Source organism: Pseudomonas sp. IT-P395, from assembly GCF_949767675.1.
Taxonomy (GTDB): Bacteria; Pseudomonadota; Gammaproteobacteria; order Pseudomonadales; family Pseudomonadaceae; genus Aquipseudomonas.
Map to the genome: position 1 here is coordinate 1 of NZ_CATKPW010000004.1, position 56956 is coordinate 56956.

Sequence of the window (56956 nt, forward strand, 5' to 3'; positions counted from 1 at the left end):
TCGCAGCTTGCGGCAGCTCCTACAGAGGGATTTGTGTGTATTCAGGGAAATTACTATGCAAGCCATCAACAACCTCAACCTCGATTCGCTGCTCGACACCCTGGTCAGCCTCAGCGCTGCGTTCATTCTCGGTGGTCTGATCGGCTTCGAGCGCCAGTACCGGCAACGCACTGCCGGCCTGCGCACCAACGTACTGGTCGCCGTCGGTGCAGCGATTTTCGTCGACATGGCCAACCGTCTCGCCGGCGCAGAAGGTGCGGTACGCGTGGTCGCCTACGTGGTCTCCGGCATCGGCTTTCTCGGCGCCGGGGTGATCATGCGCGAAGAGGGCAATGTGCGCGGCCTCAACACCGCTGCAACGTTGTGGACTTCAGCAGCGGTCGGCGCCTGTGCCGGTGCCGACCTGCTTGCCGAAGCGGTGCTCGGCACACTGTTCATTCTGGCCGCAAACACCTTGCTGCGGCCAATCGTCAACAACATCAACCGCCAGCCCTTGGACGTGGTTTCGGCGGAAGTCACCAATATCGTCTATGTCATCGCCCGGCGCTCCCAGCAAACCGCCGTGTTCGCGTTGCTCGAAGCCGAGCTTGAACGCAGCAACTACCCGGCCAGCGACGTGGATGTGCATGCGTTCGGTGCCGATGAAATCGAAATCGAAGCGACGCTGGCGACAACGTCGGTCGACGGTGATGAACTCGACGCACTGGTGGCGCGGATTTCCACATCGGCGCTGGTGGTGCAGGCGTTCTGGAGTCCGAGTACCACCGAATAAAGCGCTCTTCATCTTCAAGGGGTTTCAGTCGGTCACTAAAACGTCGAGTGAGGGGACTGGCTCGTTGAGCCTGCGATGAATAGCCGTATTTTTCGGAATATTCCTACAGAACCCGCCGTAGGGCTTGCGTAGTCTTGCCACACCCAGAAAACGCAAATCCCGCGAGATTGACCATGATCACGAAAACCCTGCGCATCCTGATCGCCGACACGCAGCATTTCCACCGGATGAAAATCGAACGTCTGTTCAACAGCCTCGATTACTACCGCGTGGCTCCGGCACAGAGCCTCACCGAACTGCTGACGCTGGTGGACTACGGTTGCGAGCCGTTCGATGCGGTGGTCATCAATGCCGAACTGGCCGCAGGTTCGCTGGATCTGCTGGGGTTTTTCCTGGATAACCCACAGGTTCGTCAGGCGCTGATCTACAACGAATCCACCGCACCATTACAACAGGCCTCGGGTTTCGCCCAGGAAAATGTGCAAATCAGCCATTTGGCACTGCCCTCAAAACAGTCGATCAGTCAGTTGATGGCGCTGGTCGATACACCCGCGAGACGGCAGCTTTTTTCAGCCTGCCAGCCATATTCACCGCTAAAATTCGCTGCTCATGCATAAAAAAACACTGGCCGCAACTGTCAGGTCTGACAGGTGATTTGCCCGCCGTTCCATGTAACAGTCCCGGCGCAGCCACTGAGTCTGGATCAGCCCCCATCGGTGGCCTGTTCGTCAGACTTTGCACCGGGAGTGGCCATGAAGTCAGCGCTGATCGTCGACGATCATCCAGTGGTGCGCGCCGCCATCCGGATCGTGTTGCAAGCTGCAGGATTCAAAGAGATCTACGAGGCGTCCCAAGGCAACGAGGTGGTGTCGCTGATTCGGGAACACCAGCCTCGATTGGTGATACTCGATCTGAACTTGCCGGTACTCGGTGGGCTGGAGGTTCTTGCCCGGATCAAGGCCAATGATTTTGCTTGCCGCGTGCTGGTGTTCAGCACACACGAACCCATGTTCTATCAGGATCGCTGCGTGCGTGCCGGGGCCATGGCCTACGTGACCAAAACCAATCAACTGGAGCAATTGCGCAACGCCATTCGGGCGGTGATGTCGGGGCATACCTATTTTTCTACGCTCCCGGACATTTTCAGCACGCTGAATGCCGTGCAAACCACGGAGAAACAGATGATCGATCAGCTCTCCGATCGTGAGTTGAGCATTTTCCAGCAACTGGGGCAGGGCAAGTCCAACAAGGCGATTGCTGAGGACATGCACCTGAGCCACAAAACCGTCAGCACCTATAAAACCCGTCTGATGAAAAAGCTCGGGGTCCGCTCAGCGGTGCACTTGCGCGATTTCGCCAAGCGCAATCATGTGATCTGAGCGAGCGGACATGAAGCAGGGATGGCAGATTTTCTGGCTGTGGCTGAGTCTGATAGCCACCTGCTGGGCGAGTGACACGCCACAAGTGCTGCAAGTACTGACCCGCAGCGGGCCGGAAAACAACCAGTTGCGCCTGGACGAACAGGACCGGCAATGGCTGCGTCAGCACCCGATACTGCGCATGGGCGTTTCTGGTCCGGATTACCCACCGTTCGAGATCACCCGCAATCAGCATGAACTCGAAGGGTTGACCGCCGATTACGCTGATCTGCTGGCGCAGTTGCTCGGTGTGCGCATCGAAGTGCAGCGTTTTGCCAACCGCGATGCCGTGATGGCGGCACTCAAACGCGGTGATCTTGATCTGCTGGGGACTTCCAACAGTTTTGAAGCCGCCGACCCGGACTTCATTCTGTCCCGTGCTTACGCCGAAGATCAGCCGATGCTGGTGACTCGGCTCGAAGAGCGGTTGCCGAGCGATCTGGCCGGCAAGCGTCTGGCCATGGTCGAGGACTATCTGCCACTGGCCAGCGTACAAGCGTTCTATCCCCAGGCCAGCGTGCAGCGCTACCCTTCGGCGATGGATGCGCTCGGGGCAGTGGCGTTCGGCGCGGATGACGTGTATCTGGGCGACTTCATCAGTGCCAACTACCTGATCAACACCAATTATCGTAACGACCTGCAGTTGGCCGGCCCGGCGGGACTGGACGCCAATTCGTTCGGTTTTGCCCTGTTGCGCAGCGACGCGCGTCTCAAACGCATCGTCGATAAAGCGTTGACCGCCATCCCCATGGAGCGCCGGCAACGTATCGAGCAACGCTGGAGCGCAGGCCTTGCCGAAATGGCTGAACAGTCGCGGGTGCAACTCAGTGCCAGCGAGCAGGAGTGGCTGGACCAGCATCCGGTGGTGCGCGTCGGTGCCATCGAAGATTTCGCACCGCTGACTTTCTTTGATGCCGATGGCCGTTTCAGCGGGCTGTCGGCGCAACTGCTGAGCCTGATCAGCCAGCGTAGCGGGCTGAACTTCGAAGTTGTGCGCGGAACGTCGCTGGATCGCCAGATCGAACAGCTCAAGGCCGGTGAACTCGATGTATTGCCGGTGGTGACGCCGAGCAGCGAGCGCGAAACCGAACTGCAATTTACCCGCGCCTATCTGAACAATCCGTTTGTGCTGGTCAGTGCAATCACCGTGCAGGGACCGCTCAACCTTGATGATCTGAACGATAAACGGCTGGCGATTTATCGCGGCCATCCGTTACGCGGATATTTATTGGAACGGGTGCCGCGCATCCGTCTGATCGAAGTCAAAAGCCCCGCCGAAGGCATGGCGTTGATCGCCAAAGGCCAGGTCGACACCACGGTCAGCTCGTTGCTGGTAGCGCGCTTTCTGATCGCCCGTCACTACCGCGAGCGTCTGCGCATCAGCGGCACGGTCGGTGATCAACCGGCGCGCATTGCGCTGGCGACGGCGCCGCACATGCCGGCACTGCATTCGATCCTGAACAAGGCTTTACTGAGCATCGCCCCGCAACAGATGGACGAATTGGTTGAGCGCTGGAGCCACGATGTGGTTGTGGATGACAGTTACTGGTTACGGCATCGTCGCGAAATTCTGCTGGGCTTTGCCGGTGCAGCGGTTTTGCTGACGCTGGCGCTGGCCTGGATCGTTTTTCAGCGCCAGCAGATTCGTCGGCGCCAGCAATGGTTGCAGCAATTGCAGGAAGCCAAGGAGGCGGCGGACGACGCCAATCGGGCGAAAACCACGTTTCTGGCGACCATGAGCCATGAAATCCGTACACCGATGAACGCCTTGATCGGCATGCTTGAACTGGCCTTGAAGCGCGCCGAGGAAGGCCAGACCGATCGTTTGGCCATTCAGGTGGCCTCCAATGCCGGGCAACAATTGCTGGCGCTGATCGGCGACATTCTCGACATCGCACGGATCGAGACCGGGCATTTGTCCCTCGCGCCGGAACGCGCCAACCTGCGCGAACTGGTGGTGTCGGTGTGTCGGGTGTTTGAAGGGCTGGCGCGCCAGAAGCGTTTGTTGTGGCACATCGAACTTGATGCTCGCAGCGATGTTGACGTGCTGATCGACCCGACGCGCTTCAAACAGGTGCTGTCGAATCTGTTGAGCAACGCGATCAAGTTCACCGAGGAGGGCGAGGTCAGTCTGCGGCTGGTGGTGACCGCAATGGTCGCCGAACACCTGGCGGTGAAGGTACTGATTGAAGACAGTGGGGTGGGGATCAGCGACGATGACCGGCGACGGCTGTTCAGCCCGTTCGTGCAGGCGGGCGCTGATTCGCAAGCGGCCCGCAGCGGCTCCGGACTGGGTCTGGTGATCAGTCGCAGCCTCTGCGAAATGATGGGCGGCACGCTGCGACTCGACAGTGCACAGGGTGAAGGAACGCAGGTCGAAGTCAGCCTCGAGCTGCCGCTGTTGGAAGCCCTCGCTCAGGCCACGGCGCCGTCCTACACACTGATCGCCGCTACGTGTTCATTGAGTGTTCTGGTGGTGGACGATCATCCGGTGAACCGCTTGCTGCTGTGCTGGCAGTTGACTGAACTCGGCCATCGCACGGTCGACACCGTGAACGGCGATGAAGGGCTGGAGCGCTGGCGTGCACAGGCGTTCGATGTGGTGATCACCGATTGCAACATGCCGCGGCGCAACGGTTATCAACTGGCGCAGGCCATTCGTGATGAAGAAGCAATGGCTGGTCGCGAACCCTGTCTGATCCTCGGCTTTACCGCCAACGCTCAGGTTGAGGAGCGCACGCGCTGCCTGAATGCCGGCATGGACGACTGTCTGTTCAAACCGATCCGCTTGCACGACCTGGCGCAGGCATTGACGGCGGCCAGTCATTGCGACATCGCGGCTGCCCCCGGCGAAACGCCGGTGTTGGCGGAAATCGACCTGAGCACCCTGGAGCAAATGGCCGGGGATGATCATGCCCTGATCGAACAGTTGCGCAAGGAAGTGTTGAACAGTTTGCAGCTCGATCTGCAACGCCTTGATGATTTGCAGCCTGAGCAGGATCGCGCAGGGCTGCGTGAGCTCACTCATCACATCAAGGGCGGGGCGCAGATGGTGGGCGCAGCGCGGGTAGTGGCGGCGTGTGTTGATCTGGAGCTGGCGAGTCAACAGGCGCAAGCGGCAACGCTGGGCATCGCGGTCGAGACGTTGCGCGAGGCCATGGCCAGCCTCGCGCAACGTCTACACATCTGACGCGTGTCGGGTCAGTCCCAATCAGGCGCGATGCCTTTCGGGCTGGTCAGGCGATGGCCGCGATCGAGTGTGGCAATCAGCGCCATATCGGCGTCGCTTAGCGTCAGCGCGGTGGCAGCAAGATTGCTTTGCAGGTTGTCACGTTTGGTCGACGACGGGATCACCGCGTAGCCCGACTGCATCGCCCAGGCCAGGGTGACTTGTGCCGGCGTCGCCTGCAGGCGTTCGGCGATCTGCTGGAGCAACGGATCTTTCAACACTTCACCGTAGGCGAGGGTCATGTACGAGGTGATGTGGATGCCTTGGCTGCGGGCAAACTCGACTACCTTGCGGTTCTGCAGGTACGGATGCAGTTCGATCTGATTGGTTGCGATGTTGTCGGCACCGACGGCCGCGATGGCCTGTTTCATCAAGTCGATGGTGAAGTTGGACACGCCGATCTGCCGGGTCAGGCCCAGGCGCTTGGCCTCCAGCAGCGCGCCCATGAATTCTTCGACCGGTACCTGGTCTTCCGGTGATGGCCAGTGAATCAACGTCAGGTCGAGGTAGTCGGTCTGCAATTTCTGCAGGCTCTCCTTGAGGCTGTCGATCAAACGATCCTTGGCGAAGTTGGCGACCCAGATCTTGCTGGTGAGGAACAGCTCGTCGCGTGGGATGCCGCTGGCCGCAATGGCCGCGCCGACATCGGCTTCGTTTTCGTAGATTTGCGCGGTGTCGATGACCCGGTAGCCGAGTTCAAGTGCGGTGCTCACCGAATCGATGACCACTTGGCCTTGCAGACGAAACGTACCAAGACCGAAAGCGGGTACAGACATGAAAGACTCCAGGGTTGCAGTGGGAATGGGCAGGAGTATCCATGTCTGAATCGTTGAGAAAAACCGCTGGTGGGGCAAAGCACTGTTGATCAGAAGTCATGAATCTTTTCCAGGATTTGTGTTGTCCGGGCTGGCCTCTTCGCGAGCGGGCGCACCACCGATTCAGGCAATGTCACTGTGGGCAAACTCCTCGCCGAGAAAATCAATCAACGTGCGCACCGACGGCAACAACCCGCGCCGCGACGGAAAGATCGCATGCACCACCCCGCACTTCGGCGCCCAACCCGGAATCAGCTCGACGACGCGTCCGGCGGCAATATCCTCACGCACCACCACACTCGGCAAGTGCGCCACGCCAACCCCGGCAATCACCGCCTGACGCAACGCGATCAAATCATCGGTGACCATCCGCGGCGTGTGGCGGATCTGCGCCGTGTGGTCATTCGGCCCCAGCAACTCCCATTGATATTCACGCTGCGCCGCGCCCCAATGCAGGCTCGGCAAACCATTGAGGTCAGCGGGCGAGGGCGGTGACGACAGGCGTTCGACAAACTGTGGGCTACCGACCACCGATTGCGTGCTGTTGCCCAGCACCTTCATGACCATGTCGGTGTTCTCCAGCGGCGGAAAGCGCACGCGCAAGGCAATGTCGAAGCCTTCGTGCAGCAGATCGACGCGGCGATTGGTGCTCTCGATGAACAACTCCACCAGCGGGTACTTGAGCATGTAACGCGTGAGCATCGGCCCGACCCACGAGTTAAGCAGCGCCGTCGGGCAACTCAGGCGCACCAGGCCCTGCGGTTCGGAGCGATTGCGCTCGATCAGCTCGGCGGCGCTTTCGGCTTCGACGCGCATGGCCAGGCAGCGCTGGTAATACGCCTGGCCGATTTCGGTCAGCGAGCAATGGCGGCTGGTGCGGTGCAGCAGGCGTACGCCGAGGCGCTCTTCCAGTTCGGAAATACGCCGGCTGAGTTTTGATTTGGGCATGTCCAGTGCGCGCCCGGCAGCGGCGAAACCGTGGTGTTCGACCACTTGGGTGAGGTAGTAGAGGGTATTGAGGTCTTCCACCATCGTTCTCCAGATAGAACGCTAAGGCTGATTTTTGCAGTCTAGTGCATTAATGGTCATGGATTTAAGCTTAATCCATCGCATCACTCACCCCATTGGAGACAACCATGAAAAACATCATCGGTATCTACACCAGCCCGCGCGGCCATTGGGTCGGCGATGGTTTCCCGGTTCGCACGCTGTTTTCCTACGACAACCTGGGCAAACACATCAGCCCGTTCCTGCTGCTCGATCACGCTGGCCCTGCCGATTTCACCCCGACCTCCGAACGGCGTGGCGTTGGTCAGCATCCGCACCGTGGTTTCGAAACCGTGACTATCGTTTATGAAGGCGAAGTGCAGCACCGCGACTCGACCGGTAGTGGCGGCGTGATCGGCCCGGGCGATGTGCAATGGATGACCGCGGCTTCCGGGATCCTCCACGAGGAGTTCCATTCGGAAAACTTCGCCAAAACCGGCGGCAAACTGGAAATGGTCCAGCTGTGGGTCAACCTGCCGGCCAAGGACAAAATGGCCGCGCCGGGCTACCAGACCATTCTCGACAGCGACATCCCGAGCATTGCGCTCAAGGAAAATGCCGGCCGCTTGCGGCTGATCGCCGGTGAGTTCAAGGGCCACAAAGGCCCGTCGCGCACCTTCACACCGATCGACGTGTGGGACTTGCGCCTCAACGCCGGCAAGTTGCTGACGCTGGATCTGCACGAAGGCCGCAACACCGCTCTGGTGGTGCTCAAAGGCTCGGTGCAGGTCAACGGTGTGGAATCGGTGCGCGAAGGGCAGTTGGCGCTGTTCGAGCGTGACGGCCATCAGATGACGCTCGAAGCCAGCCATGACGCGGTGGTTTTGCTGCTCAGCGGCGAGCCGATCGACGAACCGATCGTCGGCCACGGCCCGTTCGTGATGAACACCGAGCAGGAAATCCATCAGGCGTTCGCCGACTTCCAGTCCGGCCGCTTCGGCCAGATGCACGCTTAACGCACCACCACTCCGCTCTACACAGGATGCGTAGGCCGGTTCGCAGGCCAGGGATGGCTGTCGCCTATAGAAAAGAGGACACGCACATGAACACTGTCAATGCAGCGAACTTCGACGGCCACAAACCGACCATCGATGCCAGCGACGCAGCGATGTTGCTGATCGACCACCAGAGCGGTCTGTTCCAGATCGTCAAGGACATCGACGTGCCGCAATTGCGCGCCAATGCCGTTGCGCTGGCCAAAGCCGCGACCCTGTTGAAGATGCCGGTAATCACCACCGCCTCCGTGCCGCAAGGACCGAACGGGCCGTTGATCCCGGAGATTCACGAAGCGGCGCCGCATGCGCAATACGTGGCGCGCAAAGGCGAAATCAATGCCTGGGACAATCCGGAATTTCACGCAGCGGTCAAAGCCACCGGCAAGAAGACGTTGGTGATCGCCGGAACCCTGACCAGCGTGTGCCTGGCGTTCCCGTCCATCGCCGCCGTGCACGAAGGCTACAGGGTGTTTGCCGTGGTCGACGCGTCCGGCAATCACTCAAAACTCGCCACTGATCTGACCGTTGCCCGTTTGGCCCAGGCCGGGGTGGTGCCGATCGACATCATGGCTACGCTTTCCGAGCTGCAAGGCTCGTGGAACCGTCCCGATGCCGAACAGTGGGCGGCGGTCTACGCCCAGGCCATGCCGCATTATCAATTGCTGATCGAGAGCTACCTCAAGGCTCAGCAAGTCGCGAACGAACACGAAGTGCTGGATTCCCAGCGCTGATCGAGTCCCCTGAGGCCGGCCCCCGTCGGCCTCTACCACCCGCGAGGACTACTGCTATGACCACTCAATACAAACGTCTGGACAAGAACAACGCCGCAGTGCTGCTGGTCGACCACCAGGCCGGGCTGCTGTCGCTGGTACGCGATATTGATCCGGACAAGTTCAAGAACAACGTGCTGGCACTGGCCGATCTGGCCAAGTACTTCAAGCTGCCGACGATCCTCACCACCAGTTTCGAAACCGGCCCCAACGGCCCGCTGGTGCCGGAGCTGAAAGCGCTGTTCCCGGACGCGCCGTACATCGCCCGTCCAGGCCAGATCAACGCCTGGGACAACGAGGATTTCGTCAAGGCGATCAAGGCGACCGGCAAGAAGCAGTTGATCATCGCCGGTGTGGTGACGGAAGTGTGCGTGGCATTCCCGGCGCTGTCGGCACTGGAGGAAGGCTTTGATGTATTTGTGGTCACCGATGCCTCCGGTACGTTCAACGAACTGACCCGCGATTCGGCATGGAATCGTATGTCCAGCGCTGGCGCGCAATTGATGACCTGGTTCGGGCTGGCCTGCGAACTGCACCGCGACTGGCGCAACGATATTGAAGGATTGGGCACGCTGTTTTCCAACCATATCCCGGACTACCGCAACCTGTTCACCAGCTACAACAGCCTGAGCAACGATAAATAACCCGCCACCCCGTAAACCTGTGTAGGAGCTGCCGCAGGCTGCGATCTTTTGATGTTGTTTTTTCAAGATCAAAAGATCGCAGCCTGCGACAGCTCCTACATGGGTTTTGTGGTGTTTTTGCGGGCGTGTTCATGCTGTGAAATCAATTGCTCCTACACTGTCCCAATCTGTGCGATCTTCTCGCGATTGGCCTTCGTCGGAGTTGTTTGATGCTATCTCTGCTCACCGAACATCCGTTATTTTGCGCGTTGATCCTGATCCTTCTCGATCTCGGTCTGTGGCGCTTGATCAGCTCCCATGGCAGCGAGTGGAAACTGCTGGTGCGGGTGCTGATTTTCGCCTTGTTCAGCGTGTTGCTGTTCAACGAAGGCCTCAACCCGATGGAGCCCGCACCGTGGGCCGACAACGTGCCGCTGCACCTGGCAGCGACCGGGTTGCAGATTGGCTGGTGGCTGTTCGGCGCACGCACCCTGACGGTGTTGATCGGCGCGGTGATGATGCAACGGGTCGGGCACACCGGGCGGCTGTTGCAGGATTTGCTCGGCGCGGTGATTTTCCTCATCGCGATCATTGCCGCGCTGGCGTACGTGCTGGATCTGCCAGTCAAAGGCGTGCTGGCCACCTCCGGAGCGTTGGCGATCATCGTCGGTCTGGCCTTGCAGAGCACGCTCAGCGATGTGTTCTCCGGGATCGTCCTCAACACCACCAAGCCCTATCAACTGGATGACTGGATTTCCATCGACGGCACCGAAGGCCGGGTCACCGACATCGACTGGCGCGCCACACGCCTGCAAACCAGCCAGGGCAGCATGGCGGTGATTCCCAACTCACTGGCGGCCAAAGCCAAGATCATCAACTTCAGTCGGCCGAGCAATATGTTCGGTGTCGCGGTCAGCGTGCAGGTCAGCCCGCACGCGCGGCCCAATTCAGTGATCGATGCGCTGGAGCGGGCGATGCAGGGCTGTCGTCAGTTGCTCGATACTCCCGCGCCCAGTGTGGCGCTGAAAAGCTCCGGCAGTAGCGGTGCGGAATACGAGATCAGCGGTTTCGTCGCCTCGATGGGCGAGAAGCGTGTGGTGCGTAATCAGCTGTTCGATCTGGCCTATCGGCACTTGCAGGCGTCCGGGGTGAGTTTGCTATCGAGCAATGAAAACGGTGCGCCGGCCAACCTTTCGCGGCCACGGGCATTGCTCGACAGCTCGCCGATTTTCTCGACGTTGCGCCAGGAAGAGAAAGAAACCTTCAGCCAGAATATGACCCTGCAAACCTTCCGTGCCGGCGAGACGATTCTTGAGGCGGGGGAGGTCAGCGATCACTTGTTCATTATCGAGTCGGGTGTGGTCACGGTGACCTTGACCCGCCATGGCACGCCGTTCGAGTCCGGGCGCATGGGCCCCGGCGAAGTGATCGGCGAGGCCGGCATACTTTCCGATTCTTCTGTGCCGGCCAAGTTTGCCGCGAAAACCTTCTGCGCCCTGTACCGCATCGAGAAGACTTACCTGAAGCCGTGTCTGGACGCTCGCCACGATATCAGCGATGCCATGAAAACCTTGCTCGATTACCGCCTGCACAAGGCGCAATCGCTGACCGAGGAAGCGCCGGTGGTGGTGGCGAAAAAAGGCTTTCTACAATGGTTGCGCAATCGCACCTGAGCATTACCGGTTGCCGGCGAGTTTCTGTTCCAGGTGCAAGCGTACCTGCGGCCACTCGTCGTCGATGATGCTGAAACGTACCGAGTTGCGCTTGCGTCCGTCCGGCATGATCCGCTCGTGGCGGACGATACCTTCCTGTTGCGCGCCAAGGCGCAGGATCGCGTTACGTGACTTCTGATTGTTCTCGTCGGTGGTGAACTGCACGCGCACGCAATCGAGCACGTCGAAGGCGTGGCGCAGCATCAGGTATTTGGCTTCGGTGTTGACGAAGGATTTTTGCCAGCTCGCGGAAATCCAGCTGCTACCGATTTCCAGCTTGCGATTGAGCGGGTCGATCTTCCAGAAACGTGTAGAGCCGATCACTTCGCCGCTCTCTTTGAGCACAATGACAAACGGCAGCACCGAGCCGGCGTCACGGCCATCGAGGGCTTTTTTCAGGTAGCTGTCGACGGTGCTCGCCGACGGCACGACCGTGACGGTGAGGTTCCACAATTCGCCGTCAGCGGCAGCGTGGAGCAGGGCAGCGGCATCTGAATACTGGAGCGGGCGCAAAAGGATGCGCTGACCTTGCAGCGTGGTTTGCATGGGATTCAGGTCTCGGCGGAGCGGGCGAATGGCGAGCGCCTATTACGCCGCAGCGGGTGGATCCGATGCAACCGGCGCGATGTTCACGAGGTCAGAATTTTCACAGCCCATGGGCAGGAGCCTCAGCCGATGAAAAACCTGCGGATCGCCACCTACAACGTCAACGGCCTGCGCGCACGTTTGCCGAATCTGCTGGATTGGCTCAAGCGCGAGCAACCGGACATCGCCTGCCTGCAAGAACTCAAGTCTGTCGACACGGCATTCCCCGCCGCAGAGCTGGAGGCCGCCGGCTACGGCGCGATATGGCAGGGTCAGGCTTCGTGGAACGGCGTGGCGATTCTCGCCCGCGACGCGCAACCGCTGGAAAGTCGTCGCGGTTTGCCCGGCGATCCGGATGACAAGCACAGCCGTTATCTGGAAGCGGCGGTGCACGGCGTGCTGGTCGGCTGCCTGTACCTGCCCAATGGCAACCCGCAACCGGGACCGAAATTCGATTACAAACTGGCCTGGTTCGAACGGCTCATCGCGTATGCGAAGGATTTGCAAAGCAGCGATCACCCGGTGGTGCTGGCCGGTGACTACAACGTCGTGCCCACCGACATGGACATCTACAACACCCGTTTCTGGCTCAAGGATGCGCTGCTGCAACCTGAGAGTCGCGAGTGTTATCAGCGCTTGCTCGATCAGGGTTGGACCGATTCGCTGCGGCATCTGTATCCCGAGGATCGGCTCTACACCTTCTGGGACTACTTCCGCCAACACTGGCAAACCAACTCCGGTCTGCGCATCGATCATCTGCTGCTCAACCCGGCGCTGAGTCCTTATCTGCATGAAGCCGGCGTAGACGCATGGGTGCGCAACGAACCGCACGCCAGTGACCATGCGCCGACGTGGATCCGTATCGGTTCACGCAAGAAACGCTAGCAGGCGATTGGCGAAATCAATTGTCGAAAACAGTGCCGGATCCCGTATACATGGCGACCATCAACGCAGTGACCTGCGGCCCCATGCATAAGGATCGAGCAATGAGTGAGCCACGCCTGACGAATCGGAAGCTGTACCTGCAACGTCTGGGTTTTGAAAAGCCACCGGAACCGACACTTGCGACCCTGCGTCTGCTGCAATTGCGTCATACCGGCGTGTTTCCGTTCGAGAACCTGGCGACGATCAGCGGGGCGCCGGTGTTGATCGACCTGCCGTCCATTGAAGAAAAAGTCTTGCTCGGTGGGCGCGGTGGTTACTGCTATGAACTGAATAACCTGTTCTTTGCCCTGTTGCTGGAACTGGGGTTCGACGCTCGGGCCATCAGCGGGCGCGTGGTAATGAATCAGCCCGAAGGCAGCTGGACAGCGCGTACACACCGTTTGAGTCTGGTGACCATCGACGATGTGCGCTACATCACTGATGTCGGTTTCGGTGGCATGGTGCCGACCGCGCCGCTGCTTCTCGATACCGAGACTGAGCAAGCGACCCCTCACGAACCTTATCGCATTGAAAAACAGGCCGACGGCTACATGCTGCGTGCCAAGGTGGCGGGTGAGTGGCGATCGATGTACCTGTTCGATCTGCAACGCCAGGAAGACATCGATTACACCATCGGCAACTGGTACGTCTCGACGCATCCCGAGTCACCGTTCAGTCAGCGCCTGATGGTGGCGCGCACCGGGGATGGCTGGCGCAAGACGCTGAACAACGGCAGTTTCGCCATTCATCGCATGGGCGCCGAGAGCGAGCGGCGTGAGGTCGCGGACGTCGAGGATCTACTCGATCTGATTGAGGTTGAGTTCGGGATACGGGTCGCGAGTCCACAGTTGTTGAGGCCGGTGCTCGGACGCCTTATCCAGCCTGGTCAGGGATCCTCAGCGTAAGCATCGACCTGGATCGTGAAGCGATTGATCTTGGCCCACGACTCCCGTTGCCTGACCTCTGTTTCCTCTGAGCCAATGCTGATGAGGTAGTTGATGCCTGTTGCTGGATGTCTGAAACCATTTTGGGTCGAGTCCCAGACACAACAGGCGCGCGTGATCGGCAAAATCCCGAAGTGCTGTTCAAGGTACTGTTCGGCTTTCGAAGCATTGGCCCCGGATACTTCATAGCTGGCTGAAAATGGCTGGCCCATGCGGTCAAGCGCCTGTTTGCAGCCTTTGAATTCAACAAACGATGGCTTGTCTGCGAGCTTCGAAAGAAAGTCATCACAGCCAAAGTCGGCACTGGCACTGGCACTGGCACTGCTGGCAATGACCAGCAGCAGCGCGGGTATCCATCGGATAAGTAGCAACCGTTTCAATTATTTCTCCACCAGCAATTCACCGACATATTTCCCGCCTTCACCTTTGACTCGCCGGCAGATCAGGTAGTCGTAGATGTCGTTCCATTTTATCAACTCATAAAAGGTGACACAGCCGTCGGACAAATGACCGACATGGATGTAACGGCTGCTGTTGCCTTTTGTACCTTGCAGTTCGATTGGAAACCAGACGTCGGTGCAATGCAGATTACCTTGTACCTTGTAGCCATCCGTGGAGATATTTCCGTGGGAGCGGTCAGGCGCCATGATCCGATGGCGTCCGGGTGGGATCGGGGTAAATTCGCCGCCCCACTGGCTGTTCAGCGTCACCTTCGCCGTTTTGCCATTGAAGCTGACCTGTGCCCATTGTTGCAGCAGTTTGCCTTTGAACTCCGAGACCGCATGGGCCGGTGCACCGGTGTACTTGACCTTGACGGTGGCAGGCGCCGTTGGCGGGGTGTCCATCAGGTACTTCAAGGCATTTTCGGTTTTCAGGCTGGCCGTCTGCCCGACGAACTCCGAATTGCCGTCGGCGATCCGGAAGTAGGTTCGACCACCGGACTCCTTGGTGAAGGTCACTTTGGTGTATTCGCAGAGGGCGACGAGCGTGCCTTTAGGTTCGAGTTTTACACTCAGCCAGCCGTTTTCGTCAGCCCGTTTGGTGTATTTGGTGACAACGACTGCGGGATGCGTACTGCCACTCTGCCGGTTCGAGGGAGCCCGGTTATTGTTGAGTATTGCCTGCGCCATGCTGGTTACAACTCCCTTCAGGTGAATTCAGCCACTGGTTTTTCCTGCTCAGGCCAGGTCGTCAGGCTCCAGATGCAGCAGTTCGCTCGCTCGGGTCGAGACTCTCTGGGTCAGTCCGCGCTCATTGGTGATGCCGCGGATTACCTTGCCGGACGCGGTGGTGATTTTGTAAGCGAAGTCCGGGACAGGCTCGCCGTCGGCGTCCAGCAACGTGAACTGTTCGTCGAAACCGAGGTTGATCGGCGGAACGGGGCTGATCGCAGCGCCACCGCCGCTCTGGCCAATGATGACGGTGCCGGAACCGCCGACGATAACGTCGCCATGGCTACCAAGACTGCCTTGGGTGGCGGCGTTTTTACCGTTGATGAAGACGGTTGCGGAAATGTTGCCGCTGATGGAACTGCCGCAAGAGGCCGTGTCGCCGAGGCGCGCGGCTGGCAAACCATCGAAGAATACGTCGGGAGAGCCGGCAACTATTTTCTGCGCCGCATGGGCAGGGCAGGTTGTGGCGTCTGTGGCGCGTGCAGCGGGTTTTCCACTCATGGTGACTTCCTTTTCTTGCCCGGCGGGGGGCATCCGTTGATCCGTACGGCATGGCTTTTGATCGCGCCACGTGATGAGGGGGTACTCAAGTCATCAGGCCGTTTGAGTGACGAGTAACCCTCCCCGGATATTTTGTATACAAAAGCATGGACACTTGTCGCGAGTTTTGAATACAGTGTGCGCATAACAAAAACCAGGGAACCCCCCACCATGAAAACGCCCCATGTTTCACACCAACGGCCCGAGGACGAAAATCTCGGGGTCGGCGCGAATATGGCTTACGGCCTGCAACATGTTCTGACCATGTACGGCGGTATCGTTGCGGTGCCACTGATCATCGGCCAGGCGGCCGGCCTGTCGCCGGCGGACATCGGTTTGCTGATTGCTGCTTCATTGTTTGCGGGGGGGCTGGCGACGCTGCTGCAAACCCTGGGTCTGCCGTTTTTTGGCTGTCAGTTGCCGCTGGTGCAGGGTGTGTCGTTCTCCGGCGTGGCGACCATGGTCGCAATCGTCAGCAGTGGCGGGGAGGGCGGCTTCCAGTCGGTGCTCGGCGCGGTGATAGCGGCGTCCTTGATCGGGTTACTGATCACGCCGGTGTTCTCGCGAATCACCAAGTTCTTTCCGCCCTTGGTCACCGGTATCGTGATCACCACCATCGGCCTGACGCTGATGCCGGTGGCCGCACGCTGGGCGATGGGCGGCAACAGTCACGCGCCGGATTTCGGCAGCATGCAGAACATCGGTCTGGCGGCGGTGACGCTGGTATTGGTGCTGTTGCTGAGCAAGGTCGGCAGCTCGACCATCTCGCGTCTGTCGATCCTGTTGGCCATGGTGATCGGCACGGTGCTGGCGGTGTTCCTCGGTATGGCGGACTTCTCCAGCGTCACCACCGGGCCGATGTTCGGCTTCCCGACGCCGTTCCACTTCGGCATGCCGACCTTCCACTTCGCCGCGATCCTGTCGATGTGCATTGTGGTCATGGTGACCCTGGTAGAAACGTCGGCAGACATTCTGGCGGTCGGTGAGATCATCGGCACCAAAGTCGATTCCAAACGTCTGGGCAATGGCCTGCGGGCGGACATGCTGTCGAGTATGTTTGCGCCGATTTTCGGTTCGTTCACCCAGAGCGCCTTCGCCCAGAACGTCGGGCTGGTGGCGGTGACCGGGATCAAGAGCCGCTATGTAGTGGCGACTGGCGGCATCTTTCTGGTGATTCTTGGCCTGCTGCCGTTCATGGGCCGGGTCATCGCTGCGGTACCGACTTCGGTGCTTGGCGGCGCCGGTATCGTGCTGTTCGGCACGGTGGCGGCGAGTGGTATCCGCACGCTGTCCAAGGTGGATTACCGCAACAACGTCAACCTGATCATCGTCGCCACCTCGATCGGTTTCGGCATGATCCCGATTGCCGCACCGAACTTCTACGATCACTTCCCAAGCTGGTTCGCGACCATTTTCCATTCGGGCATCAGCTCGTCGGCGATCATGGCGATCCTGCTCAATCTGGCGTTCAACCACTTCACCGCCGGTAACTCGGATCAGCAGTCGGTGTTTGCGGCGGCGGAAGAGCGGACCCTGCGCTATCGCGATTTGGCGGCGCTGCGTGAAGGCGATTACTTCAGCGACGGTAAGCTGCATGACTGCGATGGCAAGGAAGTGCCGGTGATCGAGCCTGATGATCACGATCATGGGCACGGTGCGCCGAAGGTGCAGGTGAAAAGCAGCGAGCATGTCTGACCGCTGTAGCTGAATAGAAAAGGGTCGATCTGTTAACCGCAGATCGGCCCTTTTTCATTTCAAGATCAAAAGATCGCAGCCTTCGGCAGCTCCTACACAGATCTCATACTCCGCCGATTCTGCGGATGAACGCTGAATCTGTAGGAGCTGCCGAAGGCTGCGATCTTCTGATCTTTTCGAGCGCCCACAAAAAAGCCCCTGAATCTTTCGATTCAGGGGCTTTGCTATTTGGCTCCACAACCTGGACTCGAACCAGGGACCCAATGATTAACAGTCATTTGCTCTACCAACTGAGCTATTGCGGAATTGGTGCGTATGTTACTGATTCAAAAAGAGAAGTCAAGCATGGGCTGAAAAATTAAATGAATTCTCGGGACGGACGATGACTTGTCAGCGATTGGCGGTTACCAGAACCGCAGCAGAGGTCTACCATGGCTGCCCGGAAGTGGTCACACGCGCTGCCGGCCATTTGCCGAAAAAGGTCCGCGTCATGAACCGTTTGTCCTGTAACAGCGAGGTGTTCGCATGAGCATCGCGCAAATCAGCCTGCCCAAAGGCGTCGGTCCCCACGCCGAAAAACTTTTTGATGCAATCACCCAGGCCAGCACCGCTGAGGAATTGAACCGCGCCGGTGGCAAGGCCGAAGGCTTCGTCCTGGGCCTTGAAAGCACCAAGGCGATCAAAAGCCAGATCGCCGAATCGCTGTACGTCGTTTATGACGATGCCGCGAGTCAGCGTGCGAGCGAACTGGCTTAACTGCCGAAGGTGATGGTGCCCATCATCAGTTTGGCGTAAGCCGCGGTGGCCGCCAGTTGCACCAGCCACAGCGCCAGACCACCGAGAAACACCCCGGCCGCTACTTGCAGCACCAGGCTTTTTTCGCGTTTGGCTGAGGCGCGGGGGATGAAATCATCCAGATCGTCACGGTCGGCGCGCAGGTTGTCGTTTTTCATTTGGCTTCTCACAAAATACTCGGATAAACACAAAACCCTGTAGGAGTGAGCCTGCTCGCGATAGCGGTGTGTCAGACAGTGATGCTTCGGCTGAAAAAACGCTATCGCGAGCAGGCTCACTCCTACAATGGGATTTGTGTGCAGTTTAGAGGGTATGGGGATTGTTTCGTGGCAATAAAAAAACGGGAAGCCTCAAGGCTTCCCGTTTTTCATCACGCAGCGAAATCAGATGACCTGAACAATCGCATCCGTTACTGCCTTGATGTTGCTCTGGTTCAGCGCTGCCACACAGATACGACCGGTATCCAGGGCGTAGATGCCGAACTCGTTGCGCAGGCGATGCACTTGCTCAGTGGTCAGGCCGGAGTAGGAGAACATGCCGCGCTGACGACCGACGAAGCTGAAGTCGCGGCCCGGGGCTTTCTCGGCCAGCAGGGCAACCATCTGCTCGCGCATGCCACGAATGCGCAGACGCATTTCAGCCAGCTCGGCTTCCCACTGTGCGCGCAGTTCCGGGCTGTTCAGCACGGCCGCTACGATGCTTGCGCCGTGGGTTGGCGGATTGGAGTAGTTGGTGCGGATCACGCGTTTGACTTGCGACAGCACGCGCGCGCTTTCTTCTTTCGATTCGCTGATGATCGACAGGGCGCCAACGCGCTCGCCGTACAGCGAGAACGACTTGGAGAACGAGCTCGAAACGAAGAAGGTCAGGCCGGATTCAGCGAACAGGCGCACGGCAGCGGCGTCTTCGTCGATACCGTCGCCAAAGCCCTGGTAGGCCATGTCGAGGAACGGTACGTGACCTTTGGCTTTAACCACGTCCAGCACGTTGTTCCAGTCCGCCGGGGTCAGGTCGACGCCGGTCGGGTTGTGGCAGCAAGCGTGGAGGATAACGATCGAGCCGTTCGGCAGGGCGTTAAGGTCGTCGAGCATGCCGGCACGGTTTACGTCGTGGGTGGCAGCGTCGTAGTAACGGTAGTTTTGCACCGGGAAACCGGCGGTTTCGAACAGGGCGCGGTGGTTTTCCCAGCTCGGGTCGCTGATCGCCACGACAGCGTTCGGCAGCAGTTGCTTGAGGAAGTCGGCACCGATTTTCAGTGCGCCGGTCCCGCCGACGGCCTGAGTGGTGATGACACGACCGGCGCTGATCAGCGGCGAGTCATTGCCGAACAGCAGCTTTTGCACGGCCTGGTCGTAGGCAGCGATGCCATCGATCGGCAGGTAACCGCGCGAAGCGTGTTGAGCGACGCGAATCGTCTCGGCTTCGATCACGGCGCGCAGAAGTGGAATTCGCCCCTCTTCGTTGCAGTACACGCCAACGCCCAGGTTGACCTTGGTGGTCCGGGTATCGGCGTTGAATGCTTCGTTGAGGCCCAGGATTGGATCGCGGGGTGCCATTTCGACAGCGGAGAACAGGCTCATTATTGCGGCGGCTCTGAATGGAGAATGGAGGGACGTGTCGCGCTCCAGCCGGATGCACTAGAGCGGTGCACAAACGGGGAGCTAGTATAGAGGCCATTACGGAACAATGGCGACAGGCGATTCGGCTTTTCAGGCAAGTTTTTCCGATTATTTCTTGACCGTTAGTCGACTGCGCGTGTCAGAGTCTTTACCGGATGTAGGACGTTTGCCTTGAAAGGTGAGGCAATCGCCACCACATTGAGCACAATCCAGGTTTTTTCTTGCGCGACACCGGTCGTTTACGGTCGTCCCCGTGGTGCTCCGCTTTGTTCGGAATGCCGCGATCCCAGAGGTGTATATGTCCGAATTCCAGCTCGTCACCCGCTTCGAGCCCGCCGGCGATCAACCGGAAGCCATTCGCCAATTGGTCGAGGGTATCGAAGCCGGGCTGGCGCACCAGACGCTGCTCGGTGTGACCGGCTCGGGCAAGACCTTCAGTATCGCCAATGTCATCTCGCAGATTCAGCGCCCGACGCTGGTGCTGGCGCCGAACAAGACCCTCGCCGCGCAGTTGTACGGCGAGTTCAAGGCGTTTTTCCCGAATAACGCCGTTGAATACTTCGTTTCCTACTACGACTACTATCAGCCCGAAGCCTATGTGCCGTCGTCCGACACCTTCATCGAGAAGGACGCGTCAATCAACGACCACATCGAGCAGATGCGTCTGTCCGCGACCAAAGCGCTGCTCGAGCGCAAGGACGCGATCATCGTCACCACGGTGTCGTGTATCTACGGTCTGGGCAGCCCGGAAACCTATTTGAAGATGGTGCTGCATGTCGATCGCGGCGACAAACTCGATCAGCGTGCGCTGCTACGGCGTCTGGCCGACCTGCAATACACCCGCAATGACATGGATTTTGCCCGCGCGACCTTCCGGGTACGCGGCGATGTGATCGATATCTACCCGGCGGAATCCGATCTGGAAGCGATCCGTATCGAGCTGTTCGATGACGAAGTCGAAAGCATTTCCGCGTTCGACCCGCTGACCGGCGAAGTCATCCGCAAGATGCCGCGTTTCACCTTCTACCCGAAGAGCCACTATGTGACGCCTCGGGAAACCCTGCTCGACGCCATCGAACACATCAAGGTCGAACTGCAGGAACGCCTCGAATACCTGCGCAGCAACAACAAACTGGTCGAAGCCCAGCGGCTGGAGCAGCGCACCCGTTTCGACCTGGAAATGATCCTCGAACTGGGTTACTGCAACGGTATCGAAAACTACTCGCGCTATCTGTCCGGGCGTCCGGCCGGCGCTGCGCCGCCGACGCTCTACGATTACCTGCCGGCCGATGCCTTGCTGGTGATCGACGAATCCCACGTCAGCGTGCCGCAGGTCGGCGCGATGTATAAGGGCGACCGTTCGCGCAAGGAAACCCTCGTCGAATACGGCTTCCGTCTGCCGTCGGCACTGGATAACCGGCCGATGCGTTTTGACGAGTGGGAAGGGGTCAGCCCACAGACCATTTTTGTCTCGGCGACCCCGGGCAATTACGAAGCCGAGCACGCCGGGCGCGTGGTCGAGCAAGTGGTACGGCCGACCGGTCTGGTCGACCCGCAGGTTGAGGTGCGCCCGGCGCTGACTCAGGTCGACGATCTGCTCTCGGAAATCAGCAAACGCGTGGCGGTCGAAGAGCGGGTGCTGGTCACCACGCTGACCAAGCGCATGGCCGAAGACCTTACCGATTACCTTGCCGACCATGGCGTGCGTGTGCGTTATCTGCACTCGGACATCGATACGGTTGAGCGGGTCGAGATCATCCGCGATCTGCGCCTTGGCACTTTTGATGTGCTGGTCGGGATCAACTTGCTGCGTGAAGGTCTGGACATGCCGGAAGTGTCGCTGGTGGCGATTCTCGATGCGGACAAGGAAGGTTTCCTGCGCTCCGAGCGCTCGCTGATCCAGACCATTGGCCGCGCGGCGCGTAACCTCAATGGTCGGGCGATTCTCTATGCCGATCGCATGACCGGTTCGATGGAGCGCGCGATCGGCGAGACCGAGCGGCGTCGCGACAAGCAGATCGCCTTCAACCTGGAAAACGGCATCACCCCGCGCGGTGTGATCAAGGACGTCGCCGACATCATGGAAGGCGCCACCGTGCCGGGCTCGCGCAGCAAGAAGCGCAAAGGCATGGCCAAGGCCGCCGAAGAGAACGCCAAGTACGAAGCCGAATTGCGCTCGCCGAGCGAGATCACCAAACGCATTCGTGCGCTGGAAGAGAAGATGTATCAGCTGGCGCGGGATCTGGAGTTTGAAGCGGCGGCGCAGATGCGTGATGAGATTGCCAAACTGCGCGAGCGGCTTTTGGCTGTGTAAGGAGGATCGTTCCCACGCTCTGCGTGGGAATGCAGCCCCGGACGCTCCGCGTCCGCTGTGACGCAGAGCGTCACCGGAGTCATTCCCACGCGGAGCATGGGAACGATCAGTTGCAGTTAGTGGGACTCCCCAGCCTTCAGCCCTTGCGGCAATTTCTTGGTCAACAAAATCGCCAGCATACTGATCCCCAGCGCAATCCCGACAAAGTGAAACGCATCGTTGTAAGCCATGATCGCCGCCTGTTGATGGACGATTTCACTCAGTTTGCCCAGCGCCGCCGTGTCACTGCCAAACCGATCCGTCATCGATGCCAGCCGCTCAGCCACCTGCGGATTGGTCGGCACCACCGCCTCACGCAAATAATCGAAGTAAGTCTTGGTGCGCGCATCCAGCAGCGTCGCCAGCAAGGCAATGCCGATCGCACCGCCGAGGTTACGCAGAATATTGAACAGACTCGACGCCGACCCCGCGTCCTGCGGCAGGATGTACGCCGTGGCAATCAGCGAAATCGTCACCATGATCAACGGCTGCCCCAGCGCCCGGATGATCTGAATCTGATTGAACTGCGGCCCGGCAAAGTCCGGGTTGAGCACCCCCGAAGAAAAACTCGCCAGCCCGAACAGCCCAAAGCCGATCGTGCACAGCCATTTCGGCGAAACAAACTTCATCAGCATCGGCACCAGCGGAATCAGGAACAGCTGCGGCACGCCCATCCACATGATCACTTCGCCGATCTGCAGGGCGTTGTAGTTCTGGATCTGCGCCAGATACAGCGGCAACAGATAGATCGAACCGTACAACCCGACACCCATGCCCAGGCTGGAAATACTCGACAAGCCAAAATTGCGATTGCGCAGAATGCCAAGGTTGATCAGCGGATTCGGTTTGGAAATCTGCACGATCACAAAGGTAATCAGGCTGAGCAGGGCGATGCTGCCCAGGGTCACGATCAGGCTCGATTCGAGCCAGTCCTTGCGATGGCCTTCTTCAAGAAAGACTTGCAGGCAACCGAGGCCGACTCCCAGCGTGAGGATGCCGGTGTAGTCGGTGCTTTTCAGCAGTTCCCAGTGCGCTTCTTTCTTCTCTAGTCCGTACATCAGTCCGGCGATCATGATCAGGCCCGGCGGGATGTTGATATAGAAAATGTACTCCCAGCCCCAGTTTTCCGTGAGCCAGCCGCCCAGCGTCGGACCGATTGATGGCGCGAACGTGGCGGTCATGGCGAACATCGCCATGCCTTTGGCGCGGTGGTGTTCGGGGAGTTTGATCAGGGTCAGGGTGAACGCCAGCGGGATCAGCGCGCCACCGGTGAAACCCTGCATGGCGCGAAAGACGATCATGCTCTCCAGGCTCCACGCCATCGAGCACAGCAACGACGAAGCCAGAAAACCCAGCGACACCCACACCGCCAGCCGCCGCGCCGACAACAACTGCACCAGCCAGGCGGTCAGCGGGATCATGATGATTTCCGCGACCAGATACGAGGTGGAAATCCACGAGCCTTCTTCCAGCGTCGCCGACAAGGCGCCCTGAATATCCTTCAAAGAAGAGTTGGTGATCTGGATGTCGAGCACGGCCATAAAGGCGCCGAGCATCACGCTCATCACCGCAATCCAATCGCGCCGGGTCGGTTCGCCGACCGGGCGGATCAGCGAATCACCGGCCATTGTCCGGGGCGTCTTTGATGTTCACGGTGGCGGTGACGGACATGCCCGGACGGATCTTGCCGTGCAGTGGGTTGTCGGCCTTGAAGGTCAGTTTCACCGGAATCCGCTGTACGACTTTGGTGAAGTTGCCGGTGGCGTTGTCCGGTGGCAGCAGGCTGAACTGCGCGCCGGAAGCGGCGAACAGACTGTCGACCCGCGCTTCGATCGGTGTGTCGCCGTAGGCGTCGAAGGTCAGTTCGGCTTTCTGGCCGGGTTGCATATGGCCGATCTGGGTTTCCTTGAAGTTGGCCTGCACCCAGATATCTTCGTCCGGGACGATCGACAGCAGATAGGCACCGGCCTGCACCACTTGGCCGTTGCGCGCGGCGCGCTGGCCGACGAGACCGCTGATCGGTGCGTGGATTTCACTGCGGGTCAGGTTGAGTTCGGCTTGCGCGAGATCGGCGCGAGCGTTGGCGATCTGCGCGTCGAGGCGTTTGATTTCGGCGTTCAGGGCGTTGACTTGCTGACGCTGGCCTTGTGCGTCGGCTTGCGCCTTGGCCACTTGCGAGCGGGCAATGTGGGCGTCGGCGGAGAGGGTGGTCACGCGTTCTTCGGAAACGTAACCGGGTTTGCGCAGGGTTTCGGCGCGCGACAAATCCATCTGCGAGCGGCCAAGTGTCGCTTGGGTGGTCGCCACTTGCGCATCGCTGGCGGCGATCAGGCTCGATTGCTGAGTCAATTTGCTTTGCGCCTGCAGGCGCTCGGCTTCGCGGGTGGCGAGGGCGGCATTGGCGCGATCGATGGCCAGGCGGAAATCATTCGGTTCCAGGCGCACCAGTAGCTGGCCTTTTTCCACGTGCTGATTGTCCTGCACCAGCACTTCATCGATGCGCGCGCTCAATTGGCTCGACACACGGGTGATTTCGCCCTGGACATAGGCGTTGTCGGTGCTTTCATAAAAGCGTCCCTTGAAAAACCAGTGGGCGAAGAAGCCCCCGGCAATCAACAGGACCAGCAGCAGGAAAATCAACAGGCGACGCTTGAGTTGGGCAGGCATGGGCAAACTGTAGTCGAGGAATTGTAAGGAAAGTTATCAGCAGGCGAATCTGGCATACAGCCGATAAACGGTAAATGCCATCCGCTGATATTTGCCCATTCACCACGGCTTACCGGTGTTACAGACGCAAACTTGGCTTAAATGCCCTGCCTGCTGGAGCGGGGCGGGTGTCGCCTGTTACCATTCGCCGCTTGATTGTTTTGCTTTTCATTCTTTTCGAGACATGCCATGACCACCGTCCGCACTCGCATCGCGCCATCGCCTACCGGGGATCCCCACGTAGGTACCGCTTACATCGCATTGTTCAACTACTGCTTTGCCAAGCAGCATGGCGGTGAGTTCATCCTGCGCATCGAAGACACCGACCAGTTGCGTTCGACCCGCGAGTCCGAACAGCAGATCTTCGACGCCCTGCGCTGGCTGGGCATCGACTGGAGCGAAGGCCCGGACGTTGGCGGGCCGCACGGCCCGTACCGGCAGAGCGAGCGTGGCGACATCTATCAGAAGTACTGCCAGCAACTGGTCGACATGGGCCATGCGTTCCCGTGCTTCTGCACCGCTGAAGAGCTGGATCAGATGCGCGCCGAGCAAATGGCGCGCGGCGAAACGCCACGCTACGACGGCCGCGCGCTGCTGCTGTCGAAAGAAGAAGTCGCCGCTCGTCTGGCGGCTGGCGAACCCCACGTGATCCGCATGAAGGTGCCGAGCGAAGGCGTTTGCGTGGTGCCGGACATGCTCCGTGGTGATGTCGAGATCCCGTGGGATCGCATGGACATGCAAGTGCTGATGAAGACCGACGGCCTGCCAACGTACTTCCTCGCCAACGTCGTCGACGATCACCTGATGGGCATCACCCACGTCCTGCGCGGCGAAGAATGGCTGCCATCGGCACCGAAACTGATTCTGCTGTACGAATACTTCGGCTGGGAGCAACCAGAGCTGTGCTACATGCCGCTGCTGCGTAACCCGGACAAGAGCAAGCTGTCCAAGCGCAAGAACCCGACTTCGGTGACGTTCTACGAGCGCATGGGCTTCATGCCGGAAGCGATGCTCAACTACCTCGGTCGCATGGGCTGGTCGATGCCGGACGAGCGCGAGAAGTTCTCGCTGCAGGAAATGGTCGACAATTTCGACCTCAAGCGTGTCTCCCTCGGCGGGCCGATCTTCGACATCGAGAAGCTGTCGTGGCTCAACGGCCAATGGCTGCGCGATCTGCCGGTGGAAGAGTTCGCCGCGCGCGTGCAGAAGTGGGCGTTCAATTCCGAATACATGATGAAGATCGCGCCGCACGTTCAGGGTCGCGTTGAAACCTTCAGCCAGGTTGCACCGCTGGGCGGGTTCTTCTTCGCTGGTGGCGTCAATCCAGACGCCAAGCTGTTCGAGTCGAAGAAGCTTTCGGGTGATCAGGTTCGCCAGTTGATGCAGTTGATCCTGTGGAAGCTGGAAAGCCTGCGTCAGTGGGAGAAGGACAACATCACCGCGACGATTCAGGCAGTGGTCGAATCGCTGGAGTTGAAGCTGCGCGATGCGATGCCGCTGATGTTCGCGGCGATCACCGGGCAGGCGAGTTCGGTGTCGGTACTCGATGCGATGGAAATCCTTGGCCCGGACCTGACCCGTTATCGTCTGCGTCAGGCGATCGACCTGCTGGGCGGCGTGTCGAAGAAAGAAAACAAAGAGTGGGAAAAACTGCTGGGCGCTATCGCCTGATAACTTAACCCCCCTGTAGGAGCTGCCGCAGGCTGCGATCTTTTGATCTTGATCTTTAAACGGCAACGTCAAAAGATCGCAGTCTGCGGCAGCTCCTACAGGGGCATGCTTTATCCCAAGTCCCGGATTTACGGGGGAGGGCGGTAAGTGATTGTTATGCCGACGAAAAACTTTGAAAAATTTCAAAAATAAGTTTGACAGGCTTTCGATACGCCCTTAAGATTCGCCCCGTCCTCAGCGATGACATCAACGATGAGGGGCTATAGCTCAGCTGGGAGAGCGCTTGCATGGCATGCAAGAGGTCAACGGTTCGATCCCGTTTAGCTCCACCAATTTACACTTCAAGGTCTGGCCACACCGGCCTTGAAGCGATCAACACTCAGCGTTGATCAGTTGTATAGAAGGGTTTGCGTCCCCTTCGTCTAGTGGCCTAGGACACCGCCCTTTCACGGCGGTAACAGGGGTTCGAGTCCCCTAGGGGACGCCAGTTTTACAGAAGCGATGTTGCAAAATGTCGCTCCGCCGCGAGGCGAAAAATCCGGGGCTATAGCTCAGCTGGGAGAGCGCCTGCATGGCATGCAGGAGGTCAGCGGTTCGATCCCGCTTAGCTCCACCAATTTACAATTCAAGGTCTGGCCACACCGGCCTTGAATCGATCAGTTCTCAGCGCTGATCAGTTGTATAGAAGGTTTGTGTCCCCTTCGTCTAGTGGCCTAGGACACCGCCCTTTCACGGCGGTAACAGGGGTTCGAGTCCCCTAGGGGACGCCACGATTACCCGCTCTGCGGGATTTTATAAGGGTCATTCAATTATTGAATGGCCCTTTTGTTTGTCTGGCGTTTGGCCAATTCTCCTTTTTCCTTACACTGTGCATCAGACCAGCGGTCATATCCTTGACTTGCAGAATATTATTATGCGAATAATATTCTAGTCGTAATATTCGGAGGCAACGATGAACGATAAAAAAGCTCAAACCCGCGAACGCATCCTCAAGGCTGCCAGCGCTGCACTGATTCAGCGTGGCCCGGCGGACCCTAGCGTGGGCGAAGTGATGGGCGCAGCCGGCCTCACCGTCGGTGGCTTCTATGCGCACTTCGAAAGCAAGGACGCAATGATGCTCGAAGCGTTCAAGCAATTACTCGGTCGCCGCCGCGACCTGATTGCCGACATGGATGCCGAATTGACCGGCGAAGAGCGCCGCGCCTTGGTTGCCGCGTTCTATCTGTCGCGCAAGCACCGTGATTCCAGCGATGCCGCGTGCCCGATTCCAGCTTCGATTGGCGAGTTGGGTCGTTTGCCGGAATCGTTCCGCATCGCGCTGAACGAACACCTGGAGTTGATGATCGCGCAGTTGGCGTCCAGTCCCGAGGACACCGACAAAGCCCTGGCCGACGTGGCCTTGATGGTGGGTGGTCTGGCACTCGCAAGAGCGCTCGGCCCGGGAGATTTATCCGATCGATTGCTGCGCGCTGCCAAGTCGGCGGTGCGTTGACCTGAAGGCAGCACGCCTGAGGAGAGAGCGATGAACACGTTGAAGTGGGTTCGTGGCGTTAATGGCACCTTGGGCTGGATTGCACCGCAACGAGTGGCGAGCAAAATGCGCCTGGCGTTCATGACGCCGCGTTCGCTGCCGCTGCGGGATTGGGAGTTGCCGTTGTTGGCGAGCTCTGAACGGATCACCTTGCGCTTTGGCCTCTCGGCGCTGCGCTGGGGGCAAGGCCCGACGGTGCTGCTGATGCACGGTTGGGAAGGGCGGCCAACCCAGTTTGCCGCGCTGATCACTGCACTGGTCGATGCCGGTTACACCGTTGTGGCGCTCGATGGTCCGGCCCATGGTCGTTCGCCGGGGCGTGAAGCCAATGTCGTGTTGTTCGCTCGGGCAATGCTCGAAGCCGCTGCCGAATTGCCGCCACTGCAAGCGGTGATCGGTCACTCCATGGGCGGCGCCAGCGCCATGCTCGCTGTGCAACTGGGCTTGCGCACCGAAACCCTCGTCAGCATCGCCGCACCTGCGCGAATTCTGGGTGTGCTGCGCGGTTTTGCCCGCTACGTCGGTATGCCGCCGCGAGCGCGTTCCGCCTTCATCCGCCAGGTCGAGCAAGATGTCGGGATGCGCGCCGCTACGCTCGACGTTGCCCACTATCAACTGGATATGCCCGGCCTGATCGTGCATGCCGAGGACGACAACTTCGTCTCGGTCAAAGAGTCGCAACTGATCCACGAATCCTGGTTCGACAGTCGCTTGCTGCGGCTTGAGGGCGGCGGTCATCAGCGCGTGCTGGCCGACCCTCGCGTGGTTGATGGCGTGTTATCACTGCTGGCCGGCCGCAGCCTTCAGGCGCGCCAATCGGCGTGAGCTCCGTTACACTGCCCCGGTTGAATCATTGACCGGGAGTGGGGCATGGGCTGGGATCGGGCAACGCCGTTTACCATTGATCTGCAAGTAGGCGCCGAGGATATCGACGGCTTGGGGCACGCGAACAACGCGGTGTACGTGACCTGGCTGGAGCGTTGCGCCTGGCGCCACTCGCAGCGTCTGGGCCTGGATCTGGTCGAGTATCGGCGCCTGGATCGGGCGATGGCCGTGGTTCGTCACGAGATCGATTATCTGGCTGCGGCCTATGAAGGCGACGAACTGCAATTGGCGACCTGGATTGTCGATTGGGATCAGCGCCTGAAAATGACCCGGCATTTCCAGCTCAAGCGCCCGAGCGACAACACCACGCTGTTGCGTGCGCAAACCACTTTCGTCTGTATCGAGCTGTCCACGGGCAAGCCCAAGCGCATGCCGGCCGAGTTCATCGAAGGCTACGGCCCGGCGATCCAGATCCCGGAATCTGCGAAAATCTAATGTAGGAGTGAGCCTGCTCGCGATAGCGGTGTGTCAGCCAACATATGCCTCACTGACACACCGCTTTCGCGAGCAGGCTCGCTCCCACAAGGTTTCTGCGATTTCTTGCGATATCCAGTAAACTGCCGCACGTTTTTCTTCAAGTAGTGTTTTCCCATGCAAATTGCTCTGGCACCCATGGAGGGGTTGGTCGACGACATTCTCCGCGACGTGCTGACCCGCGTTGGCGGCATCGACTGGTGCGTGACCGAATTCATTCGCGTCAACGACCAGTTGCTCACTCCAGCCTACTTTCACAAGTTCGGCCCGGAGCTGCTCAATGGCGCGCGTACCGCATCCGGCGTGCCATTGCGCGTGCAATTGCTCGGCTCCGATCCTGTATGCCTGGCGGAAAACGCTGCACTGGCCTGCGAACTCGGCTCCGAAGTGATCGACCTCAACTTCGGCTGCCCGGCCAAGACTGTGAACAAATCCCGGGGCGGCGCCGTGCTGCTCAAAGAGCCGGAATTGCTTAACCAGATCGTCGAGCACGTGCGCCGCGCCGTACCCGCGCACATTCCCGTGACCGCGAAAATGCGCCTCGGCTTCGACAGTCCCGACGGTTCGCTGGTCTGCGCCACGGCATTGGCTGAGGGCGGCGCCGAGCACATTGTGGTTCACGCCCGTACGAAAATGGACGGCTACAAACCGCCCGCACATTGGGAGTGGATTCCGCGTGTGCAGGACGTGGTCAAAGTCCCGGTGTTCGCCAACGGCGATATCTGGAGCGTCGAGGACTGGCGTCGTTGCCGCGAAATCAGTGGCGTGGAAGACATCATGCTCGGTCGCGGACTGGTGTCGCGTCCGGATCTGGCCAGGCAAATCGCTGCCGCCCGCGCTGGCGAAGAAGTGGTCGAGATGACCTGGGCCGAGCTGATGCCGCTGATCCAGGACTTCTGGCTGCAAGCCAAAGCGCAGATGACTGCACGTCAGTCGCCGGGCCGTTTGAAGCAATGGCTGGCCATGCTGACGCGCAATTATCCCGAGGCCACTGAACTGTTTACCGTGCTGCGTCGTGAAACTGAGCCGGATCATGTCTCGCGTTTACTCGGTCTGCCGGTTGCCGAAGCGGCCTGAAAAAAATCTGCAAATAATCTCTTGAAATCATTTCAGTGGTCCCTATTTAAGGGTTACGCGATGCCGAATTCGGGTCGCGGAGTCAAAAAACCTTGCTGATTGTTTTCAGGAGATTTGAACCATGAGTACTGCATTTTCCCTCGCACCACTGTTCCGTTCCTCGGTGGGTTTCGACCGTTTCAACGACCTGTTCGAAACCGCCCTGCGCAACGAGCCGGGCAGCAGCTATCCACCTTACAACGTGGAAAAACACGGTGATGACCAGTACCGTATCGTCGTTGCGGCGGCCGGTTTCCAGGAAGAAGACCTGGAACTGCAAGTCGAAAAAGGTGTGCTGACCATCAGTGGCGGCAAGCGTGATGTCAACGAAGGCGTGACCTTCCTGCACCAAGGCATCGCCCAACGTGCTTTCAAGCTGTCCTTCCGCCTGGCCGATCACATCGAGATCAAGGCTGCGGATCTGAGCAATGGTCTGCTGAGCATCGACCTGCTGCGTGTGATCCCGGAAGAGGCGAAAGCCAAACGCATCCCGATCAACGGGACGCAGAAGCCGGCGTTGCAGCACTGAGTCACGTGCCGCAACACAATCGTCTGAACGGACGATGAGCCGCTGAATGAAGGCCCCGATACGTCGGGGCCTTTTTTGTGCGCGCAAGAAAACCGTTGTTCGACTTTGCCGCTGGCGGCGGTTTCTCTACAATCCGCGGCAGTTTTGCCGACCCCCATTCCTCACCGGTCGGCCTGGAGCCTTTTTTCATGGACGAGATTCAACAGCGCTGGCTGTGCGCTTTGTCTGCGCCAATGGCGGCGATCAATACCGGCGCCAGCTACGACGACCCGGCCTTCTGCAACGATCGCTACATCGACCTGAAAGACAGCTGGGGTATCGACGACCGTGGGCAATTGTTCGACATGCTCGAACGGATGACCGACGACGGCCATGCCAAGCACCTCAGCGCGGCCTATTTGGCTTGGCAGCGTTGTCTGCCAAGTGAATGGCAGGCCTTGCTTGAAGATCTCACTCCCCGCGAACGCATCCTGCATGAGTTTGCCAGTCGCACGTTCGGCAGTTGTGGGCCGGGCGGGATTTTGTCCTGGGACTATGGCCGCATGGGCTTTCTCTTGCGTTGCGCGGTGCGCAATCAGTGGATCGATCTGGACGAAAGCAACTGGCTGCACAGTCGTTTGGCCCTCAGAGCGCAATTTCACTACGGCAGCTGGATGGCTTACTTCGATGGCTTTGTGGTGGGCCGGACGTTTTGGTCGTGCCTGAGCGCCAGCGACGATGAGCTTGCGCGTGAGCTGGATCGACAAGGCGCCAACGCCCTTAACGTGCGGATTGCCCGCGGTCTTGCCGAGAACAGCCCTCAGTTCCTTGCTGATTTGCCGTGGCACATGGAAATTGATTTGCCGCCGCGCCCGGCATCGCTCAAGGAGTTCGACTGGTCATGAGTTGCTGGATCCGCTTGGGCATCGAGCCTACTAACGACGAAAACCTGATTCGCAACGCCTACCGCGCACGTTTGCCGGCGCATCACCCGGAGACCGATCCGCAAGGGTTTCAGGCGCTGCGCATGGCCTACGAAAACGCCCTGCGTCTGGCGCGAGAGGAAGGGGATGAGGAAGAAGAGTACGAGGAACAATCACCAGCGTTAGAGCAGGAGGTCGTCGAGGTCCCTCAGGCGTTCGTGGATTTCTGCGAGTTGCTGGATGATCCCGCCCGCCGGTTCAATTTTGCTGCGTGGCAGGTGTTTGTCCGGGGGCTGGATGAGCTGTCACTGGACGTGCTCGATGAACTCAGTTGGGGGCTTTACCACCGGCTGGCCGACGCCGGCCCGTTGTCGTACCGCTGCGCGAATCTGTTGGCCAAACGTATGGCCTGGGATCAGCAGTTGCTGGATCTTGCGTTCGACGACGCCCATCAGGTCGAATCCTTTCTACAGCGAATCGCAACGCCTGACCCGTTCGACACGGATCTGATGGGAACTTGGTCAGAGGCTGCACAGACCGAATCGCTGTGGTACGCCCGTAGCCTCGATTTTATCTTCACCCAGCGCCCACTCCATGAGTTCGCCGACTTCGCCAGTCGGCACACCTGCCTGCCATTGCCGAATGATGCCGCGTTCCTCAAGCGCCTGTTGGTGCAGTTCACTCAGGCAGGCATCGGCATGCCGACATTTTTGCAGGACTGCGTCGAGCGGCAGCTTGCAGCACCGGATGATGTCGACTGGCTTTACCTGTTGGCGTGCCAGAACAGTCTGCTGGGGCGAGACGATCAGGCATTGCCGTGCTGGATCCGGCTGTGGAATGAGCATCGCCATCCGATGGCGGAAAGTCGTCTGCTGGAGCTGTGTGCCAAGCGACAGCCGACTTTTCTGCCTCTGCTGATTCAGGCATTCGATCGCCTCGAGGACTGCTCTGACTGGTCGGAGGATCTCGGCGATGACGGCCAGGTGTATGGCAGCCCGTCACAACATCCCGAGACGCTGAACCGTTGGCTGGGTGTCGGAAGATTAGCGCTTGATAGCCTCGCGCAAAGCTTTGTCGATTGGCGTATGAGCGGTGATGAACTGCCATTGCTCGCGCAATTGCTCGGCGAAAATGCCGACAGCCGATTGCTGCATCTGTACCGCCGCGCCTGGGCGTTGCATCGGGGTGATTCGGCGTTGTTGCAGCAGATTGTGGATGCACCGCTGCCGATCGATGCCCTCGAAAGCTTGGTGATTAGCGGATTCAAATATCAGGCCGCGCAACACCTGCGTTGGCTGGGCGGGGCACCGATTGCGCTGGCCATGAGCGCGTTCAGCGACGCGAATTCGGTTTCGCAGGCATTGCCGCAGGTACTGACGGAGGGCGAGCCGCACAAGGTCTGTCGTTTGTGGTTGCGTCGCTTGCGGCCTTACAGCGACGCTGCGCTGGAACGACTGGCAGACGCGTTCACGCTGGCCGCGGTCAAAGATGATTGCGACTTGTCCGAACTCGACTTGATTCTCCAGTTGAATCGCCGCGGGATCCCGTTGCCGCCGGTCGGGCTGGGTGAAGCCACTTGGGAGTGGCACGCGCAGACCCTGTTTTTGCTGGCATTGCTGGAACAACCCGAACGCTGGCTGCAGATGATTGACGCGCAGTGCGTGGAGCGCCTGCCTTTCAATCCGGCCCATCCGTTGAGTCGCCTGCAACCGTTGTTGCGGCGCTTGCAGCGTGAGCAAGGCCATTGCGCCGGTTTGCTCGGATGGCTGCAAGGCAATGACCCGGTGCACGGTTTGTTGGTGCAACAATTGTTCAGCGTGCAGCAGGCACTCGACAGCGTGCGGTTGCCGGCCAATAGCCTGCTTTACACCTGTCTCGAAAGTGATCGTGCTGCCTGCGGCGACGATTTGCTGGGTTTGATGATGTTCTGGGGCGTGCTCTATCACGATCCGAGCCTGAGTGCCGAGCAGCATCGCGCATTGTTGCAATCGATCGCGGCGATCAGTTGTGAGGACGATTGGTTCGAAGGCTTCCGCGACGGTTTGATCAAAGGCGAACCGGTGTGGCCGCCGCGCAAAGTGCTGACCGATTTTGGTGTCGACAAACTGCTGGCGTATGAAGCGCTGGATGCGCTCAAGGGCTTGATTCGCTATGGCGCTGCCGGGGTGCCGAAAACGCGCGTCCTGCGCCAACTGCAACAGGGCAAGGACGATGTGCAGAACAGCATCGGGCTGCGCCTGGCCTTGTGCGCATTATTGTCCTGGTCGGAACGATTACTGCTGGCGAAAAGCGATGTTCAGCCGGTACCGGCGACAGCGATCTGGCGTCTGGGATCGCGGTTGGGGCGTAAGGCTTTTATCGCTCAGGTCTTGGCCTGCGTGGTGATTGCGCCGGTGGCAGGGCTGATCAGTGGCACTACGGGCGCAGGCATTCTTATCCTGCTATTGGGCGTGCTGCTGGTGTTCGGCGCCATTCTGCGTCGATTGCACGACATGGGCCGGGGCATTCCGACGTTGCTGATCTTCATGGCGCTGACGCCGGTTCTGCCATTCCTGCCTTTGGTGCTGTTCGGCTTTCCCGGTGACAAGTTGCCCAACCGCTATGGTGTGCCGCCGGACAGCGGCGATTCCGAAATGCTGTCCGGCGGCTTGCAGGCTGCCTTGCGGCGGCTCAACGGTTAGAGGCGCAGTTGATCCAGCGCCTTGTTCAGCTCTGAGCGATGGCTGGCAATCTCCGAGGGTTGCTGGCCGGCGAGCACGGTAGTGAAGTTGTGCAGCCATTCGGCAATGTGCTCGCGTTGCGTGCCGAGGCTTTGCATCCATGCCCGCTCCAGACGGGCGAGCAACGTGCGGTTGGGCAGCGCGTCGCGTGGATGGACTTTCAGGGTCGACAGCCGGTTATGGCTGTCTCGGCGTGCTTGCTCATCCAGACCCGTGGGGCTGCGGTCGATGCTGTGACTGTGACGCTCGCCGGTTTCGAGCAGGGTGACGTCGACTTCGAGCAGACCGTTGATGTCATAACTGAAGCGCACGTCCAGTTCCTGGATGTGTTCAGTGGGCGTCAACGTGACATCGAAAGCATCAATCAGAATGTTGTCGCAAACCCACGGCCGCTCACCCTGATAGACGGCGATGCGCAGCAGCGATTGCTTAGGCTGGGTGGTGTAATAACGCTCCACCCTTGACGTCGGAATGATGGTGTTACGTTCGATGATGGGCGAGAAGGCACCTTTGATGTCTTCTCCACGCATGGTCGCAATCCCCAGCGTATACGGGCAGACATCCGTCAGAATCAACTCTTCAACCGCCCCGTCACGCGCCTTGCACGCCGCTTGCGTCGCCGCCCCCAGCGCAACAATCGTGTCTGGATCAAGATGCCGGTACGGCAGGCGTCCGAACAGCGTGGCGACCATTTGCTGCACCGCCGGCATGCGCGTGGCGCCGCCGACCAGCACCAGGCTGTCGAGGTCACGGGGCTTGAGGCGAGCGTCGCGCAGGGCTTGTTCGATCGGCGCGCGCAAACGGGCCAGCAGCGGCTCCCAGATTTTCACTGCCGCCGCTTCGTCCAGCGACCATTCGAGCGTCTTGTCGCCATGGCGCCAGCTCAGATGTTGAACACCTTCAGCGAGTTTGCATTTCAGTTGCTCCAGCGCGTCGCCGAGGCTGGCCATGCTTTGCGCATCGACCATTGCCGGAGTCAGTTGCCAATGTTTCAGGCAGGCCTGCAACAGCGCGGCAGTGAAGTCTTCGCCGCCGAGAAAGTTGTCGCCGGTGGAGGCGTGCACTTCGATCAGTGGCAACGCGTATTCCAGCACCGTGACGTCGAAAGTACCGCCGCCCAGATCGAAGATCAGCGTGCGTTCGAATTTCTGTTCATGCAGCCCGTAAGCCATCGCCGCAGCGGTCGGCTCGTTGATCAGGCGTGTCACCGAGAGCCCGGCCAGTTCGGCGGCAAACAGCGTGCGTTTGCGTTGCTCGTCACTGAAATACGCCGGCACGGAAATTACCGCTTCCGACACCGGGTGGCCGAGAAAGGCTTCGGCGTCCTGCTTGAGCGAACCGAGGACCAGCGCCGACAATTCTTCCGGGCTGAACTGACGTGCACCGAGCTGGACGCGTTTATCGCTGCCCATAAAACGCTTGAACGCTGCAGCGCTGCGCTCCGGGTGCGTGGTCAGGCGGGCGCGGGCGGCTTTGCCGACCAGAATGGTGTCGTCTTCATCGAGGCTGACCACCGAGGGCGTCAGCACATCGCCCAGAGCGTTGGGAATCAGGCGGGCCTGACCGTCCTGCCAGACGGCGATCAGACTGTTGGTGGTGCCAAGGTCGATGCCCAGCAGAGCCGGGCGGAGGAGGGTTGCATCCTGCATGAAAGATCTCGAAACGGCGCAAAAAACGCGACCCTACAGGTTGCCGCAAACCGTGGCAATTGCGCGTCTGTTGCAACGTGCACCGGTTATGGCAGGAGCTTTTTCAGATCCTCCAGCGCAACCGGTCGACTGTGCAGATAACCCTGATACAAATGGCAGCCCAAGCCTTGCAGGAACGCCAGTTGTTCCGGGGTTTCCACGCCCTCGGCAATCACCTCCAGCTCCAGACTGCGCGCCATGGCGACGATTGCGCGGATAATCTCGGCATCGTTCGGATCGGTCGTCGCATCGCGGATAAACGACTGATCGATTTTCAGTGTGTCCACTGGTAGCCGCTTGAGGTAAGTCAGCGACGAATAACCGGTGCCGAAGTCATCCATGGCGAAGCTCACGCCAAGCTTTTTCAGCCGGCGCATTTTGCTGATGGTGTCTTCCAGATTCTGGATGACGATGCCTTCGGTGATTTCCAGTTTCAGCAGCGAGCAGGGCAGGCCGTGGCTGCTCATGCTGTGTTCGATGCGCTCGACGAAGTCATTCTGACGGAACTGTCGTGGGCTGATGTTCACGCACAGGCTGAAATTCAACGGGTCGACCCGTTTCTGCGCGATCAGTTGTTTGAAGGCATTGCAGGCCTCATCCAGAATCCAGGTGCCGACTTCGAGAATCAGGCCGCTGTCTTCCAGTACTTTGATGAACTCGGTGGGTGACTGCGCGCCCAGTTCCGGGTGATTCCAGCGCACCAGGGCTTCGGCGCCGATGATGCGGTTGTCGCGGGCATCGACCTGCGGCTGAAAGTGCACGTTGAATTCACCGCGCGACAGCGCCAGGCGCAGGTCGGTCTCCATGCGCAGCCGCTCGCTGGCGGCTTTCTGCATGGTGTTGTGATACATCTGCGTGGTGTTACGCCCGGAATCCTTGGCCCGGTACAGAGCAATGTCGGCGCGTTTGAGCAGATCGGTCGGCGTAGAGCCATGATCGGGAATCAGCGCCACGCCGATGCTCGGCGTCACTTGCAGGCGCTGGCCGTCGAGGAACATCGGTTCCGAGAGCAATTCGCGCAGGGTGTCGGCCAGATTGCGCACTTGCGTGCTGACTTCGTTGCGCGAGCCTTCGAGACCGCTGAGCAGCACGACAAATTCGTCGCCGCCGAGGCGTGCGACCGTGTCTTCCATGCGCACACTGGCTTCGAGCCGCGCGGTGATGATCTTCAGCACCGTGTCGCCGACCGGATGGCCGAGGGAGTCATTGATGTGCTTGAAGTGATCGAGATCGAGAAACAGCAACGCGCCGCGCAGGTTGTGGCGTTTGAGCAGGGCGATCTGCTGGCTCAGGCGATCCATCAGCAAGGCGCGGTTGGGCAGGTTGGTCAGCGGGTCGTGATAGGCCAGATGGCGAATTTGCGCTTCGGCGTTTTTCAACAGGCTGACGTCGCGCGCGGTCAGCAGCAGGCACGCCGTTTCATTGAGGGTGATTGGCTCGACCGAGACTTCCACCGTCAGCATCTCCCCGCGCTTGTTGCGCCCGAGCATTTCCTGATGGTGCACGCGGCCCTTGATCTGCAACTCTGCGAGTAATGCCGAGCGCTGTTTTTCCTCAGCCCAAATCCCGACCTGATAAACCGTTTTGCCCACGACTTCTTCAGCGCGATAGCCAGTGAGACGGCAAAAACCGTCGTTGACCTCCAGATAACGCCCGGTGTCGCGCTCGGTGATGGTGATCGCGTCGGGGCTGGAGTGAAAGGCCTTGGCGAATTTCTCTTCACTGGCTTTCAGCGCCGCTTCCGAACGCTGTTGTTGGGTGATGTCACGCAGAGTGGTGACGATGCACGGTTGATCGCCGACGCTGATCTGCCGGCTGGAAATCACGCAGGTCAGTGATTGGCCATCCTTGTGCTGAACGATGATTGCGACGTTGCTCAGGCCCTGTTCGCGAATCACTCGTTCGATGCGTTGCAGGCTTTTCGCCGAGGCGTCCCACAGGCCGATTTCTTCGGCGGTGTGGCCGATGACGTCGGCGGCGCTCCAGCCGAACGTCTGGGTAAAGCTGTTATTGATTTCGATGAACTCGCCACTGTCCTGGCGGGTGACGCAGATCGGGTCCGGGCTGACTTGGAACAGCGTGGCGAATTTCTCTTCCGAGGCCACCAGCCGCTGTTCGCGTTCGACCTGATCGGTGATGTCGAGCAGCGTGCCGGCCATGCGCAGCGGCGCCCCGTTGTCGTCGCGGTAGAGGCGGGCGCGGCTTTCCAGATAGCGCGAGCTGCCGTCCGGCAGTTGCACGCGATAGGTCAGCTGATAATTGCCCGCCGGGCCTTCGCGCAGGCTGCGGTAGGCGTCGCGCATGCTGTCGCGTTCCTCACCGGGCACGCCTTCGAAAAACTCTTCGAACGACTCATGAAACGGTTTCGGCTCCAGACCGTGCAGTTGTGCGGCCCGCGCCGAGCCGTAGAGCATGCCGCTGGGAATGTGCCAGTCCCAGGTGCCGAGCTGTGCCGAGTCCAGCGCCAGATCGAGGCGTTCCTGGCTGTCCTTCAAGGCGTGTTCGGCGGCTTTGCGTTCGGTGGTGTCGAGGAAGGTGCTGAGCAGATAGGGCTGACCTTCGAGTTCGACCTTCTGTGCGCTGAGAATGCCGTCGTGAATCTGCCCGTTACTGGCGCGAAACTGCACCTCCATGCTGATCAATTCGCCCTTGGTGTTGGTCTTCTTGACCAGTTCGCCGCGTTGCTCCGGATGCACCCACAAACCCAGCTCCAGAGTGGTGCGGCCGATGGCGCTCTGCACCGGCCAGCCGAACAGGCTTTCGAAATACTGATTGGCTTCGCTGATCAGGCCGTCTTCCTGACGGGTCAGCAGGACCATGTTCGGGCACAGGTGAAAAAGTGTCGCGAAACGTTTCTCAGAACTGCTCAGAGCCTGTTCGCGTTGGCGCTGGTGGGTGATTTCACGAATCACCCCGATCATTCGGGGGCGGCCGTTTTTATCCGGCAGCAGGCTGCCGCTGATCTCCAGCCAGTGCAGGCTGCCATCAGGCCAGCGGATACGGTGGTGCATCGCTTGTTCCAGCGGCGCCCCGGCAATCACCGCGTGGAAGGCGCGAACGGTTTTCGCCCGGTCTTCCGGCGGCAGCAGGTCGAGGTATTCCAGATCTTCGGGCAGCGGTTGCCGAGGATCGAAGCCGAACAAGGCCTGGGTGCCACGCGACCAACTGATCTGCCCGCGCTCGATGTCCCAATACCAGGCGCCGAGCCGCGCGCCGTTGAGCGCCGCCAGCAATTGCGGCGCGCTTTCCCAGCTCTGCTCGGAATGACGCGGGTCAATCGCCTGAATACGCGGCATCGGCGGAATTCGGTCAACAGATTTCGGCATCGTGGACAGGCCTTGAGCTGATGGTGGCGTTAGGCACAGGGGCAGCGGCTCTATAGGAGTAGCACAAGTTGGCCTCAAGTCCCTGGCAGATCGATTTGTGCATCCAGTAAGGCCATAAAGGCCCGTGCCGCATTCGAGAGCGTCCGTTCAGTGTGCAGGATATAGCCTAGCTGGCGACTGAGCTGTATGCCCGGCAATACGATGCTTGCCACCTGCTCATCGAGCATGGTGCGCGGCAAAACGCTCCAGGCCAGGCCAATCGAGACCATCATCTTGATGGTTTCCAGATAGTTGGTGCTCATGGCGATATTCGGCGTCAGGCCTTGGGCCTCGAACAAGCGTTGGACAATGTGGTGGGTGAAGGTGTTGCCACCGGGGAAAACCGCCGGATGACCGGCAATGTCCGCCAGATTGACCGGGCCATTGCTGATCAGCGAATGCTCCGGGGCAACCACGAAATCCAGCGGGTCGTCCCAGACGGGCGTGGCTTTGACCAGTGCGTGAGGTTCCGGCGCCAGGGTGATGACCGCCAGTTCGGCGCGGCCATGGAGAATTTCTTCGTAGGCCACTTCCGAATCAAGGAACTGAATATCGAGCGCAACCTGTGGGTAACGACGGGTGAATTCCCGCAATAGCGGCGGCAAACGGTGCAAACCGATGTGGTGACTGGTCGCCAGTGTCAGGCGCCCGCTGACTTCGCCGGTCAGATTGGTCAGCGCGCGGCGAGTGTCATCGAGCACGTTGAGAATCTGATAAGCCCGCGGCAGCAGGGCGCGGCCGGCCTCGGTCAGGCCGACTTCACGGCCCAGCCGATCAAACAACCGCACCTTCAATTGCTGCTCCAGCCCGGCGATGCGTTTGCTGATCGCCGGCTGCGTCAGGTGCAGGCGTTCGCCGGCGCCGGAGAAGCTGCCGGTCTCGGCAATCGCGATAAAAGCGTTGAGGTTGGCCAGATCCATGTTCGTATTCCAGTTGGTTATCCAAAGCATAAAAAATATGAATTTGAGTTATTTAATCTAACCCCATAGGATCGGCCTCACAAGCCAAAGGGTTATTGAGAAGCCCAGGGCATAGAAACAAGCTGATGAGGAACCGTCTGATGGCCGGCAAAACGCTCTACGACAAGCTCTGGGATTCGCATTTGGTCAAGCAGCGCGACGATGGCTCGGCGCTGATCTACATCGATCGTCACATCATTCACGAAGTGACCTCGCCGCAAGCCTTCGAAGGCCTGCGTCTGGCCGGGCGCAAGCCTTGGCGCATCGATGCCAACATCGCGACCCCGGACCACAACGTACCGACCACGCCAGAGCGCAAGGGCGGCATCGCAGCCATTGCCGATCAGGTCTCGCGTTTGCAGGTTCAGACCCTCGATGACAACTGTGATGAATACGGCATCGTCGAGTTCAAGATGAACGACGTGCGCCAAGGCATCGTCCACGTCATCAGCCCGGAGCAGGGCGCGACCTTGCCGGGCATGACCGTGGTCTGCGGCGACTCGCACACCTCGACCCACGGCGCGTTCGGCGCTCTGGCCCACGGTATCGGCACTTCCGAGGTCGAGCACGTGCTCGCCACCCAGTGCCTGGTCGCGAAGAAAATGAAAAACATGCTGGTGCGCGTTGAAGGGCAATTGCCGTTCGGCGTGACCGCCAAGGACATCGTTCTCGCGGTGATCGGCAAGATCGGCACCGCCGGCGGTAACGGTCACGCGATCGAATTCGCTGGCAGCGCGATCCGCGACTTGTCCGTCGAAGGCCGCATGACCATCTGCAACATGTCCATCGAAGCCGGTGCCCGTGTTGGCCTGGTGGCAGCGGATCAGAAAACCGTCGACTACGTGAAGGGCCGTCCATTCGCACCGAAAGGTGAGCAGTGGGATATGGCCGTCGAAGCCTGGAAAGATCTGGTCTCCGACGCCGACGCCAAGTTCGACACCGTGGTTGAACTCGACGCTGCGCAGATCAAGCCGCAAGTCAGTTGGGGCACTTCCCCGGAAATGGTTTTGGCCGTTGACCAAAACGTGCCGGACCCGGCCAAGGAAATGGATCTGGTCAAACGCGACTCGATCGTCCGCGCCTTGAAATACATGGGTTTGACTGCCAATCAGGCGATCACCGACATTCAGCTGGATCGCGTGTTTATCGGTTCCTGCACCAACTCGCGGATCGAAGACTTGCGCGCTGCGGCGGTAATTGCCAAGGGCCGCAAAGTCGCCTCGACCATCAAGCAAGCGATCGTGGTGCCGGGCTCGGGTCTGGTGAAGGCTCAGGCAGAAGCCGAAGGTCTCGACAAGATTTTCCTCGAAGCCGGTTTCGAATGGCGTGAGCCGGGGTGCTCGATGTGTCTGGCGATGAACCCGGACCGTTTGGAGTCCGGCGAACATTGCGCCTCGACCTCCAACCGTAACTTCGAAGGCCGTCAGGGCGCCGGTGGCCGTACCCACCTCGTCAGCCCGGCCATGGCGGCGGCGGCAGCGGTGAACGGTCGTTTCATCGACGTTCGTGAATTGATCTAAAGGAGCGCAGCATGAAAGCTTTTACCCAGCACACTGGTCTTGTCGCGCCTTTGGATCGTGCCAACGTCGACACCGACCAGATCATTCCGAAGCAGTTTTTGAAGTCGATCAAACGCACCGGTTTCGGCCCGAACCTGTTCGACGAGTGGCGTTACCTCGATGTCGGGCAACCGTATCAGGACAACTCCAAGCGCCCGCTGAACAAGGATTTCGTCCTCAACGCCGAGCGTTATCAGGGCGCCAGCGTATTGCTCGCCCGCGAGAACTTCGGTTGCGGCTCCAGCCGTGAGCACGCGCCATGGGCGCTGGAAGAATACGGTTTCCGCAGCATCATCGCGCCGAGTTATGCCGACATCTTCTTTAACAACAGCTTCAAGAACGGCTTGCTGCCGATCATCTTGAGCGACGCTGAAGTCGATGAGTTGTTCAAGCAGGTCGAGGCCGAGCCGGGTTATCAACTGCAGGTCGATCTGCAAGCGCAGACCGTGACCCGTCCGGATGGCAAGGTGTACAGCTTCGAGATCGACGCGTTTCGCAAGCACTGCCTGTTGAACGGTCTGGATGATATCGGTTTGACCTTGCAGGACGGTGATGCGATTGCCACGTTTGAGGCCAAGCACCGTGTGAGCCAGCCTTGGTTGTTCCGCGACGCATAATGATTCGAGATTGATGTAGTCAGGGCCGGCCCCTTCGCTGGCAAGCCAGCTCCCACAGGGATTTGCGTTGTTCACAAAACCTGTGGGAGCTGCGGTGCGACGATTCGACTTGCCAGCGATGAGGCCGGAACAAGCACCATAAGATTCAAGGAAAGATCCCATGACCAGCACCGCCCAGCATACTCAGGTTGTCCAGAAGCAATTCGGTGAACAGGCCGCTGCCTACCTGAGCAGCGCCGTTCACGCTCAGGGAACCGAATTTGCACTGCTACAGGCTGAGCTGGCCGGGCAGGGCGAGGCTCGGGTGCTGGACTTGGGCTGCGGCGCCGGTCACGTCAGTTTCCACGTCGCGCCGTTGGTCAGGGAAGTGGTCGCCTACGACCTGTCACAGCAAATGCTCGACGTGGTCGCCACCGCTGCTGTTGATCGCGGTTTCACCAACATCGCCACGGTCAACGGCGCCGCTGAGCGTTTGCCGTTTGCCGATGGCGAGTTCGACTTCGTGTTCAGCCGGTATTCGGCGCATCACTGGAGCGATCTCGGTGTCGCCCTGCGCGAAGTGCGTCGGGTGCTGAAGCCGGGCGGTGTGGCGGCATTCGTGGATGTGTTGTCACCGGGCAGTCCGTTGTTCGACACTTACCTGCAAAGCGTCGAAGTGCTGCGCGACACCAGTCATGTGCGCGATTATTCCGCCGCTGAGTGGCTGCGGCAGGTCAGCGAGGCCGGTTTGCATGTGCGCAGTACCACGCGTCAGCGCCTGCGTCTGGAATACACCAGTTGGGTTGAGCGCATGCGCACGCCTGAAGTAATGCGCGCGGCGATCCGCCAGTTGCAGCAGTCGATGGGCAATGAAGTGCGCGAATATTTTGAGATTGATGCCGATGGCTCGTTCAGTACAGATGTAATCGTGCTGATGGCCGAGCGATAAGAATTTTTCCGGGCGCGCCTAAGGTGGCGCACCGACTGAAGACACGAGGAAAGCATGAGCAAGCAGATTCTGATTCTCCCAGGTGACGGTATTGGTCCGGAAATCATGGCCGAAGCGGTCAAGGTGCTGGAGCTGGCCAACGACAAATACAGCCTGGGCTTCGAGCTGAGCCATGACGTGATCGGTGGCGCCGCCATCGACAAGCACGGCGTGCCGCTGGCCGATGAAACCCTCGACCGCGCCCGCGCTGCTGACGCCGTATTGTTGGGCGCCGTCGGTGGCCCGAAATGGGACACCATCGAGCGTGATATCCGCCCTGAGCGCGGCCTGCTGAAAATCCGTGCACAACTGGGCCTGTTCGGCAACCTGCGTCCGGCGATCCTGTACCCGCAACTGGCCGACGCGTCGAGCCTGAAGCCGGAAATCGTTGCCGGTCTGGACATCCTCATCGTTCGTGAGCTGACCGGCGGCATCTACTTCGGCGCGCCGCGCGGCACCCGTACCCTGGAAAATGGCGAGCGTCAGTCCTACGACACGCTGCCGTACAGCGAAAGCGAAATCCGCCGCATCGCCCGCGTCGGTTTCGACATGGCCATGGTCCGTGGCAAGAAGCTCTGCTCGGTGGACAAGGCCAACGTGCTGGCGTCCAGTCAACTGTGGCGTGAAGTGGTCGAGCAAGTGGCCAAGGATTATCCGGAAGTCGAACTGAGCCACATGTACGTCGACAACGCCGCCATGCAACTGGTGCGCGCACCGAAGCAGTTCGACGTGATCGTCACTGACAATATGTTCGGCGACATTCTGTCCGACGAAGCGTCGATGCTCACCGGTTCGATCGGCATGCTGCCGTCGGCCTCGCTGGATTCCAACAACAAGGGCATGTACGAGCCTTGCCACGGTTCCGCTCCGGACATCGCCGGTAAAGGCATCGCCAACCCGTTGGCGACCATTCTGTCGGTGTCGATGATGCTGCGTTACAGCTTCAATCTGCATGACGCGGCCGATGCCATCGAGAAAGCCGTTAGCGTTGTGCTCGATCAAGGGTTGCGCACTGGCGACATCTATTCGGCCGGTTGCACCAAAGTCGGTACGCAGGAAATGGGCGACGCAGTAGTCGCCGCGCTGCGGAATCTGTAATCTCTCGGGCCCGCTGCGAAATTCAATACAAAGCAGCGGCCCACTTTTCAAGAAGGTGTAGTTGCGATGAAACGTGTAGGTCTGATCGGTTGGCGCGGGATGGTCGGTTCCGTGCTCATGCAGCGGATGCTGGAAGAGCAGGATTTCGATCTAATCGAGCCGGTGTTTTTCACCACGTCCAACGTCGGTGGCCAAGGCCCGTCCGTGGGCAAGGACATTGCTCCGCTCAAGGATGCTTACAGCATTGATGAGCTGAAGACCCTCGACGTGATTCTGACCTGCCAGGGCGGCGACTACACCAGCGAAGTGTTCCCGAAACTGCGCGAAGCCGGCTGGCAGGGTTACTGGATCGACGCGGCCTCGAGCCTGCGCATGAACGATGACGCGGTGATCATTCTCGATCCGGTCAACCGCAAGGTCATCGACCAGCAGCTCGATGCGGGCACCAAGAACTACATCGGCGGCAACTGCACCGTCAGCCTGATGCTGATGGGTCTGGGCGGTCTGTTCGAGGCCGGTCTGGTCGAGTGGATGAGCGCCATGACCTATCAGGCGGCTTCCGGTGCCGGCGCGCAGAACATGCGTGAACTGATCAAGCAAATGGGCGCGACCCACGCCGCTGTCGCTGATCAACTGGCCGATCCGGCCAGCGCGATCCTCGACATCGACCGTCGCGTTGCTGATGCCATGCGCAGCGAAGCGTACCCGACCGAAAACTTCGGCGTACCGCTGGCCGGCAGCCTGATTCCGTGGATCGACAAGGAACTGCCGAACGGCCAGAGCCGCGAAGAATGGAAAGCTCAGGCTGAGACCAACAAGATCCTCGGCCGCTTCAAGAGCCCGATTCCGGTCGACGGCATCTGCGTGCGCATTGGCGCCATGCGTTGCCACAGCCAGGCGCTGACCATCAAGCTGAACAAAGACGTGCCGATCGCTGATATCGAAGGGCTGATCAGCCAGCACAACCCTTGGGTCAAACTGGTACCGAACCAGCGCGAGATCAGCATGCAGGAGCTGAGCCCGACCAAGGTCACTGGCACCCTGAATGTGCCGGTGGGTCGTCTGCGCAAGCTGAACATGGGTTCGCAATTCGTCGGTGCCTTCACCGTTGGCGACCAACTGCTGTGGGGCGCGGCCGAACCGCTGCGTCGCATGCTGCGGATTTTGCTTGAGCGTTGATCGTTTGCAGCAATGAAAGAGCCCGCGCCTTGTGAGAGGTGCGGGTTTTTTTATGCCTGTGGTTTCTCGGGTGTCTGGATTGGCCCCATCGCTGGCAAGCCAGCTCCCACAGGGATTTGTGGAGTACATAAAATCTGTGAATCGCACCGCCCATTGTGGGAGCTGGCTTGCCAGCGATGAGGCCGGTGCAGGCGCCGCAAATCCTCGGCAGAAATTGCCTGCATGGCGGTCACCCGGTAAAGTGCCGCTCCCCCCGTTTCGCCAGAGGCTCGCACCATGACCCAGACCCTAGATATTGCCGTGATCGGCGCCACCGGTACTGTCGGCGAAACCCTCGTACAGATTCTCGAAGAGCGCGACTTCCCGGTCGGCAACCTGCACCTGTTGGCGAGCAGCGAATCTGCTGGCAGTTCGGTGCTGTTTCGCAACAAGAACGTGCGCGTTCGTGAAGTCGATGAATTCGATTTCAGCAAGGTCAAACTGGTGTTCTTCGCCGCCGGCCCGGCCATCACCTTGAGCTACGCCGCGCGTGCCCACGCCGCCGGTTGCTCGCTGATTGACCTGTCCGGTGCGCTGCCGGCCGATCAGGCGCCGCAATTGGTGCCGGAAGCCAACGCCGCAGTACTCGCCAGTTTGAAAGCACCGTTCCAGGTCAGCAGCCCAAGCCCGTCGGCTACTTCGCTGGCCGTGGTACTGGCGCCGCTGCTCGACCTGATCGATCTGCAATATGTGAATGTCACCGCCAATCTGGCCGTTTCCGCCCAAGGTCGTGAAGCCGTGACCGAGCTGGCGCGACAGACCGCCGAGCTGCTGAACATGCGCCCGCTGGAACCGACCTTCTTTGATCGGCAGATGGCTTTCAACCTGCTGGCGCAGGTCGGCACGCCTGACGCACAGGGCCACACGCTGCTGGAAAAACGTCTGGTGCGCGAGTTGCGTCAGGTGCTGGCCAAGCCTTTATTAAAGATTTCCGCAACTTGCGTTCAAGCCCCGGTGTTTTTTGGCGATAGCTTTAGCGTGACCTTGCAGTCAGCGTCGGCTGTCGACCTGGCAAAAGTCAACGCTGCACTCGAAGACGCGGCCGGTATCGAGCTGGTCGAAGCCGGTGATTACCCGACTGCTGTCGGTGACGCGGTGGGGCAGGATGTTGTCTATGTCGGTCGCGTGCGCAGCGGTGTTGACGACCCGGCGGAACTTAATCTGTGGCTGACGTCAGATAACGTACGCAAGGGCGCGGCCCTTAACGCTGTGCAGGTGGCTGAGTTGTTGATAAAAGACCTGCTGTAAAAGATACTTGGCAACAATTTGTCGACTGATTCTAGGTGAGCGCTATGCTTGCCCAGATCGCTTGATAACGTGTCACCCTCCGGGACATTCCGGGGCATCAAAGAAATGATCGCGCGCGGCATCTGTCGTCGTCGCGCGCAATGCCTTACGGCAGCGGTATTCAACATCTTCTCGCTGGCCGAGGAACGTTCAAACAAAGGATGAGGCTATGGTTCAAGTTCGCAAACTGGTGTTAGCAATAGCGGCCGCCTCGGCGCTGTCCTCCGGTATGGCGCATGCCCTCGGGCTCGGGGAGCTGACCCTGAAGTCGACCCTGAACCAGCCGCTGGTGGCTGAAATCGAGCTGCTCGACGTCAAGGATCTCACCGCTGCCGAAGTGGTGCCGAGCCTGGCTTCAGCTGAAGACTTTGCCAAGGCCGGCGTCGATCGCCAGGCCTTCCTCAATGATCTGACCTTCACCCCGGTGCTCAACGCCAGCGGCAAAAGCGTGCTGCGCGTGACCTCGAGCAAACCGCTGTCGGAACCGATGGTGAAATTCCTCGTTCAGGTGATGTGGCCGAATGGCCGTCTGCTGCGCGATTACAGCGTGCTGCTCGATCCCTCGAAGTTCTCGCCGCAGACCGCTGACGCCGCCGCGCAACCGGCGCCGTCGCAGACCATCACTGCGCCGACCACGGGCGCCACGCACTCGACGCAATACACCACCACGCCGCGCGACACCCTGTGGGAAATCGCTGCGAAAGCGCGTACCGGCGGTTCGGTGCAGCAGACCATGCTGGCCATTCAAGCGCTGAACCCGGATGCGTTCATCGGTGGCAACATCAACCGCCTGAAGACCGGTCAGGTGCTGCGCCTGCCGGATTCCGTGCAAAGCACTGCGTTGCCACAGTCGAAGGCCATTGCCGAAGTCGCTGCGCAGAACGAGGCCTGGCGTCAGGGCCGTCGTTATGTGGCCAAACCGGGCACCGGTCAGCAGCAGCTCGATGCGACCAATCGTGGTCGCGGCAATACCGGTGCTGCGCAGAACGCTCAGGACAATCTGAGTCTGGTTTCTGCTGAAAGCGCCAAGTCCCGCGGCAAAGGCCCGGCGGGTGATGCTAAAGCCTTGAGCAACAAGCTCGCGGTCACTCAGGAAAGCCTCGACACGACCCGTCGTGATAACGAGGAACTGAAAAGCCGCATGTCCGATCTGCAAAGTCAGTTGGACAAGCTGCAAAAACTGATCGAGCTGAAGAACAATCAGCTGGCAAAACTGCAGGCCGAAGGGGCGGGCGCTGCGCCGGCCGCCAACGCTGCTGCACCGGCGGTGCCTGCGATCACGGCTGAACTGGCTGCCACGCCGCCAGCCACTCCGGCAGAAGCGGCGCCGACGCCAGAGTCCGCCATTGCGCCACCGGCTGAAACGCCAGTCGTCGAGCCAGTGGTGGCGCCGAAGCCGCCTGTCGATGACGAGAAAACCTTCAATGAGCTGCTGACCAATCCGATCCTGTTGGGTCTGGTCGGTGGCGGTGTAGTGGTTCTGCTGCTCCTGCTGTTGTTGCTGGCACGTCGCCGCAAGGCCCAGCAGGAAGCTGAGAAACATCTGCGCATGGCCCGCGCTCTGTCGGAAGAGCAAGAGTTCTCCGCCGAGCAGGATCTGCCGGAAAGCAGCTTCGAAGGTCTGGAAACCCCGGCGGCGAGCGTCAAGCTCAACACGCCGGCGCCAGCACCTGCTCCGGCACCCGTAGTGGCTCCGGTAGTTGCCCCGATCGTGATGGCTGAACCGATTGCGGCGCCGCTGGTGGCGCCGGCCGCCGAGCGCTCGGATGACGTGCTCGACAAGGCGCAGTCGCACATCAACGCCGGTCGCCTGAATCAGGCTGCTGCACTGCTGGAAGAGGGCGTCAGCCTGGAGCCGCAACGCAGTGATCTGCGTCTGAAGCTGATGGAAGTCTACGGTCAGCAGGGCGACCGCGATGCGTTCGTCGGTCAAGAGCGTCAACTGGTGGCCAATGGTGACAACTTCGCCAAGGTCGAAGAGCTGAAAAGCCGCTTCCCGGCCATGGCCGTCGTCGCTGCGACAGGTCTGGCCGCTGCTGCCGTGGCCGCCGAACTGGACGCGCAATACGTCAAGGATTTGCTGCTGGATGAGCCTGAAGCACCGGCGCCAGCGCCTGTGGAAGACGATCTGGACAGCGCGTTTGATCTGAGTCTGGACGATCTCGACAACATCACGCCGGTTGAGCCGGCGCCGGTGGTTGAGCCTGAAGCGCCGGTCGAGCTGGATGAATTCCCGGCGGACGACGACCTGAGCTTCGAATCGGTGCTGCAACAGCAGACCGATATCAAAGAGAACCTGGATGATCTGTCGGACTTCGACCTCGATCTGGACCTGGGTGCCGAACCGGCGCCTGCGGTTGACCTGGCGGACGATGACTTCCTGCTGGATCTGGACGAAGGCGTGAAGGATCTGCCGCCAGTCGAACCGCCGGTGGTGGCTGACGTGCCACAAGATGATCTGGAGCTGCCGGCCGATTTCGATCTGTCGCTGGCCGACGAAATGGACAGCAATCCTGCGGCTGAGCCGGATGCGTTCGCTGCCGAACTGGATGACGTCAACGCCGAGCTGGATCGTCTGTCGCAAACCATTGCCGAGCCGACCTTCACCGAAGCCGATGCGGCAATCGGTGGTGATCTGGGTGAAGACGATTTCGACTTCCTCGCTGGCACTGATGAAGCCGCTACCAAGCTTGATCTGGCTCAGGCCTACATCGACATGGGCGACAGCGACGGCGCGCGCGACATCCTCAACGAGGTCGCCAGTGAGGGGAGCGAGGCACAGAAAAAAGAAGCTCAGGAAATGCTTTCGCACTTAGCGTAAGTTCAGAGGTAAACGAAAACGGCAGCCCATTGAGGCTGCCGTTTTTGTTTGTCTTTTTTGAATCAAAAGATCGCAGCCTTCGGCAGCTCCTACAGGGGAACGCCATCTCATGTAGGAGTTGCCGAAGGCTGCGATCTTTTGATCTTGAAACTGGTATCCCCGGTCCACAGCCTTATAATGCCCGCCTTTGCACAAACAGCAGGCTGTCCCACCTTGGCAAACATAGATAACCCGGTCGCCGAAATGGCTCCCGACGGCTTTTACCGCGTCGCGTTGGGCGTTGAGTACAAAGGCTCGCGTTACAGCGGCTGGCAGCGTCAGTTGACGGGTGTGGCGACGGTGCAGGAAGAGCTGGAAAAAGCCCTGTCGAAAGTCGCCAACTCACCGGTTTCGCTACAGTGCGCCGGACGCACCGACGCCGGCGTGCATGCCTGCGGACAAGTGGTGCACTTTGATACAACGGTCGATCGTTCGCTGAAAGCCTGGGTCATGGGTGCCAACATCAATCTGCCCCATGACATCAGCGTCAGTTGGGCTCGGGTGATGCCGGCGCATTTCCATGCGCGGTTCAAAGCCATCGCCCGGCGCTATCGCTACGTGATCTACAACGATCAGATTCGCCCGGCGCATCTCAATGAAGAAATCACCTGGAATCATCGCCCGCTGGATGTCGAGCGCATGGCCGAGGCCGCGCAGTATCTGATCGGCACTCACGATTTCAGCGCGTTCCGCGCCGGTCAGTGCCAGGCCAAGTCGCCGATCAAGAAGATGCATCACCTGCGCGTGACCCGTCACGGCAAGATGATCGTGCTCGATATTCGCGCCAATGCCTTCCTGCATCACATGGTGCGCAATATCGCTGGCGTGCTGATGACCATTGGTGCTGGCGAGCGTCCGGTGGAGTGGATGAAGGAAGTCCTCGAAAGCCGCGAGCGCCGCTCCGGTGGGGTGACCGCGCATCCGTACGGCTTGTATCTGGTACAGGTCGAGTACCACGACGAATTTCCGTTGCCCGAGCGTTTTATCGGGCCACATTTCCTTACGGGTTTCTCCGAACTTGACGGCTGACGCCCTCGAACGCTTTTGTTACCATCCGGGACTTTCTCGGATTTTGCCTCGGAGTTTTTCTCGATATGTCAGCCGTTCGCAGCAAGATCTGCGGGATTACCCGCATAGAAGATGCGCTGGCCGCCGTTGAGGCCGGGGCCGATGCGATCGGGTTTGTGTTCTATGCCAAGAGTCCGCGTGCGGTAACCGTACAGCAGGCGCGGGCGATTATTCAGGCATTGCCGCCGTTTGTGACTACCGTAGGGCTGTTCGTCAATGCCAGCCGTTGCGAGTTGGGTGAAATCCTCGACGCCGTGCCGCTGGATTTGTTGCAGTTTCATGGTGATGAAGTCGCTGAAGACTGCGAAGGCTGGCATCGTCCGTACATCAAGGCGTTGCGGGTCAAGGCCGGTGATGACATTGCGGCGGCGGTTGATGCCTATCCGAGCGCCAGGGGCGTGCTGCTCGACACTTATGTCGAAGGTGTGCCCGGCGGAACCGGTGAGGCGTTCGACTGGTCATTGATTCCGCAGACGTTGAGCAAGCCGTTGATTCTCGCGGGTGGTTTGACCCCGGAGAACGTCGCAGATGCCGTGGAACGGGTAAAACCGTATGCGGTGGATGTCAGTGGCGGGGTGGAAGCGAGCAAAGGCATCAAGGATCACGCAAAGATCCGCGCGTTCATCAACGCCGTAAAAGGAATATAGGAACCTGCCGGTTCCGATATTGATGTGACGGCTGGCAGTCTGCCGCCGTCCATCAATGCACTTGCACAAAGCAGGCGCGGCTGAGGGTTTCTGGATCGCACGCAGGTCATGTTTCGCGCTGATCGTGGCAGTCCGGCAACTATCGCCACACACATGAATTTAGCTGAAGGGCATACGCGGGGCTGCGAACCAGAGCGTTCGGGCCGCCGGTACTGGAGAAAGAAAGCATGAGCAACTGGTTAGTAGACAAACTGATCCCTTCGATCATGCGTTCCGAGGTCAAGAAGAGCTCGGTCCCTGAAGGTCTGTGGCACAAATGCCCGTCTTGCGAGGCGGTGTTGTATCGTCCAGAGCTGGAAAAGACCCTGGACGTTTGCCCTAAATGCAACCACCACATGCGCATCGGCGCACGTGCGCGCATCGACATTTTCCTCGATGCCGAAGGTCGCAATGAACTGGGCGCCGATCTGGAGCCGGTTGACCGTCTGAAATTCCGTGACGGCAAGAAGTACAAGGATCGCCTGACCGCTGCCCAAAAGCAGACTGGCGAAAAAGACGCGCTGATCTCCGTCAGCGGTACCTTGCTGGGCATGCCAGTGGTGGTTTCGGCCTTTGAATTCGCCTTTATGGGCGGTTCCATGGGGGCCATCGTCGGTGAGCGCTTCGTGCGCGCCGCCAACTACGCGCTGGAAAATCGCTGCCCGATGATCTGCTTCGCCGCCTCCGGTGGTGCGCGCATGCAGGAAGCGCTGATCTCGCTGATGCAGATGGCCAAGACTTCGGCTGTGCTGGCGCGTCTGCGTGAAGAAGGTATTCCATTCATCTCCGTACTGACCGACCCGGTCTACGGTGGTGTTTCGGCGAGTCTGGCGATGCTTGGCGACGTGATCGTCGGTGAGCCGAAAGCCCTGATCGGCTTCGCCGGTCCGCGCGTTATCGAACAAACCGTGCGTGAAAAACTGCCGGAAGGCTTCCAGCGCAGCGAATTCCTGCTGGAGCACGGTGCGATCGACATGATTATCCACCGTCAGGAACTGCGCCCGCGCCTGGGTAACCTGCTGGCACAGATGACTGGCAAGCCGACGCCGAAATTCGTCGCCGCGCCAATCGAGCCAATCGTGGTTCCTCCGGTACCTGCTGGCCTATGACCGAGCGCACCCTTGGCGAATGGCTCGCCTACCTTGAGCAGTTGCATCCGTCGGCCATCGACATGGGTCTGGAGCGTTCGCAACAGGTAGCGTCCCGCATGGGGCTGGGCCAGCCGGCGCCTCGGGTGATCACGGTCACTGGCACCAACGGCAAGGGTTCGACCTGCGCTTTCGTGGCTTCATTGCTGCGGGCGCAGGGCCTGAGCGTTGGTGTCTACAATTCCCCGCACCTGCTGCGTTATAACGAGCGGGTGCAGATCAATGGCGTCGAAGCTACTGACGCGCAGCTGTGTGAAGCCTTCGCGGCGGTCGAGGCCGGGCGCGGCGATACTTCGCTGACTTACTTCGAAATGGGCACCCTCGCGGCGTTCTGGCTGTTTCAACAGGCCGGGCTTGATGCGGTGGTGCTGGAAGTCGGTCTGGGCGGGCGTCTGGATACGGTCAATGTGGTCGACGCCGATATCGCGCTGGTCACCAGCATTGGCGTCGATCATGCCGACTATCTGGGCGACACCCGCGAGTCCGTGGCTTTCGAGAAGGCCGGAATTTTCCGTCAGGGCAAACCTGCCTTGTGCGGCGATCTGAATCCTCCGCAACCATTGCTGGACAAGGCGCGTGAACTGGCCTGTCCGTTTTTCCTGCGTGGGCGTGACTTCGACCTCGGTATTACTGATCAGCACTGGCAATGGCGCGGCACCGATGCGCAGGGGCAAGTGGTTGAACTGCGTGACTTGCCGCTGCTCGATCTGCCGATGGAAAACGCCGCACTGGCGTTGCAGGCGTATCTGCTGCTCGGTTTGCCGTGGGATTCGCAACAGATTGTGGCGGCATTGCAGGCGACGCGCGTGGTCGGTCGACTGGATCGTCGCTCGTTCGAGTGGAACGGTAAGCGTCTGAATCTGTTGCTGGATGTTGGGCACAATCCGCATGCGGCCGAGTATCTGGCCCGCCGGCTGGCCTCGCGACCACCGGTCGGCAAGCGCCTGGCGGTGTTTGGTCTGCTGGCGGACAAGGATCTGGATGGTGTTGTCGGCGAGTTGAATGCTAGTGTCGAGCATTGGGCGGTAGCGCCGCTGGATTCACCGCGTGCTCGGCCGGTGAGTGAGTTGCATGCGGCCCTGCAGAACCTTGGCGCGTCCGTCACGTCTTATGACAGTGTCGCCGCCGCGCTGGAAGGGCAGTGCGCGGTAGCCACCAGCGACGACGAGATTCTGTTGTTCGGATCATTTTATTGTGTCGCCGAGGCCCTTGAATGGTTAGCCCGGCGCTCCACGGAGGAAGCGGCAAATGGCTTTGCTGGATAAAGCGTACAAGCAGCGCATGGTTGGCGCTTTGGTGCTGGTTGCGCTGGCGGTGATCTTCCTGCCAATGCTGTTTTCCCGCCAGGACGAGCAGCGTCAGGTAACCGTTGAGGCGCCGGCAGCTCCGCAAGCGCCGGCCATGCCGCAAGTGCAAATGGAAACGGTGGCGGTGCCTGAGCCGCAAGCCTTGCCGCAGGAACCAGTGCCAACGGATGAAGAAGTCGCCGAAGACACTGCGCCTGCTGCGCCCGTCGCACCGGCGCCAACAGCGCCTATCATGATCACCAAGCCTGTTGCGCCGCCCGCAGTGGCCAAGCCGATTCCGGCACCTGCTCAGCCCATCACTGCATCCTCGAGCAAGCCGGACACCACGCAAAGCCGCGTCGATGCCAACGGCCTGTCGGTGAGCTGGTCGGTGCAACTGGCCAGTCTGTCGAGCCGCGCCAGCGCCGAAAGCCTGCAGAAAACCCTGCGCAGTCAGGGCTATAACGCCTACATCCGCTCGGCCGATGGCAAGAATCGGGTGTTTGTCGGCCCGCTGATCGAGCGTGCCGAGGCTGATCGTCTGCGTGATCTGTTGGGTCGTCAGCAGAACCTCAAGGGTTTTGTTGTACGCTTCCAGCCTGAGCGCGGTTGAAAACTATCACCTCGATTGAAATGCACTGACAATCGCAGCTTACCGAGAGGCATGCGCTCTGCTAAAATGCGCCGCCTTATCCGTCTGTAGGCTGCACTGTGCCATTTACCTGGGTTGACTGGGCGATCGTTGCAATCATCGCCATCTCCGCTTTGATCAGTTTGAGCCGCGGCTTCGTCAAGGAAGCATTATCGCTGGTGACCTGGATCATCGCAGGAGTCGTCGCCTGGATGTTCGGTGGCTCATTGTCCGAGTACCTCGCCGGATACATCGAAACCCCATCGGCTCGCGTGATCGCGGGCTGTGCCATCATGTTTGTCGCCACACTGATCGTGGGCGCAATGATCAATTATCTTATCGGCGAGTTGGTACGCGTCACCGGGTTGTCCGGGACCGATCGATTCCTCGGCATGGCCTTCGGCGCAGCGCGTGGCGTGTTGCTGGTGGTCGTGGCGGTCGGGCTGTTGAGCCTGGGGCCGGTACAGCAGGACGGGTGGTGGAAAGAATCACAGCTCGTACCAAAATTTCTATTGGTCGCTGATTGGTCCAAAAACCTGATTCTCGGGTGGAGCAGTCAGTGGCTTGCCAGCGGAATCAGCGTACCCGCTGATATTCCGTTCAAGGAGCAACTCTTGCCGTCGGCGAAAACGCCTCAGTGAGTGTTGTTCAGTTCAGATCCATTAAGTAGGGGTTGCGTCGCATGTGTGGCATCGTCGGTATCGTCGGTAAGTCGAACGTCAATCAGGCGCTGTATGACGCGCTAACCGTGCTCCAGCACCGCGGCCAGGACGCTGCCGGTATCGTGACCAGCCATGATGGCCGGTTGTTCCTGCGCAAGGACAATGGCCTGGTGCGTGACGTGTTTCAACAGCGTCACATGCAGCGTCTGGTCGGCCACATGGGCATCGGTCACGTCCGTTACCCGACCGCGGGCAGCTCGACTTCGGCCGAAGCCCAACCGTTTTACGTCAACTCGCCTTACGGCATCACCCTGGCGCACAACGGTAACCTGACCAACGTTGAACAGTTGGCCAAAGAGATCTACGAATCCGACCTGCGTCACGTCAACACCAGTTCCGACTCGGAAGTGCTGCTCAACGTGTTCGCCCATGAGCTGGCCCAGCGCGGCAAGCTGCAACCGACCGAAGAAGACGTGTTTGCCGCCGTGACCGACGTGCACAACCGTTGCGTCGGCGGTTATGCGGTAGTGGCCATGGTGACCGGTTACGGCATCGTCGGTTTCCGCGACCCGCACGGCATCCGTCCGATCGTGTTCGGCCAGCGTCACACCGACGAAGGCGTCGAGTACATGATCGCCTCGGAAAGCGTTTCGCTGGACGTGCTTGGTTTTACCCTGATTCGCGACCTGGCGCCGGGCGAAGCGGTCTACATCACTGAAGACGGCAAGCTGCACACCCGTCAGTGCGCGACCAACCCGTCCCTGACTCCGTGCATTTTCGAACACGTCTACCTGGCGCGTCCGGATTCGATCATCGACGGCGTTTCGGTCTACAAGGCCCGTCTGCGCATGGGTGAGAAGCTCGCTGAGAAGATTCTGCGCGAGCGTCCAGAGCACGACATTGACGTGGTTATCCCTATTCCGGACACCAGCCGTACCGCGGCACTGGAACTGGCCAACCACCTGGGCGTGAAATTCCGCGAAGGTTTCGTCAAGAACCGTTACATCGGCCGTACCTTCATCATGCCGGGCCAGGCTGCGCGCAAGAAGTCGGTACGCCAGAAGCTCAACGCCATTGAGCTGGAGTTCCGCGGCAAAAACGTGATGCTGGTCGACGACTCGATCGTGCGCGGCACCACTTGCAAGCAGATCATCCAGATGGCCCGCGAAGCCGGCGCGAAAAACGTCTACTTCTGCTCGGCGGCTCCAGCGGTTCGCTTCCCGAACGTCTACGGCATCGACATGCCGAGCGCGCACGAACTGATCGCGCACAATCGCTCGACTCAGGACGTGGCGGATCTGATCGGTGCTGACTG

48 protein-coding genes and 5 tRNA genes (1 of these 53 cut by a window edge) are annotated in these 56956 nt (G+C 59.8%); 39 read left to right on the top strand and 14 right to left on the bottom strand.

All coding sequences use genetic code 11. The features are described from left to right. Positions 1-55: 55 nt before the first annotated feature. From ACM6IN_RS03360 to ACM6IN_RS03375, 4 genes are all read left to right on the top strand, one after another. Positions 56-772 (top strand): MgtC/SapB family protein, encoded by a 717-nt coding sequence (locus ACM6IN_RS03360; protein ID WP_007913384.1) that lies wholly within the window; start codon positions 56-58, stop codon positions 770-772. Between the two features lie 173 nt (positions 773-945). Continuing rightward, positions 946-1389: a chemotaxis protein CheY gene (locus tag ACM6IN_RS03365; RefSeq protein WP_414915405.1), complete on the top strand. Its 444-nt coding sequence runs from the start codon at positions 946-948 to the stop codon at positions 1387-1389. Positions 1390-1524: 135 nt separating this feature from the next. Continuing rightward, complete coding sequence (locus tag ACM6IN_RS03370) at positions 1525-2151, top strand: response regulator transcription factor (RefSeq protein ID WP_007913386.1); 627 nt, start codon at positions 1525-1527, stop codon at positions 2149-2151. 10 nt (positions 2152-2161) lie between these two features. Beyond that, the gene (locus ACM6IN_RS03375; RefSeq protein ID WP_414915406.1) at positions 2162-5380 is read left to right on the top strand and encodes a transporter substrate-binding domain-containing protein; all 3219 of its coding nucleotides are present in this window, start codon (positions 2162-2164) and stop codon (positions 5378-5380) included. Positions 5381-5391: 11 nt separating this feature from the next. Here the strand turns inward: ACM6IN_RS03375 and dkgB are convergent, their stop codons facing one another. Both dkgB and ACM6IN_RS03385 read right to left on the bottom strand, forming a co-directional pair. Further along, positions 5392-6195, bottom strand: coding sequence for a 2,5-didehydrogluconate reductase DkgB (gene dkgB, locus ACM6IN_RS03380; RefSeq protein ID WP_414915407.1), 804 nt, complete (start codon positions 6193-6195; stop codon positions 5392-5394). 162 nt (positions 6196-6357) lie between these two features. Next, positions 6358-7266 (bottom strand): LysR substrate-binding domain-containing protein, encoded by a 909-nt coding sequence (locus tag ACM6IN_RS03385; protein ID WP_414915408.1) that lies wholly within the window; start codon positions 7264-7266, stop codon positions 6358-6360. Between the two features lie 104 nt (positions 7267-7370). Between ACM6IN_RS03385 and ACM6IN_RS03390 the strand changes: the two genes are divergently transcribed. The 4 genes from ACM6IN_RS03390 (at position 7371) to ACM6IN_RS03405 (ending at position 11342) form a co-directional block, all read left to right on the top strand. Next, entirely contained in the window at positions 7371-8237 is an 867-nt protein-coding gene (locus ACM6IN_RS03390; RefSeq protein WP_414915409.1) for a pirin family protein, read from the top strand. Positions 8238-8323: 86 nt separating this feature from the next. Then, entirely contained in the window at positions 8324-9007 is a 684-nt protein-coding gene (locus ACM6IN_RS03395; protein ID WP_414915410.1) for an isochorismatase family protein, read from the top strand. A gap of 56 nt (positions 9008-9063) precedes the next feature. Then, positions 9064-9690, top strand: a complete 627-nt coding sequence (ycaC, locus tag ACM6IN_RS03400; RefSeq protein WP_007913392.1) for an isochorismate family cysteine hydrolase YcaC — start codon at positions 9064-9066, stop codon at positions 9688-9690. Between the two features lie 209 nt (positions 9691-9899). Then, on the top strand, positions 9900-11342 hold the full coding sequence (locus ACM6IN_RS03405) for a mechanosensitive ion channel domain-containing protein (protein ID WP_414915411.1): 1443 nt from the start codon (positions 9900-9902) through the stop codon (positions 11340-11342). A 3-nt stretch (positions 11343-11345) separates the two neighbouring features. On the opposite strand, the gene ACM6IN_RS03410 is transcribed toward ACM6IN_RS03405, so the two are convergent. Then, positions 11346-11927 carry a GNAT family N-acetyltransferase gene (locus ACM6IN_RS03410; protein WP_007913394.1) on the bottom strand — a complete coding sequence of 194 codons (582 nt, stop codon included), beginning with the start codon at positions 11925-11927 and terminating at the stop codon, positions 11346-11348. Between the two features lie 129 nt (positions 11928-12056). Here ACM6IN_RS03410 and xth point away from each other — a divergent pair, with 129 nt between their 5' ends. Then, complete coding sequence (gene xth, locus ACM6IN_RS03415; protein ID WP_414915412.1) at positions 12057-12851, top strand: exodeoxyribonuclease III; 795 nt, start codon at positions 12057-12059, stop codon at positions 12849-12851. 101 nt (positions 12852-12952) lie between these two features. Further along, positions 12953-13795, top strand: a complete 843-nt coding sequence (locus ACM6IN_RS03420; protein ID WP_414915413.1) for an arylamine N-acetyltransferase family protein — start codon at positions 12953-12955, stop codon at positions 13793-13795. Here ACM6IN_RS03420 and ACM6IN_RS03425 read toward each other — a convergent pair. Genes ACM6IN_RS03425 through ACM6IN_RS03435 form a run of 3 tightly spaced genes read right to left on the bottom strand, consistent with a single transcriptional unit; the run spans position 13777 to position 15507 of the window. Then, on the bottom strand, positions 13777-14214 hold the full coding sequence (locus ACM6IN_RS03425; RefSeq protein WP_414915414.1) for a DUF4952 domain-containing protein: 438 nt from the start codon (positions 14212-14214) through the stop codon (positions 13777-13779). The two genes, ACM6IN_RS03420 and ACM6IN_RS03425, sit on opposite strands and share 19 nt — an antisense overlap. Next, the gene (locus ACM6IN_RS03430) at positions 14215-14964 is read right to left on the bottom strand and encodes a hypothetical protein (protein ID WP_123374806.1); all 750 of its coding nucleotides are present in this window, start codon (positions 14962-14964) and stop codon (positions 14215-14217) included. Positions 14965-15012: 48 nt separating this feature from the next. Beyond that, positions 15013-15507 carry a PAAR domain-containing protein gene (locus tag ACM6IN_RS03435; RefSeq protein WP_095111762.1) on the bottom strand — a complete coding sequence of 165 codons (495 nt, stop codon included), beginning with the start codon at positions 15505-15507 and terminating at the stop codon, positions 15013-15015. 210 nt (positions 15508-15717) lie between these two features. Between ACM6IN_RS03435 and ACM6IN_RS03440 the strand changes: the two genes are divergently transcribed. Further along, a complete protein-coding gene (locus ACM6IN_RS03440; protein WP_007913403.1) occupies positions 15718-17241 on the top strand; it encodes a nucleobase:cation symporter-2 family protein in 1524 nt (507 codons plus the stop codon). A gap of 229 nt (positions 17242-17470) precedes the next feature. On the opposite strand, the gene ACM6IN_RS03445 is transcribed toward ACM6IN_RS03440, so the two are convergent. After that, positions 17471-17546 (bottom strand) — tRNA-Asn (locus ACM6IN_RS03445). 220 nt (positions 17547-17766) lie between these two features. Between ACM6IN_RS03445 and ACM6IN_RS03450 the strand changes: the two genes are divergently transcribed. Beyond that, positions 17767-17997: a hypothetical protein gene (locus tag ACM6IN_RS03450; protein ID WP_007913405.1), complete on the top strand. Its 231-nt coding sequence runs from the start codon at positions 17767-17769 to the stop codon at positions 17995-17997. On the opposite strand, the gene ACM6IN_RS03455 is transcribed toward ACM6IN_RS03450, so the two are convergent. Both ACM6IN_RS03455 and ACM6IN_RS03460 read right to left on the bottom strand, forming a co-directional pair. Beyond that, the gene (locus ACM6IN_RS03455; protein ID WP_038363595.1) at positions 17994-18194 is read right to left on the bottom strand and encodes a hypothetical protein; all 201 of its coding nucleotides are present in this window, start codon (positions 18192-18194) and stop codon (positions 17994-17996) included. The genes ACM6IN_RS03450 and ACM6IN_RS03455 overlap by 4 nt on opposite strands. A 225-nt stretch (positions 18195-18419) precedes the next feature. Then, positions 18420-19616: an amino acid aminotransferase gene (locus ACM6IN_RS03460; RefSeq protein ID WP_134174331.1), complete on the bottom strand. Its 1197-nt coding sequence runs from the start codon at positions 19614-19616 to the stop codon at positions 18420-18422. A 337-nt stretch (positions 19617-19953) separates the two neighbouring features. Between ACM6IN_RS03460 and uvrB the strand changes: the two genes are divergently transcribed. Continuing rightward, on the top strand, positions 19954-21969 hold the full coding sequence (gene uvrB, locus ACM6IN_RS03465) for an excinuclease ABC subunit UvrB (protein ID WP_007913411.1): 2016 nt from the start codon (positions 19954-19956) through the stop codon (positions 21967-21969). 116 nt (positions 21970-22085) lie between these two features. Here uvrB and ACM6IN_RS03470 read toward each other — a convergent pair whose 3' ends face one another. Together ACM6IN_RS03470 and ACM6IN_RS03475 are read right to left on the bottom strand one after the other, a co-directional pair. After that, a complete protein-coding gene (locus ACM6IN_RS03470; protein ID WP_414915479.1) occupies positions 22086-23576 on the bottom strand; it encodes an MDR family MFS transporter in 1491 nt (496 codons plus the stop codon). A 49-nt stretch (positions 23577-23625) separates the two neighbouring features. After that, entirely contained in the window at positions 23626-24675 is a 1050-nt protein-coding gene (locus tag ACM6IN_RS03475) for an HlyD family secretion protein (protein ID WP_095111759.1), read from the bottom strand. A 228-nt stretch (positions 24676-24903) separates the two neighbouring features. Here ACM6IN_RS03475 and gltX point away from each other — a divergent pair, with 228 nt between their 5' ends. The 12 genes from gltX (at position 24904) to ACM6IN_RS03535 (ending at position 34503) form a co-directional block, all read left to right on the top strand. Then, complete coding sequence (gene gltX / locus ACM6IN_RS03480; protein WP_007913414.1) at positions 24904-26385, top strand: glutamate--tRNA ligase; 1482 nt, start codon at positions 24904-24906, stop codon at positions 26383-26385. A gap of 256 nt (positions 26386-26641) precedes the next feature. Beyond that, positions 26642-26717: transfer RNA gene (locus ACM6IN_RS03485), tRNA-Ala, on the top strand. Between the two features lie 79 nt (positions 26718-26796). Next, a tRNA-Glu gene (locus ACM6IN_RS03490) sits at positions 26797-26872 on the top strand. Between the two features lie 53 nt (positions 26873-26925). Beyond that, positions 26926-27001: transfer RNA gene (locus ACM6IN_RS03495), tRNA-Ala, on the top strand. 78 nt (positions 27002-27079) lie between these two features. After that, positions 27080-27155 (top strand) — tRNA-Glu (locus ACM6IN_RS03500). Positions 27156-27337: 182 nt separating this feature from the next. Continuing rightward, complete coding sequence (locus ACM6IN_RS03505; protein ID WP_007913421.1) at positions 27338-27877, top strand: TetR/AcrR family transcriptional regulator; 540 nt, start codon at positions 27338-27340, stop codon at positions 27875-27877. A gap of 30 nt (positions 27878-27907) precedes the next feature. Next, positions 27908-28741: an alpha/beta fold hydrolase gene (locus ACM6IN_RS03510; protein WP_007913423.1), complete on the top strand. Its 834-nt coding sequence runs from the start codon at positions 27908-27910 to the stop codon at positions 28739-28741. Positions 28742-28786: 45 nt separating this feature from the next. Then, positions 28787-29236 carry an acyl-CoA thioesterase gene (locus tag ACM6IN_RS03515; protein ID WP_007913424.1) on the top strand — a complete coding sequence of 150 codons (450 nt, stop codon included), beginning with the start codon at positions 28787-28789 and terminating at the stop codon, positions 29234-29236. 156 nt (positions 29237-29392) lie between these two features. Next, positions 29393-30352 (top strand): tRNA dihydrouridine synthase, encoded by a 960-nt coding sequence (locus ACM6IN_RS03520; protein WP_007913426.1) that lies wholly within the window; start codon positions 29393-29395, stop codon positions 30350-30352. Positions 30353-30473: 121 nt separating this feature from the next. Beyond that, entirely contained in the window at positions 30474-30920 is a 447-nt protein-coding gene (locus ACM6IN_RS03525) for an Hsp20 family protein (RefSeq protein ID WP_123374809.1), read from the top strand. A gap of 188 nt (positions 30921-31108) precedes the next feature. Beyond that, positions 31109-31804 carry a DUF1266 domain-containing protein gene (locus ACM6IN_RS03530; RefSeq protein WP_414915415.1) on the top strand — a complete coding sequence of 232 codons (696 nt, stop codon included), beginning with the start codon at positions 31109-31111 and terminating at the stop codon, positions 31802-31804. Then, positions 31801-34503 carry a DUF805 domain-containing protein gene (locus ACM6IN_RS03535; protein WP_414915416.1) on the top strand — a complete coding sequence of 901 codons (2703 nt, stop codon included), beginning with the start codon at positions 31801-31803 and terminating at the stop codon, positions 34501-34503. The genes ACM6IN_RS03530 and ACM6IN_RS03535 overlap by 4 nt, the downstream gene beginning before the upstream one ends. Here the strand turns inward: ACM6IN_RS03535 and ACM6IN_RS03540 are convergent. From ACM6IN_RS03540 to ACM6IN_RS03550, 3 genes are all read right to left on the bottom strand, one after another. Continuing rightward, entirely contained in the window at positions 34500-36191 is a 1692-nt protein-coding gene (locus ACM6IN_RS03540) for an Hsp70 family protein (RefSeq protein WP_414915417.1), read from the bottom strand. The genes ACM6IN_RS03535 and ACM6IN_RS03540 overlap by 4 nt on opposite strands. 86 nt (positions 36192-36277) lie before the next feature. Beyond that, the gene (locus ACM6IN_RS03545; RefSeq protein ID WP_095111755.1) at positions 36278-39556 is read right to left on the bottom strand and encodes a PAS domain S-box protein; all 3279 of its coding nucleotides are present in this window, start codon (positions 39554-39556) and stop codon (positions 36278-36280) included. A gap of 74 nt (positions 39557-39630) precedes the next feature. Beyond that, positions 39631-40515 (bottom strand): LysR family transcriptional regulator, encoded by an 885-nt coding sequence (locus ACM6IN_RS03550; RefSeq protein ID WP_007913442.1) that lies wholly within the window; start codon positions 40513-40515, stop codon positions 39631-39633. 140 nt (positions 40516-40655) lie between these two features. Between ACM6IN_RS03550 and leuC the strand changes: the two genes are divergently transcribed. The 14 genes from leuC to purF form a co-directional block, all read left to right on the top strand. Further along, positions 40656-42074 (top strand): 3-isopropylmalate dehydratase large subunit, encoded by a 1419-nt coding sequence (gene leuC / locus ACM6IN_RS03555; RefSeq protein ID WP_007913443.1) that lies wholly within the window; start codon positions 40656-40658, stop codon positions 42072-42074. An 11-nt stretch (positions 42075-42085) separates the two neighbouring features. After that, positions 42086-42730 carry a 3-isopropylmalate dehydratase small subunit gene (leuD, locus tag ACM6IN_RS03560; RefSeq protein ID WP_007913445.1) on the top strand — a complete coding sequence of 215 codons (645 nt, stop codon included), beginning with the start codon at positions 42086-42088 and terminating at the stop codon, positions 42728-42730. A gap of 160 nt (positions 42731-42890) precedes the next feature. Continuing rightward, on the top strand, positions 42891-43658 hold the full coding sequence (locus tag ACM6IN_RS03565; protein WP_414915418.1) for a class I SAM-dependent methyltransferase: 768 nt from the start codon (positions 42891-42893) through the stop codon (positions 43656-43658). Between the two features lie 54 nt (positions 43659-43712). Further along, complete coding sequence (gene leuB / locus ACM6IN_RS03570) at positions 43713-44795, top strand: 3-isopropylmalate dehydrogenase (protein ID WP_003226430.1); 1083 nt, start codon at positions 43713-43715, stop codon at positions 44793-44795. A gap of 66 nt (positions 44796-44861) precedes the next feature. Then, on the top strand, positions 44862-45974 hold the full coding sequence (gene asd, locus ACM6IN_RS03575) for an aspartate-semialdehyde dehydrogenase (protein ID WP_007913448.1): 1113 nt from the start codon (positions 44862-44864) through the stop codon (positions 45972-45974). Positions 45975-46250: 276 nt separating this feature from the next. Beyond that, positions 46251-47261: an aspartate-semialdehyde dehydrogenase gene (locus tag ACM6IN_RS03580; RefSeq protein WP_414915419.1), complete on the top strand. Its 1011-nt coding sequence runs from the start codon at positions 46251-46253 to the stop codon at positions 47259-47261. A gap of 208 nt (positions 47262-47469) precedes the next feature. Then, positions 47470-50121, top strand: a complete 2652-nt coding sequence (locus tag ACM6IN_RS03585; RefSeq protein WP_414915420.1) for a FimV/HubP family polar landmark protein — start codon at positions 47470-47472, stop codon at positions 50119-50121. 243 nt (positions 50122-50364) lie between these two features. Next, a complete protein-coding gene (gene truA / locus ACM6IN_RS03590; protein WP_034152768.1) occupies positions 50365-51189 on the top strand; it encodes a tRNA pseudouridine(38-40) synthase TruA in 825 nt (274 codons plus the stop codon). A gap of 65 nt (positions 51190-51254) precedes the next feature. Next, on the top strand, positions 51255-51875 hold the full coding sequence (locus ACM6IN_RS03595; RefSeq protein WP_414915421.1) for a phosphoribosylanthranilate isomerase: 621 nt from the start codon (positions 51255-51257) through the stop codon (positions 51873-51875). Between the two features lie 227 nt (positions 51876-52102). Continuing rightward, on the top strand, positions 52103-53023 hold the full coding sequence (accD, locus tag ACM6IN_RS03600; protein WP_007913458.1) for an acetyl-CoA carboxylase, carboxyltransferase subunit beta: 921 nt from the start codon (positions 52103-52105) through the stop codon (positions 53021-53023). Beyond that, complete coding sequence (folC, locus tag ACM6IN_RS03605; protein WP_414894143.1) at positions 53020-54327, top strand: bifunctional tetrahydrofolate synthase/dihydrofolate synthase; 1308 nt, start codon at positions 53020-53022, stop codon at positions 54325-54327. Before accD ends, folC begins: the two co-directional genes overlap by 4 nt. Continuing rightward, positions 54311-54961, top strand: a complete 651-nt coding sequence (locus ACM6IN_RS03610) for an SPOR domain-containing protein (RefSeq protein WP_007913460.1) — start codon at positions 54311-54313, stop codon at positions 54959-54961. Before folC ends, ACM6IN_RS03610 begins: the two co-directional genes overlap by 17 nt. A gap of 98 nt (positions 54962-55059) precedes the next feature. Then, positions 55060-55620 (top strand): CvpA family protein, encoded by a 561-nt coding sequence (locus tag ACM6IN_RS03615; RefSeq protein ID WP_007913461.1) that lies wholly within the window; start codon positions 55060-55062, stop codon positions 55618-55620. A gap of 41 nt (positions 55621-55661) precedes the next feature. Then, positions 55662-56956, top strand: the 5' portion of a protein-coding gene (gene purF / locus ACM6IN_RS03620; protein WP_007913462.1) for an amidophosphoribosyltransferase. The gene runs 211 nt beyond the window's last position; only the first 1295 of its 1506 coding nucleotides appear in the window; the start codon lies at positions 55662-55664; its stop codon lies off the right edge, out of view.

Excerpts from the sequence above, each read along its gene's own strand:
- ACM6IN_RS03565 (WP_414915418.1), top strand. The coding sequence starts at position 42,891 with ATGACCAGCACCGCCCAGCATACTCAGGTTGTCCAGAAGCAATTCGGT.
- uvrB (WP_007913411.1), top strand. The coding sequence starts at position 19,954 with ATGTCCGAATTCCAGCTCGTCACCCGCTTCGAGCCCGCCGGCGATCAA.
- leuD (WP_007913445.1), top strand. The coding sequence starts at position 42,086 with ATGAAAGCTTTTACCCAGCACACTGGTCTTGTCGCGCCTTTGGATCGT.
- ACM6IN_RS03420 (WP_414915413.1), top strand. The coding sequence starts at position 12,953 with ATGAGTGAGCCACGCCTGACGAATCGGAAGCTGTACCTGCAACGTCTG.
- ACM6IN_RS03585 (WP_414915420.1), top strand. The coding sequence starts at position 47,470 with ATGGTTCAAGTTCGCAAACTGGTGTTAGCAATAGCGGCCGCCTCGGCG.
- ACM6IN_RS03580 (WP_414915419.1), top strand. The coding sequence starts at position 46,251 with ATGACCCAGACCCTAGATATTGCCGTGATCGGCGCCACCGGTACTGTC.
- xth (WP_414915412.1), top strand. The coding sequence starts at position 12,057 with ATGAAAAACCTGCGGATCGCCACCTACAACGTCAACGGCCTGCGCGCA.
- ACM6IN_RS03410 (WP_007913394.1), bottom strand. The coding sequence starts at position 11,927 with ATGCAAACCACGCTGCAAGGTCAGCGCATCCTTTTGCGCCCGCTCCAG.
- ACM6IN_RS03460 (WP_134174331.1), bottom strand. The coding sequence starts at position 19,616 with ATGAGCCTGTTCTCCGCTGTCGAAATGGCACCCCGCGATCCAATCCTG.
- dkgB (WP_414915407.1), bottom strand. The coding sequence starts at position 6,195 with ATGTCTGTACCCGCTTTCGGTCTTGGTACGTTTCGTCTGCAAGGCCAA.
- ACM6IN_RS03430 (WP_123374806.1), bottom strand. The coding sequence starts at position 14,964 with ATGGCGCAGGCAATACTCAACAATAACCGGGCTCCCTCGAACCGGCAG.
- ACM6IN_RS03545 (WP_095111755.1), bottom strand. The coding sequence starts at position 39,556 with ATGCCGAAATCTGTTGACCGAATTCCGCCGATGCCGCGTATTCAGGCG.
- ACM6IN_RS03515 (WP_007913424.1), top strand. The coding sequence starts at position 28,787 with ATGGGCTGGGATCGGGCAACGCCGTTTACCATTGATCTGCAAGTAGGC.
- asd (WP_007913448.1), top strand. The coding sequence starts at position 44,862 with ATGAAACGTGTAGGTCTGATCGGTTGGCGCGGGATGGTCGGTTCCGTG.
- ACM6IN_RS03530 (WP_414915415.1), top strand. The coding sequence starts at position 31,109 with ATGGACGAGATTCAACAGCGCTGGCTGTGCGCTTTGTCTGCGCCAATG.
- leuC (WP_007913443.1), top strand. The coding sequence starts at position 40,656 with ATGGCCGGCAAAACGCTCTACGACAAGCTCTGGGATTCGCATTTGGTC.
- accD (WP_007913458.1), top strand. The coding sequence starts at position 52,103 with ATGAGCAACTGGTTAGTAGACAAACTGATCCCTTCGATCATGCGTTCC.
- ycaC (WP_007913392.1), top strand. The coding sequence starts at position 9,064 with ATGACCACTCAATACAAACGTCTGGACAAGAACAACGCCGCAGTGCTG.
- ACM6IN_RS03370 (WP_007913386.1), top strand. The coding sequence starts at position 1,525 with ATGAAGTCAGCGCTGATCGTCGACGATCATCCAGTGGTGCGCGCCGCC.
- ACM6IN_RS03550 (WP_007913442.1), bottom strand. The coding sequence starts at position 40,515 with ATGGATCTGGCCAACCTCAACGCTTTTATCGCGATTGCCGAGACCGGC.
- gltX (WP_007913414.1), top strand. The coding sequence starts at position 24,904 with ATGACCACCGTCCGCACTCGCATCGCGCCATCGCCTACCGGGGATCCC.
- ACM6IN_RS03540 (WP_414915417.1), bottom strand. The coding sequence starts at position 36,191 with ATGCAGGATGCAACCCTCCTCCGCCCGGCTCTGCTGGGCATCGACCTT.
- ACM6IN_RS03595 (WP_414915421.1), top strand. The coding sequence starts at position 51,255 with ATGTCAGCCGTTCGCAGCAAGATCTGCGGGATTACCCGCATAGAAGAT.
- ACM6IN_RS03455 (WP_038363595.1), bottom strand. The coding sequence starts at position 18,194 with ATGAAAAACGACAACCTGCGCGCCGACCGTGACGATCTGGATGATTTC.
- leuB (WP_003226430.1), top strand. The coding sequence starts at position 43,713 with ATGAGCAAGCAGATTCTGATTCTCCCAGGTGACGGTATTGGTCCGGAA.
- ACM6IN_RS03360 (WP_007913384.1), top strand. The coding sequence starts at position 56 with ATGCAAGCCATCAACAACCTCAACCTCGATTCGCTGCTCGACACCCTG.
- ACM6IN_RS03435 (WP_095111762.1), bottom strand. The coding sequence starts at position 15,507 with ATGAGTGGAAAACCCGCTGCACGCGCCACAGACGCCACAACCTGCCCT.
- ACM6IN_RS03525 (WP_123374809.1), top strand. The coding sequence starts at position 30,474 with ATGAGTACTGCATTTTCCCTCGCACCACTGTTCCGTTCCTCGGTGGGT.
- ACM6IN_RS03390 (WP_414915409.1), top strand. The coding sequence starts at position 7,371 with ATGAAAAACATCATCGGTATCTACACCAGCCCGCGCGGCCATTGGGTC.
- ACM6IN_RS03535 (WP_414915416.1), top strand. The coding sequence starts at position 31,801 with ATGAGTTGCTGGATCCGCTTGGGCATCGAGCCTACTAACGACGAAAAC.
- ACM6IN_RS03440 (WP_007913403.1), top strand. The coding sequence starts at position 15,718 with ATGAAAACGCCCCATGTTTCACACCAACGGCCCGAGGACGAAAATCTC.
- ACM6IN_RS03610 (WP_007913460.1), top strand. The coding sequence starts at position 54,311 with ATGGCTTTGCTGGATAAAGCGTACAAGCAGCGCATGGTTGGCGCTTTG.
- ACM6IN_RS03385 (WP_414915408.1), bottom strand. The coding sequence starts at position 7,266 with ATGGTGGAAGACCTCAATACCCTCTACTACCTCACCCAAGTGGTCGAA.
- ACM6IN_RS03510 (WP_007913423.1), top strand. The coding sequence starts at position 27,908 with ATGAACACGTTGAAGTGGGTTCGTGGCGTTAATGGCACCTTGGGCTGG.
- ACM6IN_RS03365 (WP_414915405.1), top strand. The coding sequence starts at position 946 with ATGATCACGAAAACCCTGCGCATCCTGATCGCCGACACGCAGCATTTC.
- ACM6IN_RS03405 (WP_414915411.1), top strand. The coding sequence starts at position 9,900 with ATGCTATCTCTGCTCACCGAACATCCGTTATTTTGCGCGTTGATCCTG.
- truA (WP_034152768.1), top strand. The coding sequence starts at position 50,365 with ATGGCTCCCGACGGCTTTTACCGCGTCGCGTTGGGCGTTGAGTACAAA.
- ACM6IN_RS03375 (WP_414915406.1), top strand. The coding sequence starts at position 2,162 with ATGAAGCAGGGATGGCAGATTTTCTGGCTGTGGCTGAGTCTGATAGCC.
- folC (WP_414894143.1), top strand. The coding sequence starts at position 53,020 with ATGACCGAGCGCACCCTTGGCGAATGGCTCGCCTACCTTGAGCAGTTG.
- ACM6IN_RS03520 (WP_007913426.1), top strand. The coding sequence starts at position 29,393 with ATGCAAATTGCTCTGGCACCCATGGAGGGGTTGGTCGACGACATTCTC.
- ACM6IN_RS03475 (WP_095111759.1), bottom strand. The coding sequence starts at position 24,675 with ATGCCTGCCCAACTCAAGCGTCGCCTGTTGATTTTCCTGCTGCTGGTC.
- ACM6IN_RS03505 (WP_007913421.1), top strand. The coding sequence starts at position 27,338 with ATGAACGATAAAAAAGCTCAAACCCGCGAACGCATCCTCAAGGCTGCC.
- ACM6IN_RS03450 (WP_007913405.1), top strand. The coding sequence starts at position 17,767 with ATGAGCATCGCGCAAATCAGCCTGCCCAAAGGCGTCGGTCCCCACGCC.
- ACM6IN_RS03395 (WP_414915410.1), top strand. The coding sequence starts at position 8,324 with ATGAACACTGTCAATGCAGCGAACTTCGACGGCCACAAACCGACCATC.